This window comes from Thermogemmata fonticola, assembly GCF_013694095.1.
GTDB classification, from domain to species: Bacteria; Planctomycetota; Planctomycetia; order Gemmatales; family Gemmataceae; genus Thermogemmata; species Thermogemmata fonticola.
Window position 1 is genome coordinate 57,672 of record NZ_JACEFB010000003.1, and the last position, 57,671, is coordinate 115,342.

The window sequence follows — 57,671 nt, forward strand, 5'->3', positions numbered from 1 at the left end:
GACAGGTATATGACCCCCGCAACGGTTGTCACGGCGAGGTGCGGGATATTTGCATCGGCGAGGATGGGCGGATTGTGGCGGAGCTGCCCCCGGATGCGCCGGTGCTCGATGCATCCGGCTGCCTCGTGTTTCCAGGGGGTGTGGATGTTCACACTCACATTGGCGGAGCGGCGTTGAACTTCGCCCGCGGTATGATCCCGGAGCAGCACCGCCGGGCGGTTCCGATATATCGCACAACTCATCGCCGCGCGGGTCTAGTCGGCACGACACCGACGACTTTCGCCACCGGATATGTTTACGCCGGCATGGGTTGGACCACCGCTAACGAAGCGGCTGTCCCCGTCCTGTCCGCCCGCCATACGCATGAGGAACTGGCGGACACACCGATTTTGGACAAAACCGCTTGTGTCCTGATGGCCAATAACGAAATCCTGCTGGACCTATTGGAACAGGGGGAAGACGAACGGGCACGGCAGGTGCTGGCCTGGTATCTGCATGCGGCCAAGGCGTATGGGGTCAAGGCGGTTAATCCGGGCGGTGTCGCTGGCTGGAAGTGGGGGAAGGACTGCAAGGGGCTGCACGAGCCGGTGCCGGGGTATCAGCGGGTGACTCCGGCGCGAATCGTCGCGGCCTTGGCCCGTTTCTGCGATGAATTGCATTTACCCCACCCCCTCCATTTGCACTGCAACAATCTCGGCGCACCGGGGAACTTCCTGACGACCTTGGAAACTATGCGTGTGCTGGATGGCCATCGCGTTCACTTCGCCCACCTGCAATATCACGCCTATGGTGGTGACGACTGGCTGTCCATGCGTTCTGCCGCCGCCGAAATCGCGGACTACTTCAATAGCCATCCTCTGTTTACGGCAGATGCAGGGGCAGTGCTTTTCGGCACTACGGTCACCGTCACCGCAGATGGCCCGTGGCAACACCTACTTTACCAACTGACCGGCCGCAAGTGGGGCAACCTCGATGTGGAAAACGAGACCGGCTGCGGCGTCGTTCCCTACACCTACAAGGAAAAGAGCATTCCCAATGCCGTGCAATGGGCCGTGGGGCTGGAATTGCTGCTGCTTATCACCGACCCGTGGCGCATCGCCTTGACCACGGATCACCCCAACGGGGCTGCCTTCTGGCGCTACCCGGAAATCATCCATCTGCTCATGAATGCCGACTATCGCCGCGAACAGCTTCGGGCCATCCCTGAAAAGGCCCGCTCCCGCTTGCTGCTACCGGAATTGACACGGGAATATTCCTTATCTGAAATCGCCATTATCACCTCCGCCGGGCCGGCCCGCATGCTCGGCCTACCCCACAAAGGGCACCTCGGCCCCGGTGCTGATGCCGACGTGGTGATCTACAATCGCTCCGACAATATCGAGCAGATATTCGCCCATCCCCGTTACGTTCTCAAAAACGGAGTGATCATCATCGATGATGGTGAACTCCGTGCCAGCATCGAAGGACGGCAATTTGCGGTGACCCCCTCCTACGATCCAGCAATCGAGGACTATCTGCGCCCTCTGTTCCAGCAGTATTACACCATCTCATTCGAGAACTATCCGGTCGCTGAGGAGCATGTCCCCCGTTTGCAATGCCTGACTCCTGCAGCCGATGGTGCCCGCACCACGTAAGTGTAGGCGTGTGACCAGTCTCTCCATAAGACCGGTCCGCAAACTTACCGCCGAGGAAAGAACCATGACAACCCCGCAGCCTAGCGATGCCGCCCCTGCTTCTGCTTTTGGTCCGCTTCCCTCTGCTAGCGAGGTTCTCAGGGAAACAGCCGGTGAGGCTCCCCGTGTCATCCTCACACTCCAGTACCCGCCCGCCGTACCACTGGAAGCGGAAGTCATCTCACCGGATCGCTTTCTCGGACTATCGCCAGCGGACATCGCTGCCCTACCCGTGTTCCACGGCAAACGTCAATGCCGTCTCGAGGACTTTTTCACAGTCGAGGTCGTGGCAGCAGCGGAACGGTCCGGCCCGGTGGCGCCTTGGATCGAAGTGCATGGCGATGCCAGCCGGGTCAAGTGGCTGGGCCGCGGCATGAGCCAGGGACGCTTGTCCGTTTACGGCGCAGCCGGCATGCACCTGGGGGCGTATATGAGCGGCGGAGCCATCGAAGTGTTTGGCCGAGCAGGCGACTGGGTCGGCGCGGAGATGAGTGGGGGAACTATCCATATCCACGGCGATGCGGGCGGCCAGGTCGGAGCCGCCTACCGGGGCAGCAGCGTGGGCATGCGGGGCGGACTTATCGTGATCGATGGCTCCGCGGGCATTGAAATTGGCATGCGGATGCGGCGGGGGACTATCGTCATTCGCGGACCTGTGCGGGACTTCGCCGGTCTGCAAATGACCGGAGGAACCATCGTCCTACTCAGCGGTGCCGAACTGCGAACGGGAGCCTGGATGGCCCGCGGCACCATCGTCTCCCTTGTCCCCCTATCGCTGCTTCCTACTTTCGGACGTTGCTGCCTCTATCAGCCCACCTTCCTGTCCCTCTACGCCCGCTATCTCCAACCCTTTGGCATCCACCTGCCCCACGGTCACCGCCAGGGTTTCTACCACCGCTGGATCGGCGATCGCTCCGTTCCCGGTCGAGGCGAAATCCTGGTTTGGGAACCACAACCTTGATCGTTTCATTCAGGAGGGTTTGTCATGTACGGGTTCCGCCCAAGTCTCTGTTCCTACCTGCGATGGGCTGCCTTACTTCTGCCGGGTATGGGGCTAGTTTTTTTGTTCTCACCGCTGCCCGCTTCCTCACCCTACTCCTCGGGGGGCGAGTCATCTGCTGCACAAGTGTTTTCATCCCATTCTTCGGCTGCCTTGTCTGCAGATACCGAAGGCAAGGAACAGCCCTCCTTGCCGCTGCGCCTCGATCGCATTCCCAAGGAGTTCCAGGGACCAGATGGCCGCTATCAACCCAAGCGAGAAAAAGGGCCTATCACCATCCCTGCCGTCCCTCGCGACCGCCTCATTGCTTTTTGTCTTTACACCACGCATCAAGGCGTGCTCAAGCTCAACGTTCAGCTTTACCCCGTCCCCGCGGGAGAATCCCGCCAAGTAACGCTTTGGCTGGATCGCGGCCAGGGATGGGAACGCATCGCCGAGCAAGCTGTGGATGGCATGGGATGGAGCACAGTCTTTCGGGTGGAAAAGTGGGATGACACACGCAGCGCACGCTATCGGATCACCCATCCTGCCGGCAGCCAGTACGAAGGGCTGATCCGGGCTGATCCCCGTGATAAGGACGAAATCGTGGTGGCCTGCCTCTCCTGCAACGCGGGCACGGATCGCAATCCCCGACCGGACCTGGTAGCCAATCTCCAGGCGATCAACCCGGACCTCCTCTTTTTCGCCGGGGACCAGGTTTATGACCATAAGAATCACCTGGCCGCCTGGTTGCTGTTCGGGCGGCAGTTTGGCGAAGTCATCAAAGATCGGCCCACCGTCACGATTCCCGATGATCACGATGTCGGCCATCCCAATCTCTGGGGTGCGGGCGGCAAGCCCGCCCTGCGTCCCGATGGAGCCGATGGCGGTTACATCATGCCTGTGGAATACGTCAACATGGTCCAGCGGCAGCAGTGCGGCCACCTGCCTGATCCCATTGACCCCACACCCATCGCCCGCGGCATCACCGTCTACTACACCCGTCTGATCGTCGGAGGAATCGATTTTGCTATCCTCGAAGACCGCAAATGGAAAAGCGGGCCGTATGGCCTGGTCCGAATTCGTGGACCACGGCCCGATCATGTCGTCGATCCCGATTTCGACCCGCGCACGGTGGATGTTCCCGAAGCCACCTTACTGGGCGAACGGCAACTGCGCTTCTTGCAGCAATGGGCTGCCGACTGGCAGGGCGCGGTCATGAAATGCGTTCTATCGCAAACCACTTTTGCCGGAGCTGCCCATCTCCACGGTCCGAAGCAGGAGCGCCTCACGGCCGATCTGGATTGCAACGGCTGGCCTCAGTCGGGGCGTAACGCCGCCCTTCGGGAAATCCGTAAAGGGTTCGCCTTTATGATTGCCGGCGACCAGCACTTGGCCACCCTCATCCACCACGGCATCAATGACTGGCGCGACAGCGGCTGGCAATTCACCTGCCCCAGTATCTGGAATCTTTACGGCCGCGCCTGGCATCCCCTGGAAAAGAGCCAGCGTCCGTGGCCCAACTCCCCACTTCCCTTCACCGGAGACTATCACGACGGTCTGGGCAACAAAATCACCATCACTGCCTATGCCAATCCCAGCCGAGAGAATTACGAAGGTACCGGTTTCGGCGTCGTCCGCTTCCGCAAATCCACTCGCACGATCCTGGTCGAGTGCTGGCCGCGCTTCGTCGATGTAACCCGGCCTGGAGCCACCCAATATCCCGGCTGGCCGCAGACTATCACCCAGGAGGACAACTACGGCCGCCGAGCCATCGGCTACCTGCCCCGCTTGCAAACGGACCGGGATGATCCCGTCGTTCAATTGATCGACGAAAGTGACGGCAGCATCGTTTATACCCTGCGCATCCGCGGCCGGTCCTGGCAGCCGAAAACCTTTCGCATCGGCCCCCACACTCTCCGCCTGCGCTGGGACGATGGCACCCGCCGCGAGCTGGAGCACCTCCAACCCGCCTTCGAGCCGCCGGCAACCGTCTTGAACGTGAGTGGTGCGAAAACGCCGTGACCTGCCCGCTGGCCAAAGCCGAGAATCTCTCCAGTGACAGGCCAACTCCCCACGGAGAGGTCAACTCGCGGGGCGCGGCGGCGGCGCTTGGCTTTCCGGACGCAAGGAGCGCACAATGGCCCCCGCCTGCCACATCTCGCTCTCGGCGATCTCCTTCAATTCCTTTTCCAGTTGCTGCCGGTAGTCCGGGCGGCTATTGGCCTCCAGCACCCGCCGGGCCTCCGCGCCTGAGGCCACGGATTGATACAGGCGCTCAAATACCGGCTTGGTCGCATCGCGGAAGATGCGGAACCAATCCAACGCTCCCCGCTGCGCCGTTGTGGAACAATTGGCATACATCCAGTCCATTCCCCGCTCCCCGATGAGCGGATAAAGACTCTGCGTCGCCTCCTCGACCGTCTCATTGAAGGCTTCACTCGGCGAATGACCATGCTCTCGAAGCACCTCATATTGGGCCAACCACAAACCGTAGATCGCCCCCATCAGAACTCCCCGCTCGCCGGTCAGGTCGGAAATCACTTCCTTCTCGAACGTCGTCTCGAACAGATAGCCTGAACCGATGGCGACACCCAGCGCCAGGCAGCGATCTCGCGCCCGGCCCGTGGCATCCTGATAAATGGCGAAGGAACTGTTGATCCCGCGCCCTTCAAGGAAGTGACGCCGGACGGTCGTTCCGGAGCCTTTCGGCGCCACCATGATCACGTCGATGTCGGGGGGCGGGATCACACCGGTCATGTCGCGGAACACGATGGCAAAGCCGTGGGAAAAATACAGCGCCTTACCCGCCGTCAAATGTGGGCGGATGCGCGGCCACATCTCCTTCTGTCCAGCATCGGAGAGCAGATACTGCACAATCGTGCCGCGCGCGGCTGCTTCCTCTGGGTCAAACAGAGTCTCCCCCGGCTTCCACCCATCCTCCAGGCATTTGTCGTAGGTGCTGCTCCCCTTTCGCTGGCCGACAATCACCCGCACGCCGTTGTCCCGCATGTTCAGGGACTGCCCACGCCCCTGTACGCCATAGCCGATCACCGCCACCACCTCATCCTTGAGGATGTCCCGGACCCGCTCCGGTGGATAATCGGCCCGCTCGATCGCCACTTCGACCGTGTCACCGATGCGTATTTCTTTCATGACCTGCCCTCACGCGGCTGAAGTTCTTCGTGCTGTCGCGTCTCTAGCTTTCCCACCTCCGCCTAGGAAGCCTTTCTGCCGCTGATCTAGCCGCAGTTCGGCCCCGCGGATAGCGTGAGTGTAATCGGATAATATCTCGAAGTCAAGAATCTTGAAAATAAGTTTCTCGATCTCAAAGTTTCACTCATGCAAACAGACGCACTCCGGGATGTGGTGGACGAGCTGATCGCCGCTTGGCAGCGAGCACGACCCGATTTGGACCCTAGCCCTCTGCACCTTGTGGGGCGAGTGCTAGTTCTGGCACAACGCCTGGAAGAAAGCGTCGCCGCCGTCTTGGCACCGTTGGGCTTGACACTCGGTCAATTTGACATTTTAGCCACGCTGCGCCGCCACAGCCCCCAGGGTGGTTTGACACCAACCGAGTTGCTTCACAGTGTCGTACTCTCTAGTGGGGGAATGACGGCCCGCTTGGACCGGTTAGCCGCCGCCGGACTCATCGAACGTCGGGCCGCCGCGGACGATCGGCGTAAGGTGATCATCCACCTGACCCCACAAGGCCAGGAAGTCATCGATGCCGCCATTGCCGCACGCTTGGCTGAAGCGCGTCAGGCTTTACCGCCCCTAACGCCCCGCGAGCAGGAACTCCTCATTACCCTGCTCCGCCGCTGGCTCACGCTCTTCGAGCAACGCCGGCTGGAGCAACGCCCGCCTTCCTCTCAGGCCGCTCCACGCGAACCGCCCTATACCTCCTCCCCGCGGCCTTCCTTCCCTACGCCCGCCGGATAGAATCAGGCGTAAGAGCCGGATGCTAGCAACCCAAGCGGCATCTCCAGGCAAAACTCATCCTCACCGAGGCGGAACGATCATGACTGCCGCGACTGCCCATGTGGTTCGACGATTGAGTCCATTTTCTTCCCCAACGGGCTGGTTTCTCCTGGTGCTCACGGCAGCCAATTTGGGATTACTCTCAGATGCCGCCCTCCGCGGAAGTGCCGCACAGGCGGAGCGCCCTGCCCCATCACGGCTGCCTCGCGAGCAGTTGCTAGCGTATCGAGACGCTCAGGGACGGATTCGCACCGCACAGTCGCCTCAGGAATGGGAGCATCGCCGCGCAGAAATCCGCCGAGGGATGGAAGCCATCATGGGCCGCTTGCCTGGACCTCAGAAGCGCTGCCCCTTGGAGGTTCAGGTGGAAGAGCAAGTCGATGCTGGCCCCTACATTCGCCAGAAGTTGACGTATCAATCTGAACCTGGTTGCCGCGTGCCGGCCTACTTGTTGATTCCCAAGGCGATCCGGGAGGGTAAGGTCAAGAAGGCTCCCGCCGTACTCTGCCTCCATCCCACGGATAACACCATCGGGCATGGTGTGGTCGTCGGCTTAGGGGGGCGGGCCAATCGGGCCTATGCGGCCGAATTGGCAGAGCGGGGTTTCGTCACCTTCGCCCCGAATTATCCCCTGCTGGCCCATTATCAACCCGATCTCAAGAAACTCGGCTGGGAAAGCGGGACCCTCAAAGCGGTGTGGGACAACATCCGGGCGTTGGACTATTTGCAATCGTTGCCATATGTGGACGGCGGCGCTTTCGGAGCCATCGGCCACTCTTTGGGCGGACACAACTCCATCTTCACCGCCGTGTGGGATGAGCGAATTCAGGTCGTCGTGTCCAGTTGCGGCTTCGATTCGTTCCTCGATTACTACGGGGGAGACGAGAAAAACTGGCAGCCGGAGCGCGGCTGGTGCCAGCTCCGCTACATGCCCAAATTAGCCCAATATCGCGGCAAGCTCGCTGAGATTCCGTTCGATTTTTACGAATTGATCGCCGCTTTAGCTCCGCGGCATGTTTTGGTGGTTGCTCCGCAAAAGGACCATAATTTCCAGGTCGAGAGTGTACGGAGAATCGTCACCGCTGCCCGGCCCGTCTTCGCGCTGTACGGGCATGCCGATCGGCTTCAAGCCGAGTACCCCGAAGCTGGCCACGATTTCCCCGAAGCCATGCGGCACAAGGCCTACCATCTCCTCGACACCGTTTTGCGTACCCCCGCCCCACGCCAATAACGGCAGAGCGCCCGCGAGAACTTGGAATCACCTTTGGAACTACCGCAGCCCGACTCCGCCTTCAATCTTGCATTCCTTCCGATCTCAGGTTTCCACCACGATATGGTTGGCAATCACCCGCATGCCCAATCGCCGGCTCACCTCATGAAAGGCCAACTGCTTACCGTAATAGCTGCGGGCTAGACCATGCAGGATGATCCCGCGGCGCGTGATCAGAATTTCCAGGTCCCGCAAATGGCTCCGATGTTGCTTCACGATGTCTTTTGCGACACGAGCCGTTGGCTCCTCCAGTGCCGAAGCGGGGGGCACCTCGGTGGTGAGATTCATGGAGGCTCTCCTTGGAGGGAACTCCGAAGTGATCGGCACGCGATTCTCACGAAAAAACCAGTGGGAAAGGACAGCAAAGTGGATGCCGAAGTCCATAGGCTGGTACCGTGCTAGCTTCACCCGGATTCTCTTGCCAGGAACTTGTAGCACCCCGTTTTCATACCAGAAGCTGAATTGTATTGCTTTTTCCTGCGGAACAGGAATTGTGTGCCATCGGCAACGGATTCGGTAATGTGCTATTTTGCATCAGATGAGGGGATCCTTTTGTGCCAAAAATGCACAGTGAGCTATTGACGAGCCGTGCAAATTCCGCACAATTGTAACAGACGGAATTGGCCATGGAGAACTTTACCTTCCGCGAGAATTTCGCCAGGTCCTACGTGTTGCACCATCTGACTCCCGAGCAATTGGCGGATATTCTGGATGCCACCGAAGATGGCATTGTCACTGTGGATTCCGAGCATCGGATTGTTTTGTTCAATCGTGGTGCGGCTCGCCTGTTCGGATACGAGTCGTCCGAGGTGTTGGGCCAGCCTTTGAATGTGCTGCTCCCAGAGCAGTACCATCAGAGTCACCCGCGGGACATGGAGGAGTTCGCGCGGGGACCTGTGGAGTCGCGGCGGATGGGTTCCCGCCGAGTCGTGCATGGACGGCGAAAGGACGGCCAGGTCTTTCCCATCGAAGTCACTATCTCCAAGCTGCGCTCTGGGGAGCAATTGTGGCTGACGGCTATTATCCGCGATGCGGGAGAGCGCAAGCGCTACGAGGATGCCCTGCTCCGCTGGAATCAGCAATTGGAAGAGCAAGTCCGGCAGCATACCGCTGAACTCGTGAAGCGAAATCAAGAGTTGTTGGAGAAAACGCAAGAAAATGAAATGTTTGTTTACAGTGTCTCCCACGACTTGCGCTCCCCGTTGGTCAATTTGATGGGATTCAGCGAGGAGCTGGAGGTGGCGGTCCGGCAGATAGGAGAGCTGCTTCGCGATCCTCGCGTGCCGCCGGAGGTCCGCAGCGCTGGGGAAGCGTTGCTTCAGGGAGATGTTCGGGAATCGCTCGGCTACATCCAGGCTGCTGTGGAACGCCTCAGCCGCATCATTGACGGCTTGCTCCGGCTGTCACGGGCGGGACGAGTCGAGTATCGCTGGCAGGCGGTCAATGTGGAGCAGATCGCACGCCGAGTGGTCGATGCCCATCGAACGATGATCCACCAGCGCCAAGCCACGGTCACCATAGAACCGCTCCCCATGGCCTGGGCTGACCCCGATGCGGTCGAGCAAGTCATGGCCAATCTACTCCACAATGCGCTCCAAGCGCTGGATCGCCCTACGGGAGGGCAAATTGTCATCGGGCATCGCCCCACGTCTTCCACGACGTTTCACACCTATTTTGTCGCCGATAACGGTGTTGGGATCGATCCGGCCTTGCTGCCGCGTCTGTTCCAACCCTTCCACTCCAAGCCATCGGGTTCCAGCAAGGGGGAAGGCATCGGCTTGGCGATTGTCCGGCGGGTGGTGGAACGGATGGGAGGCAGCATCGGGGTGGAATCGGTACTTCATCAAGGGACGACGTTCCACTTCACCCTGCCGGCTCTCCCCTCGACTCCCATAAACTCCAGCATAGCAAAAGAGGAATCCTCCGCATGACGCATGAACGCTTGGTGATCCTGCTAGCCGAAGACGACGATGGACACGCGCAACTGATCGAGCGTAATCTCAAGCGGGCGGGCGTGGTCAACCCGATAGTGCGCGTCGCGGATGGTCAGGCGGCGTTGGACTATATCCGCCAAGGCGGTAACGGCCAGCCGCTCCTCCTCTTGCTAGACATCAACCTGCCGCGCGTGGACGGGATCGAGGTGCTACGGCAACTTAAGGCCGATCCCCATACGAGTAAGCTCCCCGTCATCATGCTGACGACCACGGATGACCCCCGCGAGGTGGATCGGTGCTACGCTTTGGGTTGCAGCGTGTACATCACCAAGCCGGTGCGGTATGAAAGCTTTGTCGAAGCCTTACGCCGTTTGGGAATGTTCCTGGAGATTGTCAAATTGCCATCACCCCCTTCCTCACCCTCGGCGTGAAGCGGGCAGGCGAGAGCATGACCGCGACGATTCTGATCCTCGAAGACGATGCTGGGACCGCCCGGTTGCAACAGCGCCGCCTGGAACGGGCCGGCTATGCTACCTATTGGACCGCCGATGCCACCCAAGCCTGGCAGCGCTTGCAAAGCGGCGGGATTGACCTGCTCCTGCTGGATCAGCATTTCGATGGCCAGCCGGAGGATGGTTTGAGCTTCTATAGCCGTCTGCAAGCGTCGGGGTATGATGTGCCCGTGATTCTCATCACCGGCCGGCATGACGATGGCCTAATCGTGCGGGCCTTGCGGGCCGGCGTCAAGGACTACATTTTCAAGTCGCCGGAATATCTCGATTATCTGCCGGAAGCCGTGCACCGGGTCCTGGAACAGGTCCGCCTGCAACGGCAACTGGCCGAATCCCAGGCCCGTTTGGCGGCGATCGTGGAAACCGCCTTTGACGCCATCATCACGGTGGATGGATACCACCGGATCACCACCTTCAATCCCGCAGCGGAACGCATCTTTGCCACCCCAGCCGCCCAGGCTATCGGACAGCCGATCCAAATCTTTCTGCCGGAGGGCTGGCAGCAACAGGATGCCGCGACGGGTCAATCCTTCAGCCTGGGCGAGATGGAAGGCCGCCGGGGCGATGGCAGCCGCGTGCCGCTGGAGGTGTCCTGCGCCCGCGTGGAACGGCAGGGCCAGACCTTCTGCACCCTGATTCTGCGGGACATCACCGAACGCAAACAAGCCCTGGAAGAACTCCGTGCCAAAACGGAAGAACTCCGGCAGACGACCCGGCAATTGTGGCAAGCGGCCCGACTCGCGGGCGTGGGAGAACTCGCCGCCAGCATTGCCCACGAGCTGAATAATCCCTTGGGCACGATCAGCCTGCGCCTGGAAGGGATCCTGGCCAAGACGCCCCCCTCTGATTCCCGGCGTAAAGCCCTAGAAATCATCGAGGCGGAAGTCGAGCGCATGTGCCGCTTGGTCGCCAATCTCTTGCAATTCAGCCGGCCCGGAAATGACCAATTCTCGACGGTGCACCTCGCAGAAGAGGTGGAAAAAACCTTAGAGCTTTTTAGCCATCATCTGCGCAAGCGCCGCATCGAAGTCCAGGCGGAATACGGCCCCGATGTCCCAACAATCCATGCCGACCGGCAACAACTCCGGCAGGTACTGCTGAATCTGCTGAGCAACGCCGCCGATGCCATGCCCCAGGGCGGACGCCTCATCGTGCGCCTGCGCCGCGGAGCACTCGAACAGGGAGCGCCTGCCGTCGTGCTGGAAGTGATCGACAACGGTATCGGCATCCCGCCCGAACATCTGCCTCAGGTGTTCGACCCCTTCTTTACGACCAAAGAAGAAGGCAAAGGTACGGGCCTGGGCTTAGCCATCTGCAAGCGGATCATTGAACAGCAACATCACGGCTCTATCACGATCGAAAGCCAGCCGGGGCACGGGACAACCGTGCGGATTGCCCTGCCTGTTTCGGGTCAAGTGGTGAATCCGCCCGGCGAGCGAAACGCCTCCGCTTGAAAATATCATACAGTAAGGGTCAAAGCGTCTTATCTTCACCAAACATTCAGAACAGATGGGAACCGATATGAGCGAACTGGTTTCCAGCAAAGGTCGCTTGCTGGTCGTGGATGATGAAGTGGAGTTGATGCGGGCCTTGTGCGATTCGCTCAGCGAACAGGGGTTTACTGTCGAGGGTCTGCCGGTACCCCAGCGCGCTTTGGAAATCCTCCGCGACGGTGAATTCGACATTCTGCTGACTGACCTAATGATGCCAAAGCTGGACGGCATTCAGCTACTGAAACAAGCCTTGGCGATCGATCCCCATCTCGTCGGCATAATCATGACGGGCCAGGGGACGATTCCAACGGCGGTAGAGGCAATGAAGTCCGGGGCGTTCGATTACATCCTTAAGCCTTTCCGCCTGCAACACATTCTGCCCGTTCTGGAACGAGCGATGGAGGTGCGGCGACTCCGTCTGGAAAACCAACGGCTGCGGCGCTACCTCAAGTCGCTGACTTTCGAGTCCGAGCGGTATCGCCTGGTAGGGTCCAGCGAGGCAATGCAACGGGTGCTCCAGTTGATCGAGCGGGTGGCTCCCACCGATGCGACCGTGCTGATCCGGGGTCCCAGCGGTACAGGTAAAGAACTGGTCGCCCGCGCCATTCACGCCAACAGCCGTCGGAGGGATCATCCATTCATCGCTGTGAACTGTGCCACGTTGCAAGAGAGCTTACTGGAGAGCGAATTGTTCGGTCACGAAAAAGGGGCATTCACCGGCGCGGATCGCTCCAAACCGGGCTTGTTTGAGGTGGCGGAAGGAGGCACACTTTTTGTCGATGAAGTGGCCGAGATGTCTCCAGCTTTGCAAGCCAAATTGCTCCGCGTGCTGGAAAACGGCCATTACCGCCGGGTGGGAAGCACCCAGGATCGATACGCCAATGTGCGGATCCTAGCTGCTACCAATAAGCCGCTGGAAGAGGAAGTCCGCAATGGCCGTTTCCGGGATGATCTCTACTATCGCCTCAATGTCATTACCTTGACCTTACCACCCCTGCGGGAGCGCCGGCAGGACATTCCGGAGTTGGTAGCCCACTTTCTGACCAGCCGGGCCATTGGCCGCACACCGCTGACCGTTAGCCCGGAAGCTCTTGACATCCTCTGCCGCTATGACTGGCCGGGAAACGTCCGTGAACTGGCCAACGTCCTGGAACGTGCGCAAATCCTGGCGGACGGCAATGTCATCACCCCGGCGGATTTGCCGGAAAATCTCGTGAGTTCGGCCCGCTTGAGCGGCCCTCCTATGATCCCGCCGCCAACTAGCTCACCTCCTCCCACCTCTGCAGCAGGAGGACTGACACCAACCGCCGCCGGGCCGATTCCTTCGCGAACTGCCCCGATAGCTAGCGAAGGGCCAATCACTCCCCCGCTTGTCGGCTTCGCTCCCCCTGCCGTACCCGCTCCGGCTCTCAGCGAATACACCTTGGCAGCGGTCGAGCGGCGGCACATCATCGAAATCCTTCAGCGCTGCAACGGGAACAAAGTCCATGCCGCACGTATGCTCGGCGTCAGTCGGCGCACCCTCTACCGCCTGTTAGATAAGCACCGTTTGCGCGAGTCAGGCCAGACAGGGAGTTCGCCGCCCAGCCCCGGCCAGGAAGCCTCAGGAACCGGCAACCATCCTTCCAGCCCATCATCGCCAGCACCCTGATTGGCCCCAAACTCGCTTACCTGGGAAATCCAGGGTACATCTCTCCAATCATTCCCTCTCTGCCAGAAGAGTCCCTGCTCGCCATCTAAAACTTCGCAGGATGCTTCCACACTTCGTGCACTCCGAACCTAAAACCAAAACCCCCGTCTCAGGCCGCCAGCGCCAAACTTATACCAGCGATTCGAGCAAGTATTTGAGTTTGCGGACTTCGACATCGATGGCGTAGGGGAACTCCGGGATGTCGTGGATATCCACACTCAAAGCCCGCTGATAGTGCTGCCGTTCCAACTGGGCGATGATCCGGCTGTATTCGACCTCTCCCTGGCCGACTTGGACCTGGAATTGTTCCGGCCGGTTGCCCGTGTCGCGCAAGCGAACGTGGAGAACATATGGATAGAGTGCGTCAAAGTTGACCTTACCATGGGGTCCCACCAGATAATGGCTGGGGTCCAAGGCTATCCCCAAGCCTGAGACTTTTCGACAGAACATCAAGGCCACTTCGGGATCCGCGGTGAGTTGTTCCCGATGAGTTTCGATGGCCAGCAGCAGTCCCTCCGCCGCAGCCAGACGCTGATAGTCCCGCAAGCGATCGACTTCGGTCTGAATGTCCGACCCCAGAGGCGCTACGGGGATGGTGAGCAGCGGCGTAAGGGTACTCCGGGCCAAGGCCGCCACAGCACGGAATTGAGCACGGGCTTGATCCGGCGGTTGGTCCCGCACATCGACGTGAATGGCGGCTAGAGGCACATTGGCCGATTTGAGCAATTGCAAGCAGGCGGCCCCATCCGCGGCCACTTGGGCAGGCGTCCAATGCGGCCCATGAGCGCCAATCGCCAAATCCGCCATGGAAAAGTCCAACGCCCGAATCCAGCGAAGAGCCTCCTCTAATGGGCGGCGTCCAAAACACAGCGTGGAACAGACGACGTGCACGGTCAGGTCCCCCCACTTGTATCGGCCATCCAACTACCGCCCGTCTTCCCCCCTGACGGCGGTCCAAAGGCCCACCCCGCTAGACGCGTGCGGATACTTCCGGTCATCCCCCGCACGCCAGCAGGGAGTTGGCCCCATACCATCCTTCCCTCGCAAACGCAAGGAAAAAATGCCGGAAAATCGGCGGGGGTGCTTCCAACCCTTCCATCCAGCACCCATCCCACGGAATCGCCCTTCCCCTCATCTGCCTGCAACGCTAAATCCCCGTCTCCGGGACAAGCAGGAAGGACCGGATTGGCACTCCTACGCCTGATCGGGCCGCTTCCTTGGGGTGTCCGGCAAAATGGGGGAATTACCGCATCCGGGGCAACGCCGGAGGGATTCGGACATTCCAGGAATCCGCTCCGCCTGAGCGTTCAACCCTTGGGGTAACAGGATACTTCATCAGGCGAACAAGGTAGGGCGGCTGAATACAACTGACCGCCACGGCGGGGGACGCTGGAACAGCAGAGGGAAGGGGGAAGATCGCATGACACGTCTGCCGATTGCCCACTGGCTGGAAACCTTAGAAGAGATGGCGGCCCAAACGGCGGTCTGGCTGGAACAGGTCGAACAAGCGCTCCATCAGCCTGTCCAAAGCAACGAGACGGGTCATACCCCGGCAGCAGACAAAGGTGCTCCAGTTCCTCACCAGGTGCCGGAGGGGGCCAACCCGAAGGCAGGGGACGACAAGGTTCAGGCCTGCCGACGAATGTCGGCAGCACAGTCATGCCTCCCGCCTGAGCCGGAATGGCAAGCTCTCTTGGAACCTGTGGAGCAGAGCGTGCAATCCGCAGATCGCGGGGCGGAAACAGTACAGCACCGCTGCCAACAATGGCAGGAGCGCTACGCAGCGTGGCAACAGTTGCTAGAACAATCTTTAAAGGCCCTTCTGTCGCGGAGTCCACCGCCATGACCGCCTCGATCGCCGTGATTCTGCCCGCTGCCGGACGCTCGACGCGCTTCTCAGGACGTGAGAAGAAACCATTCGTAAGTCTGGATGGTCGACCTGTCTGGCTCCGCGCCGCTGAGTTGTTCTGGAGCCGTGATGATGTGACCAAACTTTACCTGGTCGTCGCCCCCGAAGATCGGGAAATGTTCCGCACGCGCTTCGCGCATCTCATCGCCTTTGCCAATGCCGAGGTGGTAGACGGCGGGACGGAGCGCTGCGATTCGGTGGCTAACGCCTTGGCCCGTATTCCCGAAGATGTGCCATTTGTTGCTGTCCATGACGCTGTACGCCCGCTGACACCTCACATCCTCATCGATACCGTCTTCGCGGCGGCTCAGCGGCACGGAGCGGCCATTCCTGCCCTGGCTGTCACCGACACCCTCAAGCAGGTGGAGCACCAGCGCATCACTTCGACGGTTTCCCGCCAGGGACTGTTCCAGGCCCAAACCCCGCAAGTTTTCCGCCGTGACTGGCTCGTCCAAGCCTACGCCCAGCGTTCCCAGCTCAGCGAACCGATTACGGATGATGCCCAACTGGTCGAAGCCGCGGGCCATCCGGTGATGATTGTCCCCGGTTCTCCGCTCAACTTCAAAATTACTACTCCCGAAGACCTGGAACTGGCGGAAGCCGTGATCAAACTCCGGGCCACCAAGAAATCCGCCTCCCGTCTCGGCTTCCACGACGAAGCCCAGTGGTAACGTCCCGCCTAGCTCCAGGCAGTTGCCATCCCATCGGCTGGACATACTGCATCCCCGGCACGCCCCTGTTTCTGCGGCGCAGAATCAAGGTCCCTGACCGTCTGCATCAGTAGCCACGTCCCTGCAGTACCGCGCTGTCTGCATCCTGGGCGTACCACGAAACATTTGGGCGCCGTCGCTCTCGACTGGATTCTCCTCTCAACTCGGCGAGGAACCTTATTTTTCCTTGACCGTGATTTTGACGGGAGCGCTTTTGACGGTCGCTGTTTTCCGCCCCTCGGCATCCGCCAGGGTGTATTCCGCCGTCAGGGTGTACTCGCCCGGCCCCGTCCAAAAGAGCAGGCGTGCGAAGCCACGATGGCCATCGGCCAGCATCCGAACCGGCTGCTCATAGCTTTTGCCAGGAGCTAATGTCACAGCCTTGGGCAGCCGAAAGTCGGTAGTGAAAGCGACAGGGTTGTTCATCGTCACCACTCCAGCACCACCACTGAGGGTGAAAGTATAGATGTTCGGATCGCCTCCCACATAGATGGTGATGGGTTCCTGTGTCGTGTTGGTCAGGCGCAAGACCAAATCGACGCTCAGCGGTTTAGGCGGATCCACAAACTCCCCCTTTTTCAGGTGGGCCGCGATCGTTTCCAGGTGTTGCTTGTATTCCGCGGGGGATTTGCCGCCCCCATCGAAAACATACACATCTTTCTTAGCCACGATTTCCAAAGAGACGCCCAACATGGGCTTGTTTCCCCCTTTCGGTTCCTGGGCAGACAGAAGTGCAGGCAGACAGAAAGCCAAGGGCAGTAGTAGCGCATGGCGTCGCATGGGAAACTCCTCCTCAAGGGTTCGCGATGGGCGATCGTACTGGAACAGGTTCAGGGGCAGCCGGTGATGACCGCTCGGTGGCATCTACAGGATGGGAAAGAGGGGCGGGATGCAGATCGGCAGCGGGGATCTCTTGACGCGGGGGAGCGAGAACGTGGCGGCCAGCCCAATGGACATCATCACGCTGGGGGAAATCGCTGCGGAAATGTGTTCCGCGGGATTCCTCCCTTCGGAGAGCGGCATCAATCATGAGGCGGGCGACGGCGAGCAGATTCTGCAATTCCCATCCCGCGCGTGTGTCGAACTCGCGGAACAGGACGTACCGGCACCAGAAATCCACGTCTTGCTGGGCCTCACGTAACCGCTGGGCATCACGGATGATACCCATTTTGCGCACCATCAGGCTTCGGAGAGAAGCGGTCAGGTCAGCAATATCCAAGCGGTCGCTGTTATCCGGCGGCGGCAACAGGAAACGCAGGGAACGAGGCACCGGCCGCTCCCGCTCCGAGCGAGCAGCTTCCGCCGCAAAGCGCCCACAACGCGCTCCGAACACCAAACCCTCGATCAGACTGTTGGAAGCGAGACGATTAGCCCCGTGTAACCCGCTGGACGTTACTTCTCCCGCGGCCCATAAGCCCGACAGAGTGGTCCGGCCATCCCGATCCACCGTGACACCACCGATCATGTAATGGGCGCCCGGCCGCACGGGAATCCGATCCCGTGTAATGTCCAAGCCAAAGGCCCGGCAGACCCGATTGATCCCAGGAAAACGCTGCCGCACCTTTTCCGGATCGAGATGACTCAAGTCCAGATAGACATTCGGATGCTGGGTCCGTTCCATCGTCTGGAAGATGGCGCGAGCGACGATGTCACGGGGCGCCAATTCGGCTCGCGGATCGTAGTGCAGCATGAACCGTTCGCCGTGCACATCGCGGAGATAGGCTCCCTCGCCACGGACTGCCTCGCTGATAAGGTAGCGAGCTGAGCCGGCTACATAGAGCATGGTCGGATGAAATTGCATGAACTCCATATCACGCAACTGGGCGCCGGCGCGCCAAGCCGCAGCCATACCATCCCCCGTGGCAACAGGCGGATTCGTCGTTTCACGATACACCATGCCACATCCGCCAGAGGCGAGAATGACCTGCCTCGCCCACACCAAAATGCGCCCCCACTCTCCCCGCTGCAAAATCGCCCCAACGCATCGGCCCTCGTCCGTCAGCAAGTCCAGGGTGAACGAATCATCCCACAATGTGATATGGGGCATCTGCCGCGCCCGGGCAATGATGGCCCGCATCACCTCAAAGCCTGTAGCGTCACCCAAAGCATGGACAATCCTGCGGTGGCTATGCCCCCCTTCCCGCGTTAAGGCCAAACTGCCGTTCTCTACGTCAAAGCGAGTTCCCCACTGGATCAGGCGCTCAATTTCACCAGGAGCTTCCCGCACCACTAGGTCCACCACCTCAGGATCACACAGGCCATCCCCAGCAATCAGTGTATCTTGAACATGGTCCTCGAAGCGATCCTCCGGTGACAATACCCCCGCCAGTCCGCCTTGAGCATACGTGCTGTTGCTCTCAGTGAGTCGATCTTTGGTCACAACCAGCACCGCCAGGTCTGGAGGAACTTCCAAGGCGGCGCGCAGGCCGGCTATCCCTGCCCCGATCACCAAAATATCCGTGAAACGGTGCAGGGCGGTATCGGCATCGAAACTCACAAGATACCGCGGTGCTTGCATAGACCAATGAGGGATTCAGGACACGAAAAGAAGACTGCTTTATCACCGTTGTAGGCCGCGGACGGCTTCTTGGCTGACCCACCGGCTTATTTTCTTTACGGTAGAGGACAGAGCGGTTCACTTTTTCTGGCGTTTCCGCAGCTCCTCGAAGAAGCGTTCTCCGGCCTGCTCGAATCCCGGCGGGGCTATCGGCGCACTCCCGACACCACCAATCCCGTTGCCTGTTCCTGGCCGGCTTTCCACTTTCCCAGCGCCTCCTGCACGAATTGTGGGAGCACTAGCCGGATTGGAGGGCGGCGTCTTGGGTTGGCGTTCTTCGTAGGCTTGGGCTTGGCGTTGCAATTGTTCCACGTACTGCCGCTGCGCTTCCAGGAAGCGTTCGTATTCTTCGGGAGTCCAGCCCAGGCGCCGGAGCAACTCTTCATTGCTGCGGTGCCGTTCAAACTCCTCAAGTTGCAAGGCGGCGGCGCGGGCCTGATGCCGTGGATCGGCTTCCAGTTCCGCTGCGGGGGGATCGGCGGTAGCCCCACCTCGCGGCAAGTACTTGTCCAGATCGATCCGCCCTCGGCTGATCCCCGGTTGTTCGCCGGATGGATGGGTCTGCTCTTGCTGCCGAGCCAACTCTTCCAACCGCTGCTGCAATTCCTTTTGCAACTGCGGCGGATGTTGCGGATCGTCCGCAGGCTGGTTTTTCTGGAGTTCCTGCAATTGCTTCTGCAACTGCTCACGCGCGGGGCGGCCCAATTTCTCATCTAGAGCTTGTTCGGCCTGCTGCCGTCGGTTGGCATCGGGTGAGGTCAAGTCTCGGGCTTTTTCCGCCAAGGCTTTCAATTCCTCCGGGCTGAGTTTGGGGGTGGACTTATTCGCCCCGGCGGCGTTAGCTGGATTCTTCTGATCCACCTGACCCGGTTCTGTTTGCGAACCTTTGGCGGCGGAGTCCTTGGGCCGTCCGGCCTGGCCATCCTTCGAGTGCTGCTGGGCCTCGCGGCGTAATTCCTCCAGGCGTTTTTCGGCAGCAGCGCGGCGCTGGGGATCCGCGGAGGCCAAATCTTTCTGAAGTTGTTCCCATTCGGCCTGCCGCTGTTGCAATTCTTTTTCGATGGCCTGGCGGGCCTGCTGCCCTAAAGCCTTATCCAGCTTGTCGCGCGCCGCTTGTTGCTTTTGGGGATCGTCGCTGGCCAGGTCCTCCACAGCTCGTTCCAGTTCCCGCCGCTGCTCGGCTGTCAAGCCGCTGCCCTTGGGTTGCGCCGGAGTTTCCCCCTTTTTCTCTGCTGCCTGAGCACCCGGCACCGGAGAAGAAGTCTCCTGAGACTTCGGCTGGGACGACATCGGCGATGACGGATTCATGTCATTCGCGCCGCTACGGGGCAATTTGTCCGGCGGCGTTGGTTCCTTGTTCGCCAACTGCCCAGAGGACGGCATACCAGTTTTGGGCAAATCTGGGCCGGACTTCTGCGCGGCAGGCTCTTTCGGAGACTTGTCCGTGGATGGGCTTTGACCCGGTTTGGTCTCCCTCGGTGCCGAAGCCGTTTCCTGAGCCTGCGGGGCTGGTGCTGGACGTTCCTCTCCCGGTGGAACAGCCGAAGACCCCTTCTGGGGATCGCCTTGCGCCTGACTCTGCGACAGGGGGCGTGATTCCGCCGGTGGCTGACCCGTGTCATCAGGCGAAGGTTTGGGCTGACTCACATCAGGAGCGGAGGCATCTGGCATGCCTGAAGACGGCGGTTGCGGTTTGGGCTGCCCCGCTTCTGGACGCGGTTGCTCCGCCGCTGATGGCGACGGCTTGGCTGTCCCTCCCTCGGTTCGTTGGCGCTCCCACTCCTGCTTTTGCCGTTCCAGTTCTTCCCGGACACGCTGAGCTTGTTCCTCCAGCCGCCGCTGCTCCGGTGTCTTGGGCATAGGCGCTTGATCCGGAGAACCGCCCTGCGGTGTGCCGCTGGAAGCATCCGGGCGGGATTCGTGTCCTCCCTTAGCTTGCGGCGTGTTGGTGGAATGTGGCTGACCCTCCTTGGGTTGGGGTTGCCCTTCCTTCGGCTGCGCTTGCCCTTCCTTCGGCTGTGGCTGGCCCTCTTGGGGCTGAGGTTGACCCTCTTTAGGCTGGGGTTGACCTTCCTTCGGCTGTGGCTGACCCTCCTTGGGTTGGGGTTGACCTTCCTTCGGCTGCGCTTGCGGCTGACCCTCCTTCGGTTGGGGTTGCCCTTCCTTCGATTGTGGCTGGCCCTCTTGGGACTGAGGTTGACCCTCTTTAGGCTGGGGTTGACCTTCCTTCGGTTGTGGCTGACCCTCCTTCGGTTGGGGTTGCCCTTCCTTCGATTGTGGTTGGCCCTCTTGGGGCTGAGGTTGACCCTCTTTAGGCTGGGGTTGACCTTCCTTCGGCTGTGGCTGGCCTTGTTGAGGCGGAGTGCGGTCCTCGGTGTCGAGACGTTGTTGCTGCTGTTGGTTGTGGCGTTGTTCTTCCTGCTGCCGAGCCTGGCGTTGCTGTTCCTGCTGCTGTTGCTCCTGGGGTTGAGTGAGGGGAGCCGACAAGCGCAGGCGGCGGATTTCGGAACGGCCCACATTTCCGGCTTGGTCATTCCAGTCCTTGACGGGCGGAGCTTCACTGCAATTGTCGAGAGCTTCCACCCAGTATTCGAGAACCATCCCTTCCTGGGGATGGAAGGGGGCCTTATCGGCGAAGTGAAGGCGTGTCAGGTCAGCGGAGAGTTTGTAGCTCAGGTAGGTGGGCCAGGTGTGATCACGTTCCCGGCGGAAAGAGCGGCCTTCCATGTAGGGGATCGGCTGCAAGTCACGCCCTTGCAAGCGCAAGCGCAGGCGCACCTTGTCCACACCGAAATCGTCTCCCACATGGCCATCTACCATCAGGGTCCCATTCGCAGGGAGGGTTGTCTCGGCATCGGCGGGCTGAGTGATCCTGACGATCGGCGGCAGGTCCGGATCGAGCGTTAGGAGATACCAGGGAGAGTCGACTTTGGTTTCCCCTACGGAAGTGTCCATGCGGAGGCGGTAACGGCTTCCCTCACGCGCGGTGAAGGTGAATTGCAGACTGTCCGGCAAGCCCGGCACCTTCTGGCCCTCGACGGGGTCGAGGTGCTGCGCCTCAAACTCCAAACTCCCGCGGATCGGCTCCCGATTCGTTTTGGCTCGGAGGGTAATCCGAGTTCCACGATACGTCCGCAAATAGGGACCGCTGGCGCGATCAGGGGGCCGATTCATGTACGCCGGATATTCATACTGGACCTCGAAATCGGTAAACAGCGGCAAGGTCCGGACCGTCACACGGTATTCGGGGGTTTCGGCGTCACCTGCCGCGATCTTGTACCAAAAGCCGACTTGCGCGAGGTAATCCGGGACCTTGCCCTGCCAATGGCGGGCCGTCTCCCCACTCTGGAGGGGAATCTCCTCGTACTCCTCTTGTTGCAAGCTGTGGCGGAGGAGCAAGCGCGGGCGGTCTTCCGCTTCTGCCGAGGGAATTCGGCCGCCCAGATAAACTTTCACGCTGAAGGTCTGTCCTTGCGTAATCGTGGTATCGCCCCCTTCCGGATCAAGCAGGGTGATCTGCGTGCGTGTGGCGATCTGCTGAGGGGTGAAGGGAAGAAAAGCCCGGCGCAGCAAGGAGCTGAACTGCGTGACCCGCCAGGAGAAAAAGAGCGCGGCAAGGATGACGGCGAGAATCCCGAATACCAGCCCCAGATAGAGCAGATTTCGATGGTCCACCGCCCGATTAACATCCGCGGCACGAGCGACCTGGGCCGCTCGCACTGAGAGGGCCAGTTGGATGGCTTCCGGCGTCTGCCCGCGCTCCCGGACATCCACATAACCGGTGAGCAGATTCTTGGGGTCTTCCAAGGTCTTTTCCACCTGAGCGGCAGCGTAGAGGGGATTGATGCGCGAGCGCAGGGGGCGGATCAGTCCCCACCAAACCAACCCCCCTACGCCCAACACGTATACTCCCCAGCCAATCTGCCGGAGCCAGTCGGGGAGCACCCAGAACTTGTCCGCCACAACCATGATCACGGCATAGGCCGCCGTCCAGGTCGCCACCAGCAGGACACCCAGCAGCAGATCATGAACGCGGATGCGGCTGACCGCCTCGGCCAACTGCTCTTCCACCACTGCCTGCGATCGCGTTCCGACCTCCGGCTTGTGTGCCGCTAGTGTGGACATCGTGGATTCTCCAACGAACTCGGCCCCTCACATCGTGCTACCGCATTCCGCAAGACCCAGCTAACTCATTATATTCGCTTGTCGGCGTTTATCCTTCCGACGATCCAGCGGAGCAAACCGTTTGAAATCGCCGCCCATTTCCCACGCCATCCCAAATCTGGCCCCTCCTCCTTCATCGGAAGGGAATTCGGTTGACCAAGGCCGTAAACTAGGTTTTTGGACCCCAGGCAAAGTCGCACGCATCGGCCAGACAACAAAATGCCCGACGGGCATGGAGGAAGATTGAGCCATGCTGAAAGGTGCAAAGGGAGCAGAGGCTAGAAAAGAGGTCAGTTCTTCGCTTTGTTCTTCTTCTCGGCTTTGGTCTCTTTTTCGGGAGGCAGATTTGGCGTGAGGCGATTGGAACCGAGAATGATGATATATTTGACACAGAGATCATCCTCGGTCACTTTCGCAGCCGGGATTTTGCGGTCCCGCATGGCCACCACTTCCACAATGGTACCGGGTGCTAAGTCAAACAGGGAAGCGGCGTAACCTGGGGCACCCGGCGGGGCGCGCAATTCATCCAACTCCTTGCTGCTATAGGACACCCGCTTGCCGTTCTCGTCGTATTTCGGGGGCAGACTCTTGAAGCGGATCAAGGACTCCGGTACCATCCGGAAATCATAGTCATGCTTCTGCTCTTTGAGAGTGACTCGCGGCGGATTCCGGGGCCGGTTGTTGTTCGGTGCAAACGGATTACGATAGTTGCCCCCGCGGCCAATCGGCGGACGCCGCACCCCACCTCCACCTCTCACCTGCGGCACATACCACGTCACTTGGATCGTCACCTGTTTATCATCCGCTTTGACCACCTCGCCCACCACCTCCCCCACCGTTACGTACCCGGAATAATCCGGCGCCTTTTTCGGGGGTGGCACCTGGGCGTGTACAGAGGGATCCCGTAACGCAGCAAGTGTAACGATCGCGCCTCCTAATACCCATGTTCCCACCACACGGCTGTGCATTGAAGCCCTCATGACAGCTCCCTCTCGCAAAACCCTGAGTGACCGCCCGCCGCTTCTCTCGTTACCGTTTCCGTGACATTTTCCGGATCATTCAGCCTCTCAACACTCACTCGCTCCCTGAAAAGCCCCAAGTCTGTGCACTGTCCTTTAGTGAAAACTTGTCGACAAACTTGTCCGAAATCCGATTCTCAAGGCTCTCTTCTTGGGTGGTGTCTACTAGTAATGGAATCTGTTTCTGAGGAAAAAGTTCCGCAAAATCCCGGCAGGGCACTGGCCTTTTTCCACCCCTCCCTCATCAGTCAATTCCGTACCCAATAGATCGCGTGGGAATAAGACCTCTCTGAAGGAACAATCCGAAAGGAACAACCCGAGGATGCCGAGGCAGAAAATGTCCGAGGCAAATACTGGAGGGAAAATGCGGCATGGCAGCCGACGGCAACTTTGGAAGGGGATAACCGAATCAGGCGGAGATTGCGGGGTATCCTGCTTCCGGACGGCCATCGCTGGCCCCCTGTGTCACTTGGAGTAGGAGACACCGTGAGTTATAATCCCGATAAGGGGAGTATTCCGTGGGGAGTTTGGAAGGCTGTAACGAGGGTCGAGCTGTGCCCCCACCCAATCGGCGGAACATGTCATCGGGCAGCGGTTCCGGCTCTTCCACCTCAGGTCGCCTGGAGGCTTTAGCGCAACAGGACCCGATCGATTTCGAGATCGAGTTTTACGAACGCCTGCTGAAGGCACTGCCAGATTTCGTGGAAGTCCTCCAGGTCCAATCGGAAAATTACCGGATTCGGAACCGGCAACAGGATGGCTTAGCCGTCGACCTGCGCTTGGCGGAATTACGGCCGCGCGATCCCCGCATTCATTACAACCTCGCCTGCCGATATGCGCTATTGCGGCAGACAGAGCAGGCTTTGCGAACACTTCGGCGAGCCTTGGAACTCGGTTATCGAGACTTCCAGTACTTGGAACAGGATCGCGATTGGGACCATCTGCGGCGAGACCCTCGATTTCGGCAGTTGATCCGGGAGTTCCGTTCTCAGGGCTAATAAGAGCAGCGGGGTGAACAGATGGCCGAGATGCCGTTATTTGCCTCGCCATCGAGCTTTGCGGCACGGGAGCAGTTTGCTCAAAAGCCCCGCGGCTTGGTCGATAAGGTGATGAGCGTGGCGGAGGCGGTCCGCCGCTTTGTTCGAGACGGCGACTACTTGGCTACCGGCGGGTTCGGCACCAACCGTATCCCTACAGCGGTCTGCCATGAGATTCTCCGCCAAGGGAAGCAGAATCTGTCGTTCGCGGGACACACCACCACTCATGATTTTCAGATCCTTTGTGCCGGGAATTTGATGGGCCGCGGGCAGACACTCCGCCGCGTGGATGCCGCCTACATTGTGGGGCTGGAGGCGCGCGGCTTGTCTCCCCATGCCCGGCGCGTCATGGAATCCGGCACCGTCGAAGTGGTGGAATGGTCCAACTACACTCTGGCCTTGCGTTACACCGCGGCGGCGATGGGTGTCCCCTTCCTACCCACGCACAGCCTGTTAGGCACCGATACGCTGACCCACTCGGCGGCCCGAATCATCACCTGTCCTTTCACCGGGGAAACCCTGGTGGCTGTTCCTGCTTTGTACCCCGATGTCGCAGCCATTCACGTCCATGAGGCCGACCGCTTCGGCAACTGCCGCCTCCGGGGTCCCTCCGTGGCAGATTGGGACTTGGCCCGTGCAGCCCGCCGACTCATCATCACCTGCGAGCGGCTCATTCCTGATGACGAAATCCGCCGCCACCCTCATCTGACCACCATCCCTTTCTTTTGTGTCGATGCTGTCTGCGAAGTCCCCTTCGGCAGTTATCCGGGAAACATGCCGGAAGAGTATTTCTCCGACGAAGAGCATCTCAAACTCTGGTTGGAGGTGGAGCGGGATGTCGAGGCCTTCCGGCAATTTCTCGAGGATCACATCTACGGCACCCGCGACTTTACCGAGTATCTGGAACGCTGCGGAGGTTTGCGGCGCCTACAAGCTCTGCGGCGGCGTGAGTTTCATTTGTCCCGAGCAGATCTACCTGCGGCAACGCGATGATCTCTCAGGCGTACCGGCCTCGAATGGTAGGAATCAAGTAATCGCGAAAAGCTGAGATGAAGTCATAGCGGGGGGCGTGTCCCCAGTCTCGCCGGGCGGCACTATCATCGACATCCGCTGGCCAAGAATCCACAATCCGCTGGCGCTTCTCATCGACTTGAGTGACAATCCGAGCCGCAGGGAAAGCTTCCCGGACCATTTGGGCAATCTCACCGGCGGAAGGGGCAAAGGCCCGCACATTATAAACCAGGCGAGTCAGAGCTTGGCGGGGCACGGCCATCAGGCGGACAATCGCTTCCACCGCGTCTGGCATCGCCATGAAGGGAATCCGCGTATCTGGCCGCACGAAACAGTAGTAAAGTCGGCCAGCAGCGGCGGCATGAATCATCTCCGGTGCGTAATCGCTGGTCCCCCCACTGGGAATCGTCTCCGCAGAAATCAAACCTGGAAAGCGCAAGCAGCGGAAGTCGATCCGTCCGGCCAGGGGTTCCGCTGACAGTTGCTTATAATGGCGAGCGTAATATCGGCCGAGATGTTCGCAGTACAACTTGTTGGCCCCATACATCGTGGTCGGAAAATTGAATTCTTCCTCCCGGACCGGCCCTGCTCGTTGCTTCATCTCCAAATCCGGCAGGCCATAAGCCGCGATGCTGGAAGGATAGAAGAACACCACCGGCCGCCCGTGAGATTCCCCCTGTTTCTGAGCAAACTCTAACAGATTGAGTGTTCCTTCCACGTTAACCCGATGGGCCAAGGCTGGGCTAAACTCACTGCGCGTGGACAGCAAAGCCGCCAGGTGATAGACCCGGTCCACCTCGTACTCGGCCACCAGGCGATCCAGCAACTGGGTATCCAGGATCGAGCCGATCACATGCTGGCGCACCCAAGGCAGCAGTTCGGCGGGCAGGGGGTGGACATCCAAGGTCACCAGAGGCCGTTCGGCATCGGGTCCACCCAGGCGGCGGATTAAAGCCTGGCCGATTTCCCCAGCCGCTCCTGTGATCAACACACATGCATAACGCGCCATGCTGGCACCGCCCCTCTCTGGAACTCGATCACCTTGCTGTGGGATGTACAACAGCACCAGGAAAATGCAAGCATCAGCAAAAGATTCTCCGCCCTACGACGACCGAGCCAATGAACCACCCCGCCAAATAATCATTCGATCCGGTCCGATGACGTGGACCCGCAATCTGGGAATCTTGATGTTCATTTCACAGAATGGAGCCGCCGCCACGCAGGCCGGCTCTGCCCCTCTTATACCTCAGGAGAGGTGGCGTTGCCTCCGCAGTTTCACGAAGGCTGAGGGCCTAATTGACGCAAGCGGTCCTTGAGGAAGCGGGCGCGCGCCACATTGCGCTCTTCGCCATCGAGAGTATGCCCGACGATTTTCTGCAAATGGGCCGCTTGGCACTGGATGAACAGTTGATTGACGACAGTCGTGGGAATGTTGTCGATCAATTTCAAGTGGATACCAAGGCGGACCACGGACAGGAGTTCCATCGTCTCTTCCGCAGTGATGAGGGTAGCACTGCCCAGGGTCCCCAAGGCACGGGCCACACGGTTCTGTTCGACGTGTCGTTGTTCCTGGAGCAAAAGCTGCCGAGCTTGCCGTTCACCGGCGAGGATGATCTGGATGACCTCACGCAACTCCTGGAGGATGCGAGATTCTGGCTTGCCCAGAGTCACCTGATTGGAGATTTGATAAAGGTCGCCCAGGGCATGACTGCGTTCGCCATGCAACCCGCGCACGGTCAACTGGATTTTCTGAATGGCCCGCAGAGTCCGTTCGAGCTGCCGGGTCAAACTTAGAGCCGGTAGATGCAGCATGACGCTGGCTCGCAAGCCCGTGCCCACGTTGGTGGGGCAGGCGGTGAGATAACCAAACTGAGGATGGAAGGCATACGGCAGGTGGGCTTCCAAAGCGTCATCCAGTTGATTGATGTCCTGCCAGGCGTCTTCCAGGGCGAAACCGCTGCGGAGGACTTGCAGGCGCAGGTGATCCTCCTCGTTGATCATGATGCTGACCGACTCGCGCGGATCGAAGGCTACTCCGCAAGGTCCCTGATGGGCGGCCAACTCCGGGCTTATCAGTTGCCGTTCGACCAGAAACTGGCGATCCAAGGGAGACAGTGCCGCCAGATCATGGTACTGGAGGGTGTAGGGGAGGTTGGCTTTGGCCAGGGCATCGCGGACGCGGCGCAAGACCGCCGCTTTTTGCGGGGCTTCGGCCCGACTGGTGAAGGGAATATCGGCCAGATTACGGGCCAGCCGGATGCGGGTGGACAGGATGATATCCGACTCCGGTCCGGTGCCGCGTAGCCATTCGCCGAGGTTGGGTAGGAGGGCGTCGAGGCTCATCGGCGGGTTCCTTCAACTTCATGTTCCATCTGACGAATGCGGTCGCGGAGCTGGGCAGCTTGTTCATAATCTTCGGTAGCGACCGCTTCTTGCAAGCGCTGGCGCAATTGCTCGATTTCCGCTCGAAGCTGGGCCGCGCGCGGTCGTTTGCCGGTGTGCTCGGTGGATCGGTGAATGCGCTCCAGGAGCGGTTCCAGCATATCATGGAACACAGCATAGTCCGAGGCACAGCCCATACGTCCCTCAGCTTTCAAACCGGCGTAGGTCAGTCCGCAATGGGGGCAACTCCGCACCTCCTGGCTCTCGAAGGAGCGCAGAGCCTGGAGAAGGAGTTGCAGCAGAGCCTTAAGGTTCAGGGGGGCGCCCAACGGTGCGGGGAGGAGCTTCCGTTCCCGAGCGCACCGCTCACACAGGTGCATCTCCCGCTTCTGCCGCTGGATGATGTCCGTCAGATGGATCGTCGCGGGATTGTCACAAAACATGCATTTCATCGCTTGTTCCCCACCTGCCGCGGAGGCTCTCGGACCAACCGCGGCCGCTTCCCTGCGCGTTGGGACCATCGGCACTATTATTGTATGCTGCTCGTTTTCTCCCCGTGAGTCAGCCCATGGGATCGAACCTCCGCTGCCCCGCTGCCCGTCCTACTCTCCTTTGCCGGAGAGAGGGAACAGGATTGCGCACCACCCGGCATCGTTTCGTGAAAGACGGTGCGTTCTCGTCCTTTGCCATCGAGGCGCTCCCCTCTTCCAAGTCTCTGGATCCCCGGCGCAATCTGAGGGTTTTCCCCGTGCAGCGGTCCCCGCTAGCTTCCTCCTTCGAGTTGCCGGATGCGATCGCGCACACGGGCAGCCTCCTCGTAACGTTCTTCCCGAATGAGCTTTTGCAATTGTTGCTGCAACTGCGTCAACTCCGCCCGCTGACTCGCCGACAACGGGGCACGGCGAGGAGACTTGCCCACATGACGAACCTGACCATGCAGGCTTTCCAGCAGCGGGGTAATTTCCTCCTCGAACACCTCATAATCTTGGGCACACCCAAAACGCCCCAAGTTGCGGAACACTTGGAAGGATAGTCCACAGGCCGGACAGGTCTTGCTGTGGGCCGATGGCTGTTCCGCTGAGGCTTGGCTTGGAGCCTGCTCCTGAAGTTGCGACATGAGCAGATTCTTGTAACAATTCTCGCACAGGTGGATATCCTCGATCTGACCAGGACCGAGAATCTCTGTAACGTGAATCACAGCCTTGTTGACACAGCGCTGGCATTTGAACATGGCCGCACCTCGCTCCCATCCCGGCGAAATAAAGAGGGAAAATTGTGACTATCCGGATACCAGGTCAATCTCCACTCGATCCAGGCTCACAATTGTCAACCCCGGACGTGTGACCTCTCAGTCCCCCTTTATCTAATCGCTAGAAGCTGAGTTCAGCACAATTGTAGCAAGATTTAGGGACGTTCCCAAGAGCGTTTGCTTCGTGCCCCAAGGAGGCACCCGAGCCAACCTCGCTTGACTTACCGGTCGCCAGCCCCTGCCATTTGGGCAAATTCCAGGAGCGAGCAGGATGGCATCCCCTCTACGCCTGGCCAAGGAGGTGCGGGAAGCAACTCTCCTTGGATAAGGAGAGGTGAAAACAGCAGGATGGGAAGATATGCCGGGGAGGGCGGGACTCGAAAACGTGAGGGGCGGCGCCCTGCCGCAGCAGGTTGGTAAAAATGCCCCGATGACAAATGGGACTGTTCGGCAGCTTTATCAGTTTCGTCGCCGGTGGCAGGACTCGCGTTATCGGAAAACTCCTCAAGGCCGCAGCGGGAATGTGCCGATGGTTGGGATCAGGAGGACGATAGGGATTGTCCGGCGCAGGCGGCTTCTCGGGGGGAGGTCGATCCGCGGCGAGGACAGGCCGCGAGCGCTGGGTGAGGTCGCCGGTAGGGGAAGTCTCCGTCGACCAGAGACGATAGTCGTTCCGTAGCAGGGAGCAGGAGCGTACCATGCGCAAAGGTGTATTGGGGTCGATAGCAGCAATGGCGGTGGGCGCAGGTGCGGCCTTCGGTCAGGCGCCCCCCGGACCGGCGCCAGCAGGCGGAGTCACGCCCGCGATGGTGTGGCCAGGACCCTCAGTGGTGCCGACCAGCGGAAGTGGACCCGTGATTCCGCCCCCCCTGCCGGGGATGATGCCAGCCGAACCTCTGGCTGAGCCGGGAACCGGTCCGATGGCTGCGCCGCTGACTTATCCGCCGCCGGGTCCTTATGGTGCTCCGCGCTTTGATCTGCCTGCCGACGCAACGACCGGCTACGGGGAAGCGCCCCGCTGGTGGTTCAGCGGCGAATATCTGCTCTGGTTCACACGGGGCCAGCCCATCCGCTTTCCGCTGGTCACTACTAGCGCCCCTAACCAAGGAGGAATCCTTGGCAATCCCACCACGATCGAATTAGTTCCCGGACAGGATATTTCGTACAACGGCATCAGCGGTTTCCGCTTCAACTCCGGCTTTTACGGCGATGCCGACCGGCGCTTCGGGCCGTGGATCAACGCCTTCTACACTGAAGAAAAAGGCGTCAACCGCCAGTTCTCTACATCCCAACCGGGACCGACTTCCGTGGGTATTCCTCTCCTTGCCCGCCCCTTCATTGACACCCAAGATGGGGCCAGCAGCCTGATTACTGCGAATTTGGCCTTCGGCGTGGGCGGTACCAAGGTGTCCACCAGCACGCAAACGTGGGGCATCGAGGCCGCCGGACTCTGGAACTTGTACCGCTCCTTACCCACGGACAAAGTCTGGCACAGCCTCGATCTCATCGCTGGTTACAAATTCCTGCAAAACCGGGAGCGGTTGATTATCGATAGCTTCACCGCTCTGAACAACGCGATCTTTTTGCCCATCTTCGACTTCGACCCGTTCGGCAACCCGATTTTCCGCGGCATTCAGATCATCCCGATTCCTGTCCCGGTCGGGGGAACCAGCGTCGGCTTCCCGGCGACTGTCCAGGTGCTGGACCGGATCAGCGTCACGAATCGGTTCAACGGAGGCGTCTTCGGCTTACGCTACGAGTTGCGTTATGGCATGTGGGACCTGATGACCATCGGCAAGGTCGGCATTGGTAACATGCACCAAGTTCTGGACATCTACGGTCACACGGCATTCGCCAACTTCGCCACGAGTCAGACGGGAGGCAGCTTCGGCGGGTTGCTGGCCAATGCCTCGAACATCGGCCGCTATAACAACGACGAGTTCGCCGTGATTCCGGAATTGACCGCCAACCTGGGCATCCACGTCACGCGTTCGATCCTGCTGTTTGCCGGTTACAACTTCATGTGGATCAATCGCGTCGCCCGTCCGGGGTTGCAAATCAGCCCCGTGGTGGACTCCTCGACGGTGCCCTTCCATCCGAACTATGGCCTAACAGGGCGTCCGCCGGCACCCCGTGGCCCCCTCTTCATTCAAGACGAGCTGTGGATTCACGGCGTCAACTTCGGCATGCAAATCCGCTACTAGCAGGCGTACCACGATCACTCCCCCTGGTCCCATCGGGAAAGCCACTCTCTCGACCTCGGCATGGTGAACCCGTGCCGGTGTTTTTTTGATACCCCAACATCTTGACGCCGCTCCTCGGTTCATCCCGGCCACTCGCAAGAGAAGTTGGAGGGCCACGAGGCGTCAACGGGAAGTATTCCGCACTTGGGGGAAGGCCTGCAACGGAGCTGGACGGCATCCCCCCACCGCTGCTGGACAGCATCGCCGTGGATTCGTTGAACAAACACTGCCGGAGGTCCAACACCCCCGGCTCGGAACCAACTGACCGGGTTGAACAGGAGCCAGAATGACGCAGGTGTTGAGGTTAGGTTTGCCCGCGGGATCTCTCCAGGAAGCGACGGCTGAGTTGTTTCGCCGCGCCGGATACAAATTGTCGTTCACCAGCCGGAGTTATTACCCGAGCATCGACGATCCAGAAATTCACTGCACTCTGATCCGCGCTCAGGAAATGGCCCGATACGTGCGGGATGGATCGCTGGACTGCGGCCTGACGGGTTACGACTGGATCGTCGAGAACGACGCTCAGGACGACGTGGTGGAGTTAGCGGAGCTGGTGTTCAGCAAGGTAAGCCGCCGGCCGGTCCGCTGGGTGCTCGCCGTACCGCAGGATTCGCCGATTCACACCGAACAGGATCTGCAAGGCAAGCGGATCGCCACGGAGGTGGTCAACATCACCCAGCGCTGGCTAGCTCAGCGGGGCATTACGGCGCAGGTGGAGTTCAGTTGGGGAGCGACCGAAGTCAAACCGCCGCGCTTAGCCGATGCAATCGTCGAAGCCACCGAAACTGGGAACAGCTTGCGAGCGAACAATCTCCGCGTGGTCGCCGAAATCCTGACCAGCACCACCCGCTTCATCGCCCACCCGGCGGCTGCGGCGGACCCCTGGAAACGCCAGAAAATGGACGACTTGGTGCTCATGCTCCGCGGCGCGATGGCCGCTGAGGGCAAGGTGGGCCTGATGATGAACGTCCGCAAAGTGGATGTCGAGAAAGTCCTTCAGGTACTCCCCGCCTTGCAGAAACCCACCATTTCGGCGCTGTCCGACCCAGAATGGGTGGACGTTATGACCATTATCGATGAAGACGTCGTCCGCCACCTGATTCCCCGCCTCAAAGCCGCAGGGGCGTGCGGAATCGTGGAATATCCCATTAACAAGATCATCATGTAAGGCGGGCGGGGGAACTCCATCCGAACGCCACATCCTGCCCAAGTGCTACGGACGACGGGCGCGGCACTCGGCCTCTCCCCGGATGCACAATCCAATATCCCAGTGGCGCAATGCAATATCCCAGCGGGGCATACACACTCGCGGCGCATACACCCGATGCTACAGCACCCATGTCAGCATGTGGGAGAAATGGCTAAGACACTCACAGGATCAACCCTCGACATCCCAAGGGTGTCTCCCCAAACCACTCAGGAATCTGTACATCACGGGTTGCGAGAAGGAACCGCCCCGGTAACGTGATGTCATCGTGAGGGATTATGGAAGCGGCGCGCTTTGTGCCGGTCGCCTGCTTGGTATGCGGCCGTCCGTTTCAAGCCCAACAAGATAAGCTAGGGCAGACGGTGGTCTGTCCCTGGTGCCAAGCGACAACCCCTGCCCTGCCGATCGCCGCGGCTAACATTCCCGCCTCTGGAATATCTTCAGCTTCCGTTCCGACTTCATCCGCTCCTTCCTTGCTCTCCATCGAGGGACCGGCACCCGCGAAGGAATCCCCTGGGCCGCCTGCCGCCTCTACGACTCCCCGGCAGGAATCCCCTTCTTCGCCCTCTCCGTCTCAACCCTCAAAAGAAGCAGCTGCTGAACGAGGAGGCACTTCCACCTCGGCACCGCCGCCCAATGTCGCCGCTACTTCTGCGACGAACTCGCGCTGGCAGGTCACCGCCGCACTGTTGGCGGTGTTCCTGATCGCTTCGATGACGCTGATTGTCCTCCGCTTCCGGCAAGGTTATGGCATATCCGCTGAGTGGCGCCCTTTCATCTCACCCGATGGACAGGTGCAGATCGACCTGCTCAGCACACCGTGGGAAGAAACCGATTCCCACGGCGTGCGACGCTACTGGTCGCGGGGCTGGTATTCCGGGGCATACGCCTGGATCGGCTGGCAGGAGCTGACAGAGCAGCAGGTCGAAGCCGCCCGCTCGCCGGATGCCCGCCACAAACTGGATGGACTCATCCAAATCGAACTCGAACAGTGGCAACGCCGCTTCGGAGGAAATGGCCGGACCGCCACGGTCCAGTTCACCGACCCGCTCATCGTGGAGATCAAGTGGGAGGCCGACAATGTGCGCGGATTGGGACGGGTCGTGGTCGTTTCCCAAGGACCCGCCCCGCGCGTTTATTACCTGGGAATAGCTGCTCCCCACCTGGTTTATGACAGTACCGCCGTCCGTCATTTCCTCGACTCATTTCGCTACACACCGGAATCGTGATCCGCAGTTTTACCTGCCTTTTCTTCGCATAATGAACGGAGAGACGAAGGGAGCCGCCTTGAGAGGAGAGGAATCACTTCTCCTCCTGTCCGGCATCCGGATCCGGAGGAGTTGAGGGAAGGCCCGCTGAACCGCCACGAGGATGAAAGCGGCGGTGCAATTCCCGGAGGCGCTTGCGATCCACCTGCGTGTAATGCTGCGTGGTGCGGATCGAGGCGTGGCCGAGCATTTCTTGAACGGCGCGCAAGTCCGCCCCCCCTGCCAACAGATGGGTTGCGAAGCTATGACGCAGGGTGTGGGGACTTACCTTGCGCGGCAAGCCGGCGCGCTGGCAGTATTTTTTCACAATGGTCCACAGATCGATTCGGCTCAGACGCCGGCCGCTGCGTGTCACGAACACAAAGGCGCTGTTCGCCAGCCGCGGTTGGCTCGCGCGCCAGGCCAGATAATCTCTCAAGGCGCTGACCGCGGCGCGGCCCAAGGGGACCACCCGTTCCTTATTCCCCTTGCCCCGACAGCGGCAAAAACTGGCATCCAGGAACACGTCTTCCGCTCGTAAAGCGACCACCTCCGAGGCCCGGCAACCGGTGGCGTAGAGCGTCTCCAGCAGGGCGCGATCCCGGTAATAGAAGCGATCCTGGGGTTGGGGCGCCGCCAGGAGCAACTCGACTTGCTCCGGCGACAACACTTGCGGGATGCGCTCCCACAGTTTCGGCGAACCGAGCAGTTCTATGGCAGCGGCACTCGCTCGCTCTTCCAGACGCAGAAAACGGTAGAACATCCGCAACGCGGCCAGATGGCGTGCCACGCTGGGCGGTGCGAGCGATTCCTCGTGGAGAAAAGCCACATACCGGCTCAAATCCGCCAAAGTGGGCGCGGTGTAATCCATTTGCCCAAATTCGCTGTACCAGCGTGCAAAGCGCTCCAGATCGCGGGTGTAAGCCGCCACCGTGTTGGCCGCCATGCCGCGCTCCGCTTGCAAATAATGCCGGAAGGCCAGAAGGTCAGAGCGTAGCTCGGTCACCGACATCCCTGCGTCCCCGCTCATTCCTATCAGGAGAATGATCAAGGTTTCTGAGCTGAAGCGGCGAACAATTCCCGCAAGACCGGCCGCAATTGGGCAAAAGCTGCCGCCCGATGGCTGAGACGCTGCTTGACTTCCGGGGGCAACTCGCCGAACGTCCGATCGTAAGGCGGCACCAGAAAAAGGGGATCATAGCCGAAGCCGCCTCGGCCTCGTTCCTGTTCTGCAATTCGGCCATAACAACGGCCTTCCACCTGCGCGATTACCTTTCCTGTGGGGTCAGCCAACACCGCAACGCAGATGTAATAGGCGTCCCGTTGCGCTCCCTGCAAACCTTGCATTTCCCGAAGCAGTTTGGCGTTGTTCGCGGCATCATCCCCATGCACACCTGCGTAAAGCGCGGAATCCACCCCCGGGGCGCCGCCCAAGGCCGGAACCACCAGCCCGCTGTCCTCACCGAGACACCATTCCCCAATCGCCAAGGCCGTCTGAACCGCTTTGAGCGTGGCATTGCCAGCAAAAGTCCCCGCGGTTTCCTCGACGCGCGGAGCCTGCGGATATGCGGACAGATCCACGATTTCCACAGGCACATCTGCCAGTAGCTCCGCCATTTCCCGTAACTTCTTGGGATTGCGACTTGCCAGAACCAAACGCGGAGGCGAAACGGATGAAGTCATGGCGCAATCTCACCGGGATGGCACCGCTCGCAGCCGGAAACCGGCAATCACTGCCCAACTATCCCTGGGCGCCCAGCGGAGTAAACCTTTCCCCAACCCATGTTTCCCCTTCAAGCAGCCTGGCGTTGCGGGTCGTGGTTCCTTTGGGAGCAAGAACGGAGATTGCGGCACTCGCGGACAATGTAGGGACGTTTCCCCTGGCTTTCAAAGTACACCCGCGTGAGAACCTCGCCCATTAGTCCCAGGGACAGAAATTGTATGCCGATGAGGCCGGTGACGGCTCCCAGCAGAAAAAGAGGGTTAGCGGTCATCCCCGGTCCGGTCGTATACTTCATGACCGCCGCCGCCATCACACCCACCGCACCCAAGAGTAGACAGATCAGACCCAGAGTCCCGAACAGGTGCATCGGGCGAGTCTGGTAACTTCCTTGAAACTTGACAGTGAGCAAGTCCAGGAGTACCCGCAAGGTGCGCGAGAGGGTGTATTTGGAACGGCCAGCCCGACGGGGATGATGCTGCACAGGGATTTGCGCCACCTTCGCCCCTTGCAATACCAGCAAGGCGGTGAGAAAACGGTGCATCTCCCCATACAGAGTGATGCCCTTCACTACCTCGCGCCGCATGATCCGCAAAGTGCAACCGAAGTCGCGAAACGGCACCCCTAGGACACGCCGAATTAGCCAGTTGGCAATCCAACTCGGCACCTTCCGCAGAAGCAAACCGTCGTGTCGATGCAACCGTTGGCCCAGCACCACATCGTACCCCTGACCTAAAAGACCCATCATGCGGGGTATATCCGCGGGATCATTCTGCAAATCTCCATCCATCGTCACCAGAATGTCGCCTTCCGCGGCATCTAATCCCGCCTGCATCGCTGCACTCTGGCCGAAATTCCGCCGCAAACGCACCACTTTCACCCGCTCATCCTGGACCGCCAAACGCTCCAATTCGGCGAACGTCCCGTCTTGGCTGCCATCATCCACCAGCACAAGTTCCCAAGGCCCGATTCCGGCCAGAGCTTCACGGACCCGCTCGTATAGCGGGCGCACATTCGGCTGTTCGTCCTTCAACGGCACGACGATAGACAGCAATCCCATGGTTTCCTCCGCAGATTTCTTCCCTGGAGGCCTAATCGGAGCCAGGCCGAGTTGCTACCGGCTTGCAGAAGCCGTAGGACTCAAGCGGTTGGCCAATCCCAAGCAGGTGGCCAATCTTACCCCCTTCCAGCAGCTTCCTCCTTTCCGGACCATCGGCGTCACAAACACCTTGCCATCGTTTATGTGACAGTCCGTGCGGCTGAAGACATTCACGTCACAGTCAGCGTGGTTTGTAAAGGCTCCGAGCCGTATTGGGCGAAATCGCTGTCGAGCAGGTCAATCGGCTGCATATCCAGCAGATCAGCGTGGAAGAGGTAGCGTCCGGGAGGCAAGGGGGGAAATCCCAAATGGAGGATCAATTCCTGGCCTGGTTCGACTCGGCGGCGGAAACGCCCCGCATGATCCCGGAATACCAACTGCCCGCTGCCATGGGCGAAAAGAGAATACCGCAACTGCACTCCGCCACTGCCACCGGGGACAAACTGCCACGGCTCGATAGCTCGATTGATCACCCGGACCGCCATCACCTGACCTCGCCCAGCCGGCCAACGCAGAGGCTGGGGATGGAGCAAGCGGATCTCTGCACGAAACGGACCGGGGCAATAATGTCCAGCGATCCATTCCCGCAAGCGGGAGGGACTATGCTCCCACTCCCGTTCGGCCAGCCAGTTCTGGTAGTAGTCGAAGAAGCGATCCAGGACGGCTGTCCGCCCCACCGCAAAGTGGCCATAGCGTGGCCAGAGCTGGCGGCGCGCGGTTTTCAAATCGCTATCCGTCAGGAGCAGAAGGGCCAGGGTACTCGCGAGGCCGGTCCGATCTGCTCCGCGGGCACAGTGGAATAGCAGCGGATATGCCGCTTGATCCAGGACTTGCACCAGCCGTTGCACTTCACCCGGATGCGGATAGCGCTTGGCGGAAAAAGTCAGGTCCTCCTGGCAGATCCCCATCCGACAGGTCGCCCGCGCATCGGCCTGATACCACTCCGTCTCTGGGCAGCAGCCGCGCAGGTTCACCACCGTTCGCAGGCCCTTCTCAGCAATCAATCGTTCCAATTGAACCTGGGACAACTGGGCCGAGCGATAGACCCGACCAGGGATCACGGTGTGCACATTGGAACCGATCAGCACTCGGCCCGCCTCATATCCGAAGGCGGCCAGCACGCAACCCCCGGCAAGCTGAAACCACCGACGCCGGCTGACCCCGCGCCTTGAGAGACGGGCCAACCAGCGGAAAGCTTCTGGCCAACGTTCGGAACTCTGTCGCATGGCTCGCATCACGGCGGGAAAATGCCAAAAAGAACCGTCTGAGGGAAGGCCGTTTTATCCCTGAACCCTCTGCAATCCCGTTCCCCATCCCTCAAGTCGTGTAAAGCCGCGAAGATAAGGCAACCGGCGAAACATACCCTGGCGGGACTATGCGGAGGAACAAAGGCATCATTTGGAACTGCAAACACCAGAAACAACCGTCGACTTTTCTGACTGAGTGGATTGGGCATCCTCAGCCGGTTTCTTCTCGCGGGGAGACGGTGCTATCCCACTCCCTTCGGGCGGGGAAAGTAAGCGAAAAGGCTGTTCAGGGGTTAAGGCTTCCGCCATGTTTCCTCGCAAGCGGACAAGTTGCGCTGAGTAGGCACCCGCGGGGGACAAGGCTGCTGTCATCGGTCCCTTTCCACTCCCTGGGCCACGCAAATCCCAAGAGAGACGGTGCAGTCCCGCTGTCCCCCGCGCCCGTACATCACGCACGAGTCGGCCTTGCGCATCGCGGATACGCACAACCAGGCGGTCTTTTTCCGGCACACTTTCCCGCAAATAGTAGGTGATGATAGCCCCCGCTGGCGGATTCGGAGCGGCAAAGCCTCCATCGCTGCGAGCAAATGGCAACTCCGTTACCCGCCAGGTATCACGGATGGGCAAAAGCACAGCGGCAGCCGCCCGGGCTTCGCTCGTCCAGCCACGGAGCGCCGCGTAGTGATCCAGAATGTAAATCCCTCGCCCAAAGGTGGCGCACACCAGGTCCCCTTCGCGTTCTTGGACCGCCAAATCCCGGAAAGGAATCGGCGGCGCCCCGGGAACCCGTTGCCACTGCTCGCCGCCATCCAGCGTCACGAACAGTCCAAACTCTGTTCCCACAAAGAGAAGGTCCGGATGCACGCGATCGGCCACAATCGACCAGACCACATGCCGGTCGGGAAGATTGCCGGTGATATTCGTCCAGCTTTGGCCCAAATCCACAGTTTTGAGTACATAGGGACGGAAGTCGCCATATTGCCAGTTGTTGAAGGTGACGTATAAGGTCGAACGCTCCCGCGGGGAGAAAAAGACATCGGAAACGTAGGTGCCGGGTGGGACGCCGGGAAAATGTTCAATCCTGCGCCACGACTGGCCGTTATTCTCGCTAATTTGGACCAAGCCGTCATCGGTCCCCACGGCCAGCAATCCCGCCTGGACAGGAGATTCGTCCAAAGCTGTGATGATGCTCAAAGGTGTGGTAAACGCATCGCGCGAGACAGCATCCTTACCCCAGAGTTTCCCCATGAGGGGCACTTTGAGGGGATCGAGCTGGCGGGTCAGATCCGGACTGATGACTTTCCAGGTCGTCCCCCGATCGTCGCTTTGGAACACCCGGTTCGCCGCCATGTACAAGCGGGTCGCCGAGTGCGGGCTAATCAACAAGGGGGCATCCCAACCCCAGCGGAGGTTATCTCCTCCCCCTTTAGTAGCCGGCGGTTGTGTGGACTCATCCTGCTCCTCGACTTTCGCGCCTTTCGGCAACGTATCCGCCTCTGTTCCAGACTCGTCCTTTCCCCCGCCGGACTTCGGGTCCGCTTCCTTTTTATCGGATGTCTCCTTCTTTTTTGGAGACTGCTTATCCCTCGAGGAAATCAAGCGAGGTTTGATCGGGACGGAGCGCCCTGTTGTCTTATCAATGCGAACCAGGGCTCCATACTGGGAACTGATGTAAACGATATTCGGGTTACCAGGTTCCACGCGGGGTTGCATGCCATCTCCCCCGCCATAGACTCCCCAGTCGGCGTTACGGATACCGACCCGGTGGGCCGTACGTGCCGGGCCGCCATGAGTGCCGTTATCTTGAGAGCCAGCGTAAATGTTGTAAAACGGCACGGCGTCGTCCACCGCCACGCGATAGTACTGAGTCGTGGGCATATTTGTGAAATGCCGCCAAGTCTGGCCGCCGTCGTAGGTTTCGTACAATCCGCCGTCGTTGCCGCTAAGCCAGTGATTCGGGTCCGTAGGATCAAAGGCGAGGGCATGGTGATCTACATGGACCGGCCAGCGCAGGCGCGTGAAAGTTTTCCCACCGTCATCGGTCATCTGAACGACCGTATCCATAATGTAGAGGCGGTCGAAGCGGTGGGGATCAGCGAAGATTTCTCCGTAGTATTCCCCGGTTTGGACGGGGGCGGCTCCGCGCCGTTCCCAAGTCTCTCCCCCATCTTCGGAGCGGTAGAACGCCCCGCGCTCTTTGGCGGCCGTCTGAATGTGAGCATAAACCACATTCGGCCTTTGAGGCGACACCGCCAAGGCGATCCGACCTAGGTCTCCTTGCGGCAATCCTTTGGTCAAGCGCCGCCACGTTTGCCCGCCATCCGTCGATTTGAAAATGGCACTTTCCGGACCGCCACCCACCAGCACCCCTACATGCCGCCTCCGCTGATAAGAAGCCGCATAGAGCACATCCGGGTTGCTCGGATCCATGACCACGTCAGTGATCCCTGTTTCCGGACTGATGGTCAAAACGGCAGACCAGGTTTTTCCGCCATCGCGGGAACGGTATAAGCCCCGTTCGCCGCCTGAAGCCCACAGCGGCCCTTGGGATGCCACGTAAACCGTCTGCGAATCCCGCGGATCGATCAGAATCCGGGCGATGTGTTCCGAGTGTTTCAAGCCCATGTGCTGCCAGGTTTTCCCCCCATCCGTCGATTTGTACACGCCATCGCCAAACCCCACACTGCGCTGGGACTGATTCTCCCCCGTTCCTACCCAGATGATCTCCGGATTGTGGGGATCCACCGCCAAGCAGCCAATCGAATAAGAACCCTGCTGATCGAAGATGGGAGTCCAAGTGATGCCGCGGTTGGTCGTTTTCCAGACACCGCCGGAAGCCACGGCCACATACCAGATGCTGGGTTGGCGGGGATGAATGACGATGTCTCCGATCCGGCCCGGTTGCAAGGCAGGGCCAATAGACCGCAGCGCCAGTGCTTGCAGGTCTTGGGTTGTCAAGCTTGAAGCCGCCGGACGCGGAGCTGGGGCGATCGGCAACTCCAACCCCCCAACCGGCAACTCCGATCCCCCTTCCACTCCATCGGCCACCGACCGACTCTGATCAATAACCCATCCCACACCCATCAGCAGTGCGACACAGGACAGCATTCGGAAATGCCGCATGGCTATCTCCCGGTTCGCGTCCAAGTCCCCGCTTCCTCCGTGTCCTTCGGTGGAAAGATGCTTCTCCTCAGACGAATCCTTCCCAAACCAAGAATCAGATTGTAGCAGTCAGGATACCGGAGGCGATTGCTCCTGCGAAGGAAAAAACCGTGAGAATCGGGTCCCAACGTCGCCAAACAGCCCGCAAAACTGCGATCAAACCGTTCTCCGCAGACCTTAGATTCCGCCGGACCACCCGCTTGAAAGTGAAACGCCAGCGCTCTAATGTTTCCCTCACAAACTGAGCCGTTGACATCGGTTTTGCCGGCGGCGGCTCTTTCAGGAATTAGTTTGGAGAGACACCTGCAATCGAATAGGAGGGCATCAGTCATGGGCATTTTGCACAAACCCAAGAGTGTCCGCAATCGCCACAAAAAGCGGCGGAAAGCACGCCTGTACAAGTTGCGTGGCGTCAAGAAGTGCAAGCGGCGATGAGGCGGTGCGGCTCCACCTCCAAATCTTCTGCCTCCAGTTTCACTGCCGTCAAAGCTTATTGGGGCTGAGCAACGACAGCCTCCTCCAGAGCGAACAGAAACGCTTCGGGATTGTCATGATTGAGGCGTAACCGCCCGGTAACGAGAATCAAGTCCCGGCGTTTGTCGATCTGCCTGCCAGCCGCAAGGCGGACATATACCAGCCCGTTCGGCTCCGGCGCTTCGCAGAACCAGCACCCCACCGGATATTCCAACAGGAGGAATTCCTGCGGTTGGGGTTGATCTCCCAGGGGTTGCATAAAGCCGTTGAGGCTGACAAGCTGGCCATCTAAGCGGCGGAGGTAGTCGGGGAAGTGGACGGCTCCTCGATCACCGAACGACGTCGCAGCCAGAAGGGACCACGGCAGCGGCGTGGGGCCATCCGATCGGGGAGGTGGAAGCAGCCGCTCATCGAAGGTTTGGAGTAATGGGCGGGAGGAACGGGGACGAAACTGGGACTGATGCTTGGCATGCTGGCGGAGTTTTTCAGCTTCCGTGCGGAACAACAGGCGGCGTGCCCTCAGCGCTGGAGAATTGAGGCCAAACTCCGTGACACAGCCATCGAGCATGGCCGCCGCCACAATCACTTCGCCATCCGCATTAGCCAATTCGGCCAGTAGCCAGAGCAAACGACCATCCTGGGGTAGCCATAACGCCAGTTGCTGAGCAATGGCCACTGCATCAGGGGGAAGCGTCTGCCGGCGCTGTTCCGGCCAGGGTCCCACCGGCCCGTCCCAGGGCACGCCAAAGAGATCATCGACACCCCGTGCCGCGATTCCTCCTTTCTCTGCCCGGCGCAAGCGGACGAGTTTCAGATGATATTCCTCGTAACGCTTCCAGGCGGGAGGTGCTAGACGAACGGCCTCTTGCAAAGCCTCAATAGCCCGGTCCCATTCGCCCTGCAATTGCCAGGCGGTGCCGAGATTGGCGTGCAAAGCAAAGTGGTCCGGCCAGCGGCGTACTGCGGGCGTCAGCACCGCCAGGGCCTCATTCCAGCGGCCCAAACGAATCAGGACCGCCCCGTAATCGGCACTCTCCTGAGCAGTCAGCGGGCGCTGCCTCGCCAAACGCTGATAATGACCCGCAGCGGTGACATACTCCTGACGCAACGGGGAAGGACCACCGTCCGCCGGGCGCTCGGCCGCAATCGTTCGTAAAGCGCGGTGATCGAGTAAAAATCCGCGCCAACGGCTCGGCAGGGGAGCATACTTTTCCGCAGAATAATGGACCCCCGCTCGGACTGCCCCTCCGTCCGCCAGTCCCAACCCCAACAATACCCCTCCGACGGCACCGAACCGCACGAAGAGGCGACATACCGCCCGGTACGTCAGGGAAATTAAGGCGAATAAGAACGGGAACGCTCTCTGTCGCCGGAGACGGAAAGCTTCCTTTCTCTCTGCTAACGGGTGGCCGCGGAACTTCCTCATCGGTCGTCTCGCCAGACTGTGATCCTCGTCAAAGCTCTACCGGCTGGAATGGAATCCGGGGGACGGAGCAATAACGTTGTCTGTCAATTTTTCTCCGGCGTGGAGCGTTGCAGGGCGGCCAACTCTTCCGGAGATAGGGGTTCCAGGACAAATAAAGGCTCATCCCCGTCGAGGAACCATTCGTCCGAGTTCCGCAGGCGGAGGCGGAGGTAATCTCCTTCACTTGTCCCAATAGTATCGCCGGCGGCAAACGTCTGCCTCTCGTAGCGCAAGTAGTCCAACATGTTGCTGAAGAGACTAAACGTGGCCGAGCCGCGGTGATGCCCTTCGGTCCGCATGGCCAGATCCGGCAGGCCGAAGCTGTGGCAGCCGTAGGTCCGCATCCAAACCCCTTCCTCGCCGGCCACTTCCATCTTGACAAATCCCGCGTAGAAGAAGGGCAGCGGCAATGAGCGCATGGCTGAGAGGGTGTCGCCCCGGTCCTCTTCGTTGGGTAGGAAGACCCAAGCGGGCACAGAGGTGCGGGCCTGCTCGTTGAGGGCCACAATCGCTCCATGGGGAACCAGAGCTGCCGTAGCGGCCACCAGTGCCACGTACTGCTCCAGCGGATTCGGGTCGTAACCGGCGTAATACAGTAGAACATGGGTAGCATGCTGAAGGGCCTGCTGTTTGATCTCCGCGGGGTAATGGGCCGGGGCGACGCACCGCTCCACGGCACTGGCCGGCATCGGCGCATTGAAGCCGACCAGTTTAATGACGTGGTCCTTCCAGGCCAATAGGCCCACCACGGCCGAGGGGCTGCCTTGGGCTTGGGTCGGGGCATCCTGAGCGGGCAGCTCTGCCAGTTCCACCGTCGCGGCAGACAACTCCGGATGGTAAGCCCGCAGGGCAGCTTGGATTGGCTCGGCGGGCAAAACCAGGGGATGAGCGGACAAGAGGACTTGCACTGACGGGGGATCGACCAGCAGTGGATTAGCCACCGGTGGCCCACCATCCCGATGCTGACCCCGCCCGAAAAAACGCTCTAGCAGGTCCATAGCTTCAGTCTCCTTTTAGGGTTGTGGCGGCAGGGCGAGGGCCGACGGCGAGTCATTTTGTTTTTCCTATTCTCACTCCACTTGTGCTATCATACACCATCGGATGACCTGCAAGAGCGTTTTGCAGGCTCTTTCCCGGAATTTCGGTGTGCATCCGCCAACTGAAAGGGACCCCGCTATGCTGCAACGAGGTACGCTTTCCCGCCGAGGTTTCATGGCCCGTTCGATCGCAGCCCTGACCGCCGCCGGACTGCCTGCCTGGCATGCCCGCGAGTACTTCGCCGATCAGGCCCGCGCCGCCCAACAACCACCCACTGTCTCCCCGAATCAGACGGTCAACATCGGCGTTATTGGTGTCGGACCGAACCCCCGACGCTCGAATGCCCTCTACGCCGAGGCGAAACGCCACAAACATGTCCGCTTCACCGCCGTTTGCGACGTGGATGGCCGCCACCTGGACTACGCCGTCGCCCAATACAAGAAGGATGGCTTCAACGTCAAACCCTACAAAGATTTCCGGGAACTGTGCGCCGACAAGAATGTGGACATCGTAATCATCGCCACACCGGACCACTGGCACGCCTTGCAAGCAATCGCAGCCCTGAAAAACGGCAAAGATGTTTACTGCGAAAAGCCTCTAACCCTCACCGTCGAAGAGGCTTTGGCGCTCCAGAAAGTGACCCACCAGACCCAGCGAGTGTTGCAGACAGGCAGCCAGCAGCGTTGCGAAATGGCCGGCCGCTTCCGCTTGGCCACCGAATTGGTGCGTGCCGGACGGCTGGGCAAAATCACCCACATGGAATGCCGCATCGGGGCCAATCCCACCAGCGGCCCCATCCCGGCTGTCGATCCTCCCAAGGAGTTAGACTGGGACTTCTGGCTCGGCCCCACACCCAAAGTCCCCTACCGCCAGGACAAGGACAAAACCAACTGCCACTACAACTTCCGCTGGTGGTACGAATATAGCGGTGGGAAAATGACTGACTGGGGCGCCCACCACATCGACATTGCCCAATGGATGCTCGGCATGGATGGCAGCGGCCCCATTCTGGTGGAACACATCGAATCGACCAAGCCTTATGATGGGGGCGATGGTTACAACTGCCACCCGACTTTCAAGGTCCGCCTGACCTACGCCAATGGCGTCCCGGTTGAAGTCAGCCACGGAGCCGGCCGGGAAGTCAAGGGGCTGGTCGATGCCAACGGCAAGGAACGCTCCATCAGTCCGGGTGAAAACGGCGTCCTGGTCGTCGGTACGGAAGGCACCCTCTTTGTAAGCCGCGGCTTCCTCGTGGCCTCGGATAAGAAGCTGTTCGAGCCGCTCAAAGAGGTGCCCGCACTCTATCCCAGCCGGCCTACCAATCACATGACCAACTTCCTGGAGTGCGTCCAGTCCCGGCAAAAGCCGATCTGCGACGTGGATGTCGGTGCTAGCTCGGTAATCGTCTGCCACATTGCCGCCATTGCCTTGCGCTTGGGCAAGAAGCTCAAGTGGGACCCCCAAGCCCACCGCTTCGACGATGAGCAGGCCAACAAGATGCTCAGTCGGGAACGACGGGAACCCTGGCGCCAACTGGCTTGACCCGACCAGACACTTCCGGAATCCGAAAATCCGAATGCTGCCTGGTCCGAGTGCTTTCCTGAAAGCGCCCCACGGAGCATGACGTGATACTCGCTGTTATGCTTCCCGTGGGGCATTTCTCCGTTGATCTCGTCGGGCAGCATAAACTATCCTTAGACATGGTAAACTATCCCCAAGCATGAAGGGACTAGGCCGGTCCTTTCTTCCCCGTTCAGGAAACCCACTTTCGTCATGAAGGACCACGCAGGTTTGGGAAAAGTTGCTACAATGCCAGCATGGAACGTCTCAACAAATACCTGGCCCACGCGGGTGTGGGGTCTCGCCGTTACTGTGACGAATTGATCGCCGCCGGTCGCGTCACTGTGGACGGTGTCGTGGTCACCGCTTTGGGCACGAAGATTGACCCTTTGGTGCATCGCGTGGCTGTGGATGAACAGCCGGTACGTCCTGAGCGGCCCGTGTACTGGCTGTTGCACAAACCGGCGGGAGTTCTTTGTACGAATTATGACCCAGCGGGGCGTCCACGGGCCATCGATCTGCTCCCCCATGTGCAGGAGCGAGTTTACACGGTGGGCCGGCTCGATGAAGCCAGTGAAGGGCTGTTGTTGATGACCAACGATGGCGCATTGGCCGCCGCTCTAATGCACCCCCGCTACGGCATCCCCAAGACCTATCTGGTCCAAGTGGCAGGCAAACCCAGTCGGGAGGAATTGCAACGCCTCACGGAGGGCATTTGGCTCAGCGATGGCAAGGTGCGCGCCAAAAGTGTCCACACTCTCTGGCAGCAGGGAAATAGCACGTGGTTGCGGATCGTCCTTTGTGAAGGCAAGAATCGAGAAATCCGCCGGATGTTGGCCCGATTGGGGCATAAGGTGATGCGCCTGAAACGAATTGCTATTGGCCCGGTTCGCCTTGGACGCCTCAAGAAAGGAAAATCCCGACCCCTGACGGCGAAGGAACTAACCGCCCTGCGTCAATGGGTCGAGAGGGCACGCCAAAAACTGGTTGAGCAACGGGCACGCCTGAACGCCCGCCGTCGATCGCCTCCTCGTCCCCAGCCGCCGGCAACCTCCTCGTGATGTGAGAGCTGCACCAAACCTCCCCGTCGTGATGTCAGACCCTGGATCAGACCTCCCCGACTCAAGCGACAATATCCTGCTCATCCGGGGGAATAGTCATGCCCCATCTCCGCCGTGCCCGTGTGTTCCTCCAGGAACCGCTCGCTGAGCGAACGTATCGCCTGCGCCTGGAATGCCCGGAAATTGCTAGCCGGATTCGGCCAGGCCAGTTCGTGATGCTCCGTTTGCCGGAGTGCAACGACCCGCTCTTAGGTCGGCCTTTCGCCCTCTACGACACCGTTGTCGATGGACAGCAACAACCTTGGGGTCTCGATATCGTCTATCTGTTGGTCGGTCAGATGACGGGCCGTCTAAGCCAGTTGAACGCAGGAAGCTGCTTAGAGATATGGGGACCTCTGGGCCAGCCTTTCCCGGATTTCAGCGGTGTGGAGCAGGTAGTGCTCGTGGCTGGTGGCATTGGCCAGACACCTTTTCCCGCCTATACCCGCTATCTGCTCGGACGCCAAGGGTATGGCGGCGTTCCCCCTCAACAACGCGTATCGAGAGTGCTGCTCTACTACGGTGTCCGGACCGCGGCCCGTGTAGCAGGACTGGCTGACTTTCAGGCGGCCGGTGCCGAGGTGTTCCTGGCGAGTGACGACGGAACAGTGGGCTGGCATGGGTCGATTCTCGACCGGCTCATAGCTGAGCAGCCAGAGGGGATTCTCCTGGGATGCGGACCGGAACCGATGCTCCACTCCCTCGCACGCCTGGCTGTCCAATGGCAACGCCCCTGCTTTGTCTCCCTGGAAACCCCCATGGCCTGCGGCCTCGGAGCCTGCTTCAGTTGTGTCACGCGCATCCGAACCGAGCAGGGTTGGGACTACCGCCGCGTTTGCCTTGAAGGTCCCACCTTCGAGGCAGCCCAGTGGTACGACGCATTCGCTCTGGAGCGCTGATCTTTTCAGGGTATCTACAACAAGCAGCAGGCTAGCCGAAGGCTAGCCGACGGAATCAGTGCCCGCCGCCATTCGGCCGCTCGCAAGACCCAAGTATGCTGCGATTCCGCGTCCTGTGCCCGATCGGGTCATTCACTCCTGACTGATCTGAAAGACGATTTAGCCCGCCCGGAGGGGAAAAGGCAAGGAATAGCGCATGGCACTTCGCAACAGCGGTTGATGCCGCCGGGCCTGTTCAAAGCGCAGTTGGCGAATCCATTCCTCCACATGTTGCCCAGCCATCGGTGTGCGGCACAAGAAGCGTGCAGCACATACCACGCGCAGGGCCAGTGAGGGGCGTCCGGCCCGGATCATCCCGCGAACCAGCCGTTGCAAAATCGGCAGGCTTCCTGGGGCTTGCCGAGCAGCTCGAAGCAACAAACGGGCGCCGCGGCGGACCTTCCCCATCCCGATCAAGGCCTCGCCCAAGGCGGAACGATAGAGCGGGTGCTGGGGTCTCCGCCGCCAAGCGCGCCAGAACCAGCGGGCAGCACGATCATGGCCTCCGACAGGATCCTCTGCCCAGGCGCACCCCAACAAATACTGCCACCGGCTCTTTGTCGGGCAGAGCATGACCGCTCGGCGAAGATGCCATCGGGCACGGGCATACTCTCCCAAAGAGAGATATAGATGCCCTGTTAAGGCTTCCGCTCGCGCACGCTGCTGCACGGACAAGCTCGGCAGATGCAAATACCGCCGCAATAAACGTAGAGCGTCGGTCCGACGGCCCGCTCGAACAGCCTGCCGAACCGACGCCCAAGCCCCTTGGAATACGGTGAGCGTCCTGCTCATGCCAACTGCCTCCTGCAGTTGTTTACCCAGAGATGGGCGATGGTTTTTGCGTCCGTGATGGAGAAGATATACCAACCGTTCCACTTTTCGCAAGCACGAAATCCCGTGCCGCTTCCATTCAGAAAATAGCAAAATCTTCTCCCCATGAAGAGCGGACTGTAGCGTTTTGCGACAGCCCCTCACCGCCTGCGACAGCTTCCCACGTAATACCATGCCGCGCTGGAATCAGCATTCAACGGGATGAACCGAACCTAAGCGAAATTGACGGTCGGCACAGAAACAGAGCGGGTTGGCGCTCTCATTCCGTATTGTCTCATCCTCGCCTTCCCTCCAATCCCGCTTCTCATTGCCGCTCTCGTCACCAGGCCCTGAGTCACAGAAAAAACTGAAGACCTAGGCCGATGGGGTAAGATCACTCTGCGAAGTGTTCTTTGCCTGGCGGCTGAGTCGGGCCAGTACAAAGGATCGCACGCACAAACCAACAAAGACGGCGCAGATGAGGATCATCAACTCCCCGGCGACCGCCGACTTTTTGAAAGGATCGAACGTGCCTGTATTGTTGATCTGCCGGAGGATGGGCATGAAACCGCCGATGACGCCGAGCACGCCGACCAACGCCGCCAGGTGCATCGCGTGTTTGCGGAGTTTGTCGGAAAAAGCCAACCCTCCCAGAATCACCAGGACAATCCCGAACGCTGCCGGAATCAACGCTGTCGGGCTGACTTTGCCTGTCTGGGGATTCGGTTCGGCGCCGAAGTAACCAACCAGACCCACAAGGATGAGCAAAAGGCCGGTGATCACAGTCGGGAGGGCCATCATTGTGCAGAACTCCTCAGCAAGAGTCGATGGCAATGCCAGGAACGGCCGATGCCGTGGTGCCGCAAGCCAGCCATTAGCTGGACTAACGGACGTTCTCAGGCACAGACGATCCGCTAGGCCTTGGCCATGGCCATTTGGACGCGCTGAACCAAATCATCCGGTCCTTCCAAGTCTACTCCCCACGCGTCGGCGAAAACGGTCAGCATGCCATCTGGAGCGATGAAGCGGTGCAGTCCTTGACCTAAGGGGAGGTCTAGGATCGCTCCTTGATCCGGGATCGCTCCAATTTCGGCTAAAGCCTGCAAGAGCAGAGCCTGGGTTTCCATGTCTTCCCGCGAGCAAATATCCACACGCATACCTGCCTCCCCAACCAGCACCGCCCCCTCACTCCCATTCGATCGTCGCTGGCGGTTTACTGCTGATATCATAGACCACGCGGTTGATCCCCTTCACCTTATTGATGATGTTCGTGGCGACACGGGCAAGCAGATCCTCCGGAAGGCGGGACCAATCCGCCGTCATGAAATCATCAGTTTGCACGCAGCGCAAGCATATGACATTCTCATAGGTTCGACCATCCCCCATCACTCCCACCGAACGCACGGGCAAGAGCACCGCAAACGCTTGGGACGTTCGGCGATACCAGCCGCTTTTGTGTAATTCCTCAAGGAAGATTGCATCGGCTTTGCGAAGAATGGCCAGCTTCTCCTCAGTTACCTCACCGAGGCAGCGGACCGCCAATCCTGGGCCAGGAAACGGATGACGCCACACGACTTCCTCAGGCAAGCCCAACTCCAGCCCCAGTTTGCGGACTTCATCCTTGAACAGGTCCCGCAAAGGTTCAATCAACTCAAATCCCAGCTCTTGGGGCAAGCCACCGACGTTGTGATGGAGCTTGATCGTGGCCGCGGGGCCATCGGCACTCCCGCCGCTTTCGATGACATCCGGGTACAGCGTGCCCTGCGCCAGGAAACGGGCATTGGGGATTTGCCGGGCCTCCTGCCGGAAGACCTCGATGAACAGATTGCCGATAATGCGCCGCTTCTCCTGCGGGTCCTCCACCCCCTTGAGAGCGGCAAGGAACCGTTGGCCTGCTTCCACGACATGGAGATCCGCCCGAAACCAGTCCCGGAAGGTATGGCGCACCAGTTCCGTTTCCCCTTCGCGCATCAGGCCAGTATCCACATAGATGCACGCCACCTGAGGACCTACCGCCTTGAGCAGCAGCGCGGCACACACACTCGAATCCACACCCCCGGACAACCCGCAGATGACCCGGCTGTCGCCGATCTGCTCCCGCAGCCGAGCCACTGTTTGCTCCACGAACGCTTGCATTTTCCAGCGGCCGCTGCAACCGCACACATCCCGGAGAAAGTTGGCTAGAATCTGGCCGCCGTGAGGCGTATGGCTCACCTCCGGATGGAATTGCAGGCCGAAGATCGGCCAGCGGCGGTGCTTGACGGCGGCTAAAGGACACTGCTCCGTACTGGCCAGGATTTCAAACTCTCCCGCGCTGTCACTGACGCTATCCCCATGACTCATCCAAACGGTGGATTCTAGCGGATAGCCCTGGAAGAGCGTATTGCGGTCCAGGACTGTCAGCGTAGCTCGGCCATATTCGCGGCTTTTCCCAGCCACTACTTGGCCGCCGAAGGCCGCCACTGCTAACTGCATACCATAGCAGATGCCCAAAATCGGAATCCCGGATTCCCAAAGGCGCGGATCGCACCGCGGCGCCCCCGGCTCGTTGACACTCGCCGGACCACCCGACAAGATGATCCCCCGCGGGCGTAGTTCCAAGACCCGCTCCAACGGTAAATCATGCCGGACCAACTGGCAAAAAACGTTCTGCTCCCGTACCCGCCGGGCAATCAACTGGGCGAACTGCGAACCAAAATCCAGAATCAGGATCAATTCGTCCTTCATAGTCTCTATGCCTATTCTGCCCATCGGCCCGATCACGCCGTTGGAACGGAGGACTTCACGATCGCCGGTTTCCCCCTGACGCTTCTCACTTCTTGGAGAAGCAGCCCTCGGCGGTGGAGGGATTTTGCCCCCCCTCGGCCAGCTCCTTAGCCCGGCACGTGGCCATCCAAACCGCTTGCTGGAGGACGCCCCGGACTCCCGCTTTTTCCAGCACATGCAAGCCCGCGATGGTAGTTCCACCGGGACTCGCCACGGCATCCTTGATCTGGGCAGGATGTCGTCCGTCTTCCAGGATCAGCCGTGCTGTCCCCAGGACCGTATGGGCCGCCAGTTCCAAAGCCAGGTTCCGCGGCAAACCGCTCAACACCCCTCCATCCGCCAAGGCTTCCACGATGAGGGCCACAAAGGCCGGCCCGCTACCACTTAGACCCGTCACCGCATCCAACAGAGTCTCCGGCACGCGACACACGTAGCCAACGGCTCGAAATAACCCCTCCACCTGCTCCACTTCCCTAGGTGTCACCTCCGGAGCTGCGCTTATGCCCGAGGCCCCGCAACCGACGAGGCAGCCGGTATTCGGCATGACCCGTACGATCCGGCGATGTCCTCCCAAGCCGTCCTGAAGAGTTTGCAAACGCACTCCGGCTGCTATCGACACGAATAGGTGCTCTGGACGAAGCACCGGCCGGATCTCTTCGAGAACCGCCTCGACATCCCCCGGTTTCACCGCCAGAAGGAGCAACTCGCAGCGGGAGGCCACTTCACGATTGGAGGCAGCCAGCGGCAACCCAATGCGTTGCGCGAACTGCTCGCGAGCCGCCGCCTGGATATCCCAGGCCCAACTGCGTGATAGGTCCAGACATTCTGTACGGCGCCAGGCGCTGGCTAAAGCTGTCGCCATCTGGCCCGTTCCTAAAAAACCCACACCCCAACGACCGACTGCCATAGTATCACGCCCCTCACCCCAACAGTGTCCTAAGAGCTTCGATCGCCCGTTCTCCGTTGACCTGTCATCCAGGTCCCGGAACCAGCATGCCAAATTGCTGACGTAATTTACTGTGCGCTTAAGACCTCACCCCCCACTCGGATGGTAAGAGTGCTATTATACCATTCTTTACCCGGCAGTGACGATTGTCATCAGGTCAGAGTCGCGAATAGGCCGCTCTCTTCCTACGGCGTTATCATCCTGGCATCGGGAAGAACTATGTCTTGCAACAATCCCCGCTCAGAGCTTAGAGGCACACTGTAATTTGACAACCCGAGGCAGTATCGAGCTGATATAGTAAATCCACAGTATCAGCTCTTTTGGCAAGGACGAGCCACATTGGTCAACGGTGGCCAACTTGCCCATCGGATCAGGGTTTTCCTATGGGCCTCAATCTGGACGCATTGATTTTTGTGCCCGCTCTCGCCGGCTGTGTGATGGCGGGAATCCTCCTGGTTGGCTTTGTTGCCCATCATTATTTGACCATCCTGGAGAGCACAGCCGCCGGGGGACGGGAAGTCACCTGGATGCGGGAAACGTTCCTGGAGTTCTTCTGGAAGGCGTGGTATGTGGCCTGGCTGCTAGGGCTGTGCTATGCACCTGTCTACATCGGCGTGAGTCTGATGGCACCGGCATCAACGGAACGCTGGCTGCTTGTGGCTTTGGCCTTATGGGTCCTGTTCCCCATCGCGCAATTATCTTCTCTGTCTGCCCCATCACCGTGGTATCCGCTGAGTTTGTCCGCACTCAACCGCATGGCCCGCAAACCCCAGTTGGTCTTTGGTTTCTATTTGCTGAGTCTTCCCGTGCTAGGATTGCTGACGGTTGCCTGGTATGGCTCATTCTTGCGAAGAGGTTCTCTACCAATAGCGGTCGCGGCAGCGTTCTTGTTGACCCTGGGCGTGTTTTTGTATGCCCGCCTGTTGGGACGCTTGGCTTATGTCCTGGCTGTTGTCGAACCGTTGCTGGAACGGCGGCGTAAGAAAAAGCGCCGCCCGACTCCAGTGGACCTGCCCGCCGCTGCCCAAGCGTGTCTGAACAAGGCTCCTCCGCCTCCCCGCATCGCAGACCTGCCGCCGATCCAAACGCCTCTTGATGGGGCGATCAGCGGCTACGCACTCCAGGAAGAAAGCCGTGAAACCTTTCAGGCCGCCCCTGCCACCCGCCGCCTCATGGCCGAAATCGACACGGAGGAAGATTCTCCATCTTCGGAGTTGACCCCATCTCCGGGGTCAGAATCCGGCCAATCCACCCGATCCTCCCGCTTCTCACCCGCAGAGGCGCCACCCCGCCGTCGGACAGTCTCGAACCCAAAAGAGAGCACACGAACACGCCGTTCCCGCCGGGAACAGCCCGCACCACTCCGCACTGCTCGTCTCGAGGATCAGGATGAGGATGATACCCCATATTCCGTGCAGGAGCCGGAAGTAACCACCGGTCAATTGGCCCCGCCGGAGGCACTTCAGCCCACTCCAGATGAGAGACGCTTGCGCTGCCGCGATGACGCTCCCACAACCCAGCGCCGCCTCTGGAGTGCCGATCTGCTGACATTCCTTGGCCAGCCACAAACCCTCAGCGCCTGGTTGCTTTCCTCCACCTTGGCCAGCGTCCTAGTCCTACTCGTCCAGCTAGCTCGTGCCTTTCACCCCGCGGCGGGAGATTGAACGCTTTCCCTATCCCCGCACTACCCGTTCCAACTCTTCCCAGCGTTACTTTGCTAAGGAAGCAGGCGGCGATAGGATTCCTTGGGATGTCCTTCATTGGACCTGCAAAAACATGGGGCGGATCCGTTCCATAGTTGACTCGCCCGCAGGAAAGACTTATAAAACACTACCTGAACCACTCGGTTGGGCAGATAGCTCAGTTGGTAGAGCGAGCGACTGAAAATCGCTAGGTCGCCGGTTCGATCCCGGCTCTGCCCACTTAGCATCGTGACCTCTGATGCGTTGTGATCCTCCTCAAATCTTCAGCATAGTCTCATCGGTCTGTGTGTGCTCTTCAGAGGTATCCCTCTCAGGTCTGTGTGCCCTTCAAGGCGTCCCTTTCAGGTTCGCCGGAATTGGCGATCAAGGTCGGAACGACTGATGAGCAAGGTAGTGGGCCGTCCGTGGGGGCAGTGGTGGGACTTTTCGGCCCAGCGGCGCAAGCGGAGCAAAGCTGCGATTTCTTCGGGACTGAGGCGATCTCCGGCCTTGATAGCCGCCTTACAGGCCATTGTCGCCAGCAGATCATAGAGCAGAACTTCCCGGCTGGGAAGCTGATCGTGCGCGAGGAGATAGTCCAGTATGCCACGGACAATCTCCTGCGGCGACCGGCGCGACAATAGGGCAGGATAGCTCTGGATCAACGCGGTGTTACCACCAAAGGGAACGATGTCTAGCCCCAAGGTGCGGAGAATGTCGGCAACCGATAGCAACTGGGCTGCCTCGGTCGGAGTGAGTTCGATTGGCTCCGGTACCAACAGAGGCTGCACCTCCAGCGAACCTTGCAGAATTCGCTGACGCAATTGCTCGAAGAGAATCCGTTCGTGCAAGGCATGCTGGTCGATCACCAACATCCCTTGAGCCGTTTCCTGAACGATATAAGTGTCCTGGATTTGCAAAGCCGGACCGATCTGTTCCTCTTCAGCCTCGCGGACAGTTTCTGGGGACGGTCCTGGACTCGGCGCGGCCGCCGAAGGAGCCGCTGGCGGTGCGGGAGAAATAGTCAGCCCCACCGAGAAGGGGGCGGAACCCAAGTTGGCCTCCCAAGAGGAAGGGGGAGCGTGAGGCATTCGCTCATGAGGAGAAAATTCTTCTTGGCCCGAGGGGAAAAGCGAGGGAGCTGGCGACGCATGTCCTTCGCCTGATTCCACGGGATTCGAGTCGGCTACACCAGCCAGGGGTGCCGTCGGACCCGCAGGCGGCCCTGCACGAGTCGCAGCTTCCCACGGAGCCACCGTTTGCATGGCTTGCTGGTAGCGAGGTGACAATCCACCAGCAGACTGCGGCGAAGCGGAAGCTGGCGGCGACGCTATTGATCCAGTAACCGCTGGAGGCGTCGGCGCGGGAGGAGGGGGCGGTCCTTCATCGGGCCATTGCCAATCGGGCACCAAATTGGCCTGGCGCAAGCGTCGCTGAATGGTGCTACGGATCAAGGAGTAGATTAGCGAACTGTCCTGGAAGCGGACTTCCGCTTTGGTAGGGTGCACATTCACGTCCACCTGCTGCGGCGGCACAATCAGGAACAGAAAGGCTACGGGATAGCGGCCGGACAGCAGCAGTCCGCGATAGGCCTCTTGCAAGGCGTGGGTGATCATCCGATCCCGGAACCAACGACCATTGAGGAACAAATACTGCATTCTGGCGTGGCCGCGATCAACCCTTGGATCCGCGATATAGCCCCACAGGCGGATCGGTCCTGCTGTGGAATCCACTTCGTAGAGGGCATCGCGCACATCCGCTCCGAAAAACAAACCAATTCGTTCGGGGATTCCCACGGTGGCGGGAAGATCGTAAATGAGTTTGCCGTTGTGCCGGAGCGTTAGGTGAAGGTGGGGGCAGGCGAGGGCCAAGCGGATGACCGCCTCGCAGATGTGTCCCACTTCCGTGGCCACACTTTTGAGAAATTTTTTCCGCACGGGGACGTTATAGAACAGGTGGCGAACTTCCACGCGCGTCCCCACAGCTCCGTTCCACGGCCGTACCTCGGAGAGTTGGCCGCCCCAACACTGGATTTCTGCTCCAATCTCCACACCCGCTGCTCGGGATTGGAGCAGCACTTGCGCCACACCGCCAATCGAGGCTAACGCCTCTCCTCGAAAGCCCAGCGTACGAATGGCAAAGAGGTCTTCTACAGTTCGCAACTTGCTGGTTGCGTGAGTGGCAAAGGCTAGTGGCAAGTCCTCCGCCGCAATGCCCGTCCCATCATCCACCACTTGGATCAATTCTGTGCCGCCGCCTTCGATGGCTACATCAATCCGGCTGGCTCCAGCGTCGACAGAGTTTTCCAGCAATTCTTTGACCACCGAAGCCGGCCGCTCGATCACTTCCCCGGCGGCAATTTTCGTCACCACTTCCGGCGGCAATAACTCGATGCGATTCATGGATGGGATCATCACGCGGACATCACAGTTTCCACGACCGTACCAACTCTCTGCTGGGCAGCCTGAATCCTAATAATTCCCCTAATTGACTCCCTGCCGCCAACTGTTCTCTGCCGCTGCTGGGTCCATTCCGGCAGAACGTGCTCTACAACGGCCTCAAAGCATCCCCGATGAGAAAAGGCATCCTCTCGTATGGAAAATGCATTATCCATTCACATCTGTCTTCAGTCACAACTCGGCGGCGGAGGTTGTTTTCTTCTCGGCCAGCTTCCATTGCTGGAGTTTGCGGTAGAGTGTGCGTTCGCCGATGCCAAGGAGGCGGGCGGTTTCCTCCCGGTTTCCCTGGGTCAGTTCCAAAGCCTTGAGGATGTAGTAGCGCTCGACCTCTTCCAAGGGCCGCCCAATCAGGGCATCGGTTCCACACGCAGCCAGAGAATTGCGGACGAGACCTGCCGGCTTGATTCCGCAATCATCGGGGAGATCGTCGAGGGTCAATTCGCCATCTTGGTCCAGAAGGAGCATATTTTCTAGGAGGTTCTTCAGTTCCCGGACATTACCCGGCCAGTCGTGGTTCTCAAAGGCCTTCCAGACGGCGGGAGCCACTTTGGGAAGCGGTTTCCCATGACGCTTGCTGAGTTCCTTGAGGAAATGGGCACCCAAGAGGGGAATATCCTCCTTACGTTCCCGCAAGCTAGGCAGGCGAATGGTACCGACGCGCAGGCGGAAGTAGAGGTCCCGGCGGAAGCGTCCGGCTTCCACTTCCTGCTGCAAGTCTTTATTGGTGGCGGCGATGATCCGCACATCGACGCGGATCGGCGTATTAGCCCCGATGCGTACCACCTCGCCGTTTTCCAAGACGCGCAGCAATTTCGCCTGCAAAGATAAGGGCATATCGCCGATTTCATCGAGGAACAAGGTGCCGGTATGGGCATATTCAAAGCGCCCTTTGCGAGGTCCTTTGGCACCGGTGAAGGCCCCGTCTTCGTGGCCGAACA

General features: G+C 59.9%; 45 protein-coding genes and 1 tRNA gene (2 of these 46 cut by a window edge). 21 read left to right on the top strand and 25 right to left on the bottom strand.

Annotated elements, in window-relative coordinates:
* The 3 genes from H0921_RS06325 to H0921_RS06335 form a co-directional block, all read left to right on the top strand.
* Nucleotides 1–1,634, top strand: the 3' portion of a protein-coding gene (locus H0921_RS06325) for a formylmethanofuran dehydrogenase subunit A (protein WP_194537215.1). Its footprint begins 19 nt before the window's first position; the window shows 1,634 of its 1,653 coding nt (coding positions 20–1,653); its start codon lies beyond the left edge, outside the window; the stop codon is at nt 1,632–1,634.
* A gap of 64 nt (nt 1,635–1,698) precedes the next feature.
* Nucleotides 1,699–2,634, top strand: coding sequence for a formylmethanofuran dehydrogenase subunit C (locus tag H0921_RS06330; protein WP_194537216.1), 936 nt, complete (start codon nt 1,699–1,701; stop codon nt 2,632–2,634).
* A 24-nt stretch (nt 2,635–2,658) separates the two neighbouring features.
* Nucleotides 2,659–4,677: a metallophosphoesterase family protein gene (locus H0921_RS06335; RefSeq protein WP_194537217.1), complete on the top strand. Its 2,019-nt coding sequence runs from the start codon at nt 2,659–2,661 to the stop codon at nt 4,675–4,677.
* A gap of 60 nt (nt 4,678–4,737) precedes the next feature.
* On the opposite strand, the gene ilvC is transcribed toward H0921_RS06335, so the two are convergent.
* Nucleotides 4,738–5,808, bottom strand: a complete 1,071-nt coding sequence (gene ilvC, locus H0921_RS06340) for a ketol-acid reductoisomerase (protein WP_194537218.1) — start codon at nt 5,806–5,808, stop codon at nt 4,738–4,740.
* A gap of 186 nt (nt 5,809–5,994) precedes the next feature.
* Here ilvC and H0921_RS06345 point away from each other — a divergent pair, with 186 nt between their 5' ends.
* A complete protein-coding gene (locus H0921_RS06345) occupies nt 5,995–6,594 on the top strand; it encodes a MarR family winged helix-turn-helix transcriptional regulator (protein ID WP_194537219.1) in 600 nt (199 codons plus the stop codon).
* A gap of 79 nt (nt 6,595–6,673) precedes the next feature.
* On the top strand, nt 6,674–7,864 hold the full coding sequence (locus H0921_RS06350) for an alpha/beta hydrolase family protein (RefSeq protein ID WP_194537220.1): 1,191 nt from the start codon (nt 6,674–6,676) through the stop codon (nt 7,862–7,864).
* 84 nt (nt 7,865–7,948) lie between these two features.
* On the opposite strand, the gene H0921_RS06355 is transcribed toward H0921_RS06350, so the two are convergent.
* A complete protein-coding gene (locus H0921_RS06355) occupies nt 7,949–8,191 on the bottom strand; it encodes a hypothetical protein (RefSeq protein ID WP_194537221.1) in 243 nt (80 codons plus the stop codon).
* 338 nt (nt 8,192–8,529) lie between these two features.
* Between H0921_RS06355 and H0921_RS06360 the strand changes: the two genes are divergently transcribed.
* From H0921_RS06360 to H0921_RS06375, 4 genes are all read left to right on the top strand, one after another.
* Complete coding sequence (locus H0921_RS06360) at nt 8,530–9,834, top strand: sensor histidine kinase (protein ID WP_194537222.1); 1,305 nt, start codon at nt 8,530–8,532, stop codon at nt 9,832–9,834.
* Nucleotides 9,831–10,268: a response regulator gene (locus H0921_RS06365; RefSeq protein WP_194537223.1), complete on the top strand. Its 438-nt coding sequence runs from the start codon at nt 9,831–9,833 to the stop codon at nt 10,266–10,268. Before H0921_RS06360 ends, H0921_RS06365 begins: the two co-directional genes overlap by 4 nt.
* Before the next feature lie 17 nt (nt 10,269–10,285).
* Complete coding sequence (locus H0921_RS06370) at nt 10,286–11,803, top strand: hybrid sensor histidine kinase/response regulator (RefSeq protein WP_194537224.1); 1,518 nt, start codon at nt 10,286–10,288, stop codon at nt 11,801–11,803.
* Nucleotides 11,804–11,870: 67 nt separating this feature from the next.
* Nucleotides 11,871–13,493: a sigma-54-dependent transcriptional regulator gene (locus tag H0921_RS06375; protein ID WP_194537225.1), complete on the top strand. Its 1,623-nt coding sequence runs from the start codon at nt 11,871–11,873 to the stop codon at nt 13,491–13,493.
* Nucleotides 13,494–13,661: 168 nt separating this feature from the next.
* Here H0921_RS06375 and H0921_RS06380 read toward each other — a convergent pair whose 3' ends face one another.
* Nucleotides 13,662–14,423: a sugar phosphate isomerase/epimerase family protein gene (locus H0921_RS06380; protein WP_194537226.1), complete on the bottom strand. Its 762-nt coding sequence runs from the start codon at nt 14,421–14,423 to the stop codon at nt 13,662–13,664.
* A gap of 529 nt (nt 14,424–14,952) precedes the next feature.
* Here H0921_RS06380 and H0921_RS06385 point away from each other — a divergent pair.
* On the top strand, nt 14,953–15,378 hold the full coding sequence (locus H0921_RS06385; protein WP_194537227.1) for a hypothetical protein: 426 nt from the start codon (nt 14,953–14,955) through the stop codon (nt 15,376–15,378).
* Nucleotides 15,375–16,112 carry a 2-C-methyl-D-erythritol 4-phosphate cytidylyltransferase gene (ispD, locus tag H0921_RS06390; protein WP_194537228.1) on the top strand — a complete coding sequence of 246 codons (738 nt, stop codon included), beginning with the start codon at nt 15,375–15,377 and terminating at the stop codon, nt 16,110–16,112. The genes H0921_RS06385 and ispD overlap by 4 nt, the downstream gene beginning before the upstream one ends.
* A gap of 216 nt (nt 16,113–16,328) precedes the next feature.
* On the opposite strand, the gene H0921_RS06395 is transcribed toward ispD, so the two are convergent.
* From H0921_RS06395 to H0921_RS06410, 4 genes are all read right to left on the bottom strand, one after another.
* On the bottom strand, nt 16,329–16,931 hold the full coding sequence (locus H0921_RS06395; protein ID WP_194537229.1) for a hypothetical protein: 603 nt from the start codon (nt 16,929–16,931) through the stop codon (nt 16,329–16,331).
* A 13-nt stretch (nt 16,932–16,944) separates the two neighbouring features.
* Nucleotides 16,945–18,669 carry an L-aspartate oxidase gene (gene nadB / locus H0921_RS06400; protein ID WP_194537230.1) on the bottom strand — a complete coding sequence of 575 codons (1,725 nt, stop codon included), beginning with the start codon at nt 18,667–18,669 and terminating at the stop codon, nt 16,945–16,947.
* 117 nt (nt 18,670–18,786) lie between these two features.
* The gene (locus tag H0921_RS06405) at nt 18,787–22,833 is read right to left on the bottom strand and encodes a hypothetical protein (RefSeq protein WP_194537231.1); all 4,047 of its coding nucleotides are present in this window, start codon (nt 22,831–22,833) and stop codon (nt 18,787–18,789) included.
* A gap of 329 nt (nt 22,834–23,162) precedes the next feature.
* Complete coding sequence (locus H0921_RS06410; RefSeq protein WP_194537232.1) at nt 23,163–23,840, bottom strand: hypothetical protein; 678 nt, start codon at nt 23,838–23,840, stop codon at nt 23,163–23,165.
* A 605-nt stretch (nt 23,841–24,445) separates the two neighbouring features.
* On the opposite strand from H0921_RS06410, the gene H0921_RS06415 reads away from it, so the two are divergent.
* Entirely contained in the window at nt 24,446–24,889 is a 444-nt protein-coding gene (locus H0921_RS06415; RefSeq protein ID WP_194537233.1) for a TPR end-of-group domain-containing protein, read from the top strand.
* 21 nt (nt 24,890–24,910) lie between these two features.
* On the top strand, nt 24,911–25,921 hold the full coding sequence (locus tag H0921_RS06420) for a CoA transferase subunit A (RefSeq protein WP_228499123.1): 1,011 nt from the start codon (nt 24,911–24,913) through the stop codon (nt 25,919–25,921).
* Between the two features lie 4 nt (nt 25,922–25,925).
* Here the strand turns inward: H0921_RS06420 and H0921_RS06425 are convergent, their stop codons facing one another.
* The 4 genes from H0921_RS06425 to H0921_RS06440 all read right to left on the bottom strand — a co-directional run bounded on the left by H0921_RS06425 (nt 25,926) and on the right by H0921_RS06440 (nt 29,552).
* Nucleotides 25,926–26,948: an NAD-dependent epimerase/dehydratase family protein gene (locus H0921_RS06425; RefSeq protein WP_194537234.1), complete on the bottom strand. Its 1,023-nt coding sequence runs from the start codon at nt 26,946–26,948 to the stop codon at nt 25,926–25,928.
* A gap of 266 nt (nt 26,949–27,214) precedes the next feature.
* Complete coding sequence (locus H0921_RS06430) at nt 27,215–28,282, bottom strand: protein arginine kinase (protein ID WP_194537235.1); 1,068 nt, start codon at nt 28,280–28,282, stop codon at nt 27,215–27,217.
* Nucleotides 28,279–28,773 carry a UvrB/UvrC motif-containing protein gene (locus H0921_RS06435; protein ID WP_194537236.1) on the bottom strand — a complete coding sequence of 165 codons (495 nt, stop codon included), beginning with the start codon at nt 28,771–28,773 and terminating at the stop codon, nt 28,279–28,281. Before H0921_RS06435 ends, H0921_RS06430 begins: the two co-directional genes overlap by 4 nt.
* Before the next feature lie 311 nt (nt 28,774–29,084).
* Nucleotides 29,085–29,552: a UvrB/UvrC motif-containing protein gene (locus tag H0921_RS06440; RefSeq protein ID WP_194537237.1), complete on the bottom strand. Its 468-nt coding sequence runs from the start codon at nt 29,550–29,552 to the stop codon at nt 29,085–29,087.
* Between the two features lie 716 nt (nt 29,553–30,268).
* Here H0921_RS06440 and H0921_RS06445 point away from each other — a divergent pair.
* From H0921_RS06445 to H0921_RS06455, 3 genes are all read left to right on the top strand, one after another.
* A complete protein-coding gene (locus H0921_RS06445; protein WP_194537238.1) occupies nt 30,269–31,774 on the top strand; it encodes a BBP7 family outer membrane beta-barrel protein in 1,506 nt (501 codons plus the stop codon).
* Between the two features lie 325 nt (nt 31,775–32,099).
* Entirely contained in the window at nt 32,100–32,981 is an 882-nt protein-coding gene (gene hisG, locus H0921_RS06450; protein WP_194537239.1) for an ATP phosphoribosyltransferase, read from the top strand.
* 317 nt (nt 32,982–33,298) lie between these two features.
* A complete protein-coding gene (locus tag H0921_RS06455) occupies nt 33,299–34,249 on the top strand; it encodes a hypothetical protein (protein WP_194537240.1) in 951 nt (316 codons plus the stop codon).
* A 73-nt stretch (nt 34,250–34,322) separates the two neighbouring features.
* Here the strand turns inward: H0921_RS06455 and xerD are convergent, their stop codons facing one another.
* The 7 genes from xerD to H0921_RS06490 form a co-directional block, all read right to left on the bottom strand.
* Nucleotides 34,323–35,279 carry a site-specific tyrosine recombinase XerD gene (gene xerD / locus H0921_RS06460; RefSeq protein ID WP_194537241.1) on the bottom strand — a complete coding sequence of 319 codons (957 nt, stop codon included), beginning with the start codon at nt 35,277–35,279 and terminating at the stop codon, nt 34,323–34,325.
* A 35-nt stretch (nt 35,280–35,314) separates the two neighbouring features.
* Nucleotides 35,315–35,950 carry an RdgB/HAM1 family non-canonical purine NTP pyrophosphatase gene (gene rdgB, locus H0921_RS06465; protein ID WP_194537242.1) on the bottom strand — a complete coding sequence of 212 codons (636 nt, stop codon included), beginning with the start codon at nt 35,948–35,950 and terminating at the stop codon, nt 35,315–35,317.
* Nucleotides 35,951–36,060: 110 nt separating this feature from the next.
* On the bottom strand, nt 36,061–37,047 hold the full coding sequence (locus H0921_RS06470; RefSeq protein ID WP_194537243.1) for a glycosyltransferase family 2 protein: 987 nt from the start codon (nt 37,045–37,047) through the stop codon (nt 36,061–36,063).
* A gap of 209 nt (nt 37,048–37,256) precedes the next feature.
* Nucleotides 37,257–38,312 carry a tyrosine-protein phosphatase gene (locus H0921_RS06475; protein ID WP_194537244.1) on the bottom strand — a complete coding sequence of 352 codons (1,056 nt, stop codon included), beginning with the start codon at nt 38,310–38,312 and terminating at the stop codon, nt 37,257–37,259.
* Nucleotides 38,313–38,480: 168 nt separating this feature from the next.
* The gene (locus tag H0921_RS06480) at nt 38,481–41,456 is read right to left on the bottom strand and encodes a VPS10 domain-containing protein (protein ID WP_194537245.1); all 2,976 of its coding nucleotides are present in this window, start codon (nt 41,454–41,456) and stop codon (nt 38,481–38,483) included.
* A gap of 529 nt (nt 41,457–41,985) precedes the next feature.
* On the bottom strand, nt 41,986–43,239 hold the full coding sequence (locus H0921_RS06485) for a tetratricopeptide repeat protein (protein WP_194537246.1): 1,254 nt from the start codon (nt 43,237–43,239) through the stop codon (nt 41,986–41,988).
* 239 nt (nt 43,240–43,478) lie between these two features.
* Nucleotides 43,479–44,432, bottom strand: coding sequence for a DUF4261 domain-containing protein (locus tag H0921_RS06490; RefSeq protein ID WP_194537247.1), 954 nt, complete (start codon nt 44,430–44,432; stop codon nt 43,479–43,481).
* Between the two features lie 214 nt (nt 44,433–44,646).
* Here H0921_RS06490 and H0921_RS06495 point away from each other — a divergent pair, with 214 nt between their 5' ends.
* From H0921_RS06495 to H0921_RS06505, 3 genes are all read left to right on the top strand, one after another.
* Nucleotides 44,647–46,014, top strand: coding sequence for a Gfo/Idh/MocA family protein (locus tag H0921_RS06495; RefSeq protein WP_228499125.1), 1,368 nt, complete (start codon nt 44,647–44,649; stop codon nt 46,012–46,014).
* A gap of 275 nt (nt 46,015–46,289) precedes the next feature.
* Complete coding sequence (locus H0921_RS06500; RefSeq protein ID WP_194537249.1) at nt 46,290–47,093, top strand: pseudouridine synthase; 804 nt, start codon at nt 46,290–46,292, stop codon at nt 47,091–47,093.
* A gap of 98 nt (nt 47,094–47,191) precedes the next feature.
* Nucleotides 47,192–48,031, top strand: a complete 840-nt coding sequence (locus H0921_RS06505; protein ID WP_194537250.1) for a dihydroorotate dehydrogenase electron transfer subunit — start codon at nt 47,192–47,194, stop codon at nt 48,029–48,031.
* 159 nt (nt 48,032–48,190) lie between these two features.
* Here H0921_RS06505 and H0921_RS06510 read toward each other — a convergent pair whose 3' ends face one another.
* From H0921_RS06510 to proC, 5 genes are all read right to left on the bottom strand, one after another.
* Nucleotides 48,191–48,862: a tetratricopeptide repeat protein gene (locus H0921_RS06510; protein WP_194537251.1), complete on the bottom strand. Its 672-nt coding sequence runs from the start codon at nt 48,860–48,862 to the stop codon at nt 48,191–48,193.
* Nucleotides 48,863–49,255: 393 nt separating this feature from the next.
* Nucleotides 49,256–49,681, bottom strand: coding sequence for a hypothetical protein (locus H0921_RS06515; protein ID WP_194537252.1), 426 nt, complete (start codon nt 49,679–49,681; stop codon nt 49,256–49,258).
* 113 nt (nt 49,682–49,794) lie between these two features.
* Entirely contained in the window at nt 49,795–50,037 is a 243-nt protein-coding gene (locus H0921_RS06520) for a hypothetical protein (protein ID WP_194537253.1), read from the bottom strand.
* A 28-nt stretch (nt 50,038–50,065) separates the two neighbouring features.
* Nucleotides 50,066–51,607, bottom strand: a complete 1,542-nt coding sequence (gene guaA, locus H0921_RS06525) for a glutamine-hydrolyzing GMP synthase (protein WP_194537254.1) — start codon at nt 51,605–51,607, stop codon at nt 50,066–50,068.
* Between the two features lie 85 nt (nt 51,608–51,692).
* On the bottom strand, nt 51,693–52,553 hold the full coding sequence (gene proC / locus H0921_RS06530; RefSeq protein WP_194537255.1) for a pyrroline-5-carboxylate reductase: 861 nt from the start codon (nt 52,551–52,553) through the stop codon (nt 51,693–51,695).
* A gap of 422 nt (nt 52,554–52,975) precedes the next feature.
* Here proC and H0921_RS06535 point away from each other — a divergent pair, with 422 nt between their 5' ends.
* Complete coding sequence (locus H0921_RS06535) at nt 52,976–54,256, top strand: hypothetical protein (protein WP_194537256.1); 1,281 nt, start codon at nt 52,976–52,978, stop codon at nt 54,254–54,256.
* A gap of 185 nt (nt 54,257–54,441) precedes the next feature.
* Nucleotides 54,442–54,514, top strand: a tRNA-Phe gene (locus tag H0921_RS06540).
* 122 nt (nt 54,515–54,636) lie between these two features.
* On the opposite strand, the gene mutL is transcribed toward H0921_RS06540, so the two are convergent.
* Both mutL and H0921_RS06550 read right to left on the bottom strand, forming a co-directional pair.
* Nucleotides 54,637–56,676 carry a DNA mismatch repair endonuclease MutL gene (gene mutL / locus H0921_RS06545; protein WP_194537257.1) on the bottom strand — a complete coding sequence of 680 codons (2,040 nt, stop codon included), beginning with the start codon at nt 56,674–56,676 and terminating at the stop codon, nt 54,637–54,639.
* A 228-nt stretch (nt 56,677–56,904) separates the two neighbouring features.
* Nucleotides 56,905–57,671: the 3' portion of a sigma-54-dependent transcriptional regulator gene (locus H0921_RS06550; protein ID WP_194537258.1), read on the bottom strand. It continues 640 nt past the right edge of the window; only the last 767 of its 1,407 coding nucleotides appear in the window; its start codon lies beyond the right edge, outside the window — the gene reads right to left on this strand; it ends in the stop codon at nt 56,905–56,907.

Bases quoted from the DNA above. Each gene is read 5' to 3' on its own strand.
- H0921_RS06330 (WP_194537216.1), top strand. From the start codon at position 1,699: ATGACAACCCCGCAGCCTAGCGATGCCGCCCCTGCTTCTGCTTTTGGT.
- H0921_RS06335 (WP_194537217.1), top strand. From the start codon at position 2,659: ATGTACGGGTTCCGCCCAAGTCTCTGTTCCTACCTGCGATGGGCTGCC.
- ilvC (WP_194537218.1), bottom strand. From the start codon at position 5,808: ATGAAAGAAATACGCATCGGTGACACGGTCGAAGTGGCGATCGAGCGG.
- H0921_RS06345 (WP_194537219.1), top strand. From the start codon at position 5,995: ATGCAAACAGACGCACTCCGGGATGTGGTGGACGAGCTGATCGCCGCT.
- H0921_RS06350 (WP_194537220.1), top strand. From the start codon at position 6,674: ATGACTGCCGCGACTGCCCATGTGGTTCGACGATTGAGTCCATTTTCT.
- H0921_RS06355 (WP_194537221.1), bottom strand. From the start codon at position 8,191: ATGAATCTCACCACCGAGGTGCCCCCCGCTTCGGCACTGGAGGAGCCA.
- H0921_RS06360 (WP_194537222.1), top strand. From the start codon at position 8,530: ATGGAGAACTTTACCTTCCGCGAGAATTTCGCCAGGTCCTACGTGTTG.
- H0921_RS06365 (WP_194537223.1), top strand. From the start codon at position 9,831: ATGACGCATGAACGCTTGGTGATCCTGCTAGCCGAAGACGACGATGGA.
- H0921_RS06370 (WP_194537224.1), top strand. From the start codon at position 10,286: ATGACCGCGACGATTCTGATCCTCGAAGACGATGCTGGGACCGCCCGG.
- H0921_RS06375 (WP_194537225.1), top strand. From the start codon at position 11,871: ATGAGCGAACTGGTTTCCAGCAAAGGTCGCTTGCTGGTCGTGGATGAT.
- H0921_RS06385 (WP_194537227.1), top strand. From the start codon at position 14,953: ATGACACGTCTGCCGATTGCCCACTGGCTGGAAACCTTAGAAGAGATG.
- ispD (WP_194537228.1), top strand. From the start codon at position 15,375: ATGACCGCCTCGATCGCCGTGATTCTGCCCGCTGCCGGACGCTCGACG.
- H0921_RS06395 (WP_194537229.1), bottom strand. From the start codon at position 16,931: ATGCGACGCCATGCGCTACTACTGCCCTTGGCTTTCTGTCTGCCTGCA.
- nadB (WP_194537230.1), bottom strand. From the start codon at position 18,669: ATGCAAGCACCGCGGTATCTTGTGAGTTTCGATGCCGATACCGCCCTG.
- H0921_RS06405 (WP_194537231.1), bottom strand. From the start codon at position 22,833: ATGTCCACACTAGCGGCACACAAGCCGGAGGTCGGAACGCGATCGCAG.
- H0921_RS06410 (WP_194537232.1), bottom strand. From the start codon at position 23,840: ATGCACAGCCGTGTGGTGGGAACATGGGTATTAGGAGGCGCGATCGTT.
- H0921_RS06420 (WP_228499123.1), top strand. From the start codon at position 24,911: ATGGCCGAGATGCCGTTATTTGCCTCGCCATCGAGCTTTGCGGCACGG.
- H0921_RS06425 (WP_194537234.1), bottom strand. From the start codon at position 26,948: ATGGCGCGTTATGCATGTGTGTTGATCACAGGAGCGGCTGGGGAAATC.
- H0921_RS06430 (WP_194537235.1), bottom strand. From the start codon at position 28,282: ATGAGCCTCGACGCCCTCCTACCCAACCTCGGCGAATGGCTACGCGGC.
- H0921_RS06435 (WP_194537236.1), bottom strand. From the start codon at position 28,773: ATGAAATGCATGTTTTGTGACAATCCCGCGACGATCCATCTGACGGAC.
- H0921_RS06440 (WP_194537237.1), bottom strand. From the start codon at position 29,552: ATGTTCAAATGCCAGCGCTGTGTCAACAAGGCTGTGATTCACGTTACA.
- H0921_RS06445 (WP_194537238.1), top strand. From the start codon at position 30,269: ATGCGCAAAGGTGTATTGGGGTCGATAGCAGCAATGGCGGTGGGCGCA.
- hisG (WP_194537239.1), top strand. From the start codon at position 32,100: ATGACGCAGGTGTTGAGGTTAGGTTTGCCCGCGGGATCTCTCCAGGAA.
- H0921_RS06455 (WP_194537240.1), top strand. From the start codon at position 33,299: ATGGAAGCGGCGCGCTTTGTGCCGGTCGCCTGCTTGGTATGCGGCCGT.
- xerD (WP_194537241.1), bottom strand. From the start codon at position 35,279: ATGTCGGTGACCGAGCTACGCTCTGACCTTCTGGCCTTCCGGCATTAT.
- rdgB (WP_194537242.1), bottom strand. From the start codon at position 35,950: ATGACTTCATCCGTTTCGCCTCCGCGTTTGGTTCTGGCAAGTCGCAAT.
- H0921_RS06470 (WP_194537243.1), bottom strand. From the start codon at position 37,047: ATGGGATTGCTGTCTATCGTCGTGCCGTTGAAGGACGAACAGCCGAAT.
- H0921_RS06475 (WP_194537244.1), bottom strand. From the start codon at position 38,312: ATGCGACAGAGTTCCGAACGTTGGCCAGAAGCTTTCCGCTGGTTGGCC.
- H0921_RS06480 (WP_194537245.1), bottom strand. From the start codon at position 41,456: ATGCGGCATTTCCGAATGCTGTCCTGTGTCGCACTGCTGATGGGTGTG.
- H0921_RS06490 (WP_194537247.1), bottom strand. From the start codon at position 44,432: ATGGACCTGCTAGAGCGTTTTTTCGGGCGGGGTCAGCATCGGGATGGT.
- H0921_RS06495 (WP_228499125.1), top strand. From the start codon at position 44,647: ATGGCCCGTTCGATCGCAGCCCTGACCGCCGCCGGACTGCCTGCCTGG.
- H0921_RS06500 (WP_194537249.1), top strand. From the start codon at position 46,290: ATGGAACGTCTCAACAAATACCTGGCCCACGCGGGTGTGGGGTCTCGC.
- H0921_RS06505 (WP_194537250.1), top strand. From the start codon at position 47,192: ATGCCCCATCTCCGCCGTGCCCGTGTGTTCCTCCAGGAACCGCTCGCT.
- H0921_RS06510 (WP_194537251.1), bottom strand. From the start codon at position 48,862: ATGAGCAGGACGCTCACCGTATTCCAAGGGGCTTGGGCGTCGGTTCGG.
- H0921_RS06515 (WP_194537252.1), bottom strand. From the start codon at position 49,681: ATGATGGCCCTCCCGACTGTGATCACCGGCCTTTTGCTCATCCTTGTG.
- H0921_RS06520 (WP_194537253.1), bottom strand. From the start codon at position 50,037: ATGCGTGTGGATATTTGCTCGCGGGAAGACATGGAAACCCAGGCTCTG.
- guaA (WP_194537254.1), bottom strand. From the start codon at position 51,607: ATGAAGGACGAATTGATCCTGATTCTGGATTTTGGTTCGCAGTTCGCC.
- proC (WP_194537255.1), bottom strand. From the start codon at position 52,553: ATGGCAGTCGGTCGTTGGGGTGTGGGTTTTTTAGGAACGGGCCAGATG.
- H0921_RS06535 (WP_194537256.1), top strand. From the start codon at position 52,976: ATGGGCCTCAATCTGGACGCATTGATTTTTGTGCCCGCTCTCGCCGGC.
- mutL (WP_194537257.1), bottom strand. From the start codon at position 56,676: ATGAATCGCATCGAGTTATTGCCGCCGGAAGTGGTGACGAAAATTGCC.